This window comes from Chryseobacterium indologenes (genome assembly GCA_016025055.1).
Lineage (GTDB): Bacteria > Bacteroidota > Bacteroidia > Flavobacteriales > Weeksellaceae > Chryseobacterium > Chryseobacterium indologenes.
Genome location: CP065590.1, coordinates 403,700 through 461,370 on the forward strand (window position 1 = coordinate 403,700; position 57,671 = coordinate 461,370).

The window sequence follows — 57,671 nt, forward strand, 5'->3', positions numbered from 1 at the left end:
GGGAAAGTTTTAACTCCTTCAATGTAAGAAAGACTTGACTTTACGGAACCTCCAAGCCCTACATTCGCCAATACATCATTAAAGCTCTTCTGATTACCATCGAAAACTTTATTCACTTTAATAGCTACCGACGTAGAGTCATTGCTTTGTGCTTCAATATCAAAAACTTCAATCACAGATTCTGAAAAGTTATCTTTTACAGATCTTGTAATCGCATCATTCTTAGGAGAAGATACCTTTACGTCTGACGTTTTCACCCAGACTTTTTTGGCAACGTTATCACGGTGAAAAGAGATGATTTTATTTTCATAATTCATTCCCTTGTTCAGACCGGCCTCATTCACCTGCATGGGCACCTGAGACAGCTTGTTAACGACCAAAAATTGTCGTCCCATCAAACTGTCAGGAATTTCGAAATAAACATCCGTTTTAACCTGGATCGTATTAAAAAGGCCCTTTTTATAAGTTCCTTTTTGATCAGGTCTTCAATTTTTTTGGTTTTCTTTGAGGTTGACGATTCTGTTTTATCAATTTTGTCTTTGTTGACTTTCACTGTATCTTTTTTCTGTGCTATTGCCATCGGTGAGGCCATTGCCAGTCCTAAGTACAGTGCCAGTCTGTAATTCTTCATTAAAGTAGTCCGATTCATTCCAAATAGTAAATATCTTAGTTTCAGCCGGCAAAGCTATAGGTACAATAAATAATATGGGTATTATTAGGGAGTGAGAGGTTAGTTTTCGGGAGTGAGTGGATTTTTTTAATTTCACTCCATTAATGGCAAAAAGCATATAAAATATTCACCATCTACAGAAATATTAAGAGAATTAATTTTAAAATATTCATAAATTTGATTCAAATAGTTAATCCCGAATTTTTCTCCCTGTACAGTCTCTGTTTTTGGCTGCCAGGTATTCTTTACTATAATCCCGCCCTCTTCTACCGTTATGATAATCTCCAGCGGTTGATCTACGGTCGCAATATTGTGTTTTACAGCATTTTCTATAACAATCTGAAGCGATAAATAAGGGATCTGTTTTTTGAGACTTTTCTCATCCTGAATGGTCATACTGAAGATCAGCTCTTCATCAAACCTGCTTTTCAGGAGTTCCATATACTGTTGAATAAACTGAACTTCCTGAGAAACCGAAACAATATTTTCTTTAGGAGGCACGATGAGATATCTGTAAATCCGGGAAAGATTCATGGTAAACTTCCGGGCATTCTCTTTATTGATCCCAATAAGCATATACAATGAATTGAGTGAATTGAAAAGAAAATGGGGATTGATATTATTTTTAAGCTGCTGAAGCTGGTTGATCACTTCTGCTTTATGCATTTTTTTCATTCTCAACCAACAACAGGTTTTTTTCAGATTGTATCTTTTCTTTTTCCCTGTATGCTATATTGGTTGATCTTTGAAACAGAATGAAGACCGTGACAATAAGAAACAAAGCTGCTACGAAAATATAAACCGTATAAGCTTTTACCTTATTGGTATTTTCATCAATGATAAAGTTGACATGGTTCACCACTGCATAACCGTCAAAATTTTCTGTCTTCAAGGGTTTTATAAAGCGGGTAACTTCTACTCCAAGATATTCTGAAACGGCTGTTTCTTCTGTATAACCGGATTTAGCTTTTGCGCAAAGCGTGTCTTTTGGTTTAATATCTGTAAAATCAAAAACACGTTCTCCAATGTATTTTTTTTCAGGATGGGTAATGCAGATGCCTTCTTTAGTAAAAACATAAGCATAGGTATTTGAACTTTTGTCAACATTGGTAAAGTATTGATGCAGATCATCTAAACTTACTGTTGATCCGTAATACAAAACATTTTTTTCAGGTAGCACAAGAGAATCATAACTTACCCAGAACATACTGTCTTTACGACTGATCAAAAGATCTTTAAAGTGTCCGGAACCATTATTCTTTATTGTAACGGATCTTTGTGCCTTTTTCCGCTCTTTGAAAAGATCAGATAAAGGATTGTTGCTTTCATACTGCCCGGTTTTGTTGTTATCATAGTAATACCAGCTGTAGGTAAGCAGATTTCTTTTTTTATTTAAATCATTTAAAACCAAAGAATAATCTCTGTAGTTTTTAAGTCCGTCTTTCTGAATCAATTCACGAAGCAGATACTGATAGTCCTCAATATTCCTGAATTCATTTTCTACCGATTCATATTTTCTAAAGAAGGTTTTTCTCGCAAAATCTTCTGTATTTTTACGATTATCCTCAGCAATCAAATGGCTTAACACAGCAAAAGCCACGACTGCAATTAAACAGGTGGATAAAGCGGCAACGTAAATATATTTTGGGGATAAGGTGTGTTTAAAGGTAATACTCAATTTCTTCTGCATTCATATTACCATAAAAGAAAATCTGGCGATACGTATAATAAAGCCTATATTTTTACAATCTCTTTTGTGGATAATTTATTAGTTTGCAAAGATATAACAAAGATTCCGGGACCCAAAAGTGAATTATTTTTTTTCACCAATTAAACACTTTTCTTTTTTTTAAAAATAAAAATACGGCTAAAAACAGACCTTTGTAATGTATCAATTTATGATTTTTATCTATAGTTTTTTTAATAATTCTTCCGTATTCAGGATTGTTGCAAATTCGTCGTTCAGATTGGCTAACATCATCAGATGAACTAATCCTGCATCATATTTTTCTCCATTGATTCCCACTTTATCAAAAGCAGCTGTAGCATCAGAAACTACATAGGTTTCATACCCGAAATTTCCTGCCATTCTTGTGGTAGTAGACACACAATGATTGGTCGTAATTCCTAAAATCACCACCGTATTTATCTTCTGAAGGTCTAATTTTTCTTTCAGATCAGTACCTATAAAGGCACTGTTTACTTTTTTGGTAATCATACATTCACCATTTTGAGGTAAGACATAATCATTAAATTCAAATCCTGGATGCGTTTTATGCAATTTTGAAGAAAGATTTGTAGAACTATGCCGGATGTGAAATATCGGCAAACTCAAGCTTCGCCATTTTTCAAGTATCTTTCCGCTGATTTTTTCCGCATCTTTATTATTCCTGTTTCCTCCCCAATAATCTTCATCAAGAAATCCTTTTTGAACATCAATAAGAAGCAATGCCGGGTTTTTATCTCTTAATTTCATATTTTTAAAACTTATTTGAAAAGTCTGTTCAGAAGAAACTCTTTATATTCATCATTCATGGAAGAATCAAAGAGGTCAAATACATGCAGCGCTCCGGGAATCACCCATAGTTCAGTTTTTACACCTGCTTTATATAAAAGCTGAGCATAATCGATATCTTCATCCCTTAAAGGATCAAGTTCACAGGCAACAATGGTAGTCTGCGGTAACCGGGAAAAGTTATCATAATAGGTCAGATCCGAATATCTGATACTTTTATCTTTATTCTCTTTCCCCAATACATGCAGCCACGCAGTCTGGGCATACTTTTTATTCCATAGCGGGATATCGGTAAATTCTTCCATTGAAGAGGTATTCAGCTTGTTATGAATCACCGGATATAATAAGAACTGATGTTTTATATTCTGAATGCCACGGTCTGCAGCCATTTGAGCCACTGCTGCGGCCAAATGCCCTCCGGCACTTGCCCCGAATACAGTAATACCATCAGGATTCACTCCCAGTTGATCTTCACCATGACCAATCACCCATTGCAAAGCATCAAACCCATCCAAAACCGGCATTGGAAACCCATACTGAGGTGAGAGTCTGTAATCTACGGAGATGATGGTCGCATCTAGTTTATCTGCTATTTCAAACATTTGATGGTCCACTTGTTCTGGAAGTCCAAAAACATATCCTCCTCCATGAAAATAAAGAAGAACCCTTTCCCGGTTGAAATTTTCAGACTGATAAACATGAAGCCTGATATCATATCCATCTTCTGAGCTTGGTATAAAAATATCTTTCACAAGGATATGATCCGGTTTTTTAAAAGGATGAGCTTTCGTAAATTCTTTTCTTTCCTGCTGAATAATTTCCGGAGCATTCAAAAATAAATTTCCATCAATTTCCAATGAATAAGGAACATTTTCAATACTGTATTTCAATTCTTTGTCTATTCTATTAAAATCCATCCTATTATGAATATTTTATTGTACATCTATAATAAAGTCTCTTTTGGGCTCTATATTTCCTGTTTTTATTTGTAAATTTAGTCTATCAATAGAGTGCTTTCCAAGTATACAAAAGATTGTATGGAACGAACAAAAATGTAAGTATGAGTATTAAAGAATCATCTACCAATAATGAAAATAAAAAAACACTGGAGTACAGCTGCTCAGAAATATATGCTGTCAATCTGATCAGTGGTCGCTGGATTCTCTCGATCTGTTATCATCTAAAGCAGGAGAAACTCAGATTTTTTGAGTTGAAAGATAAGATCCCCAACATTTCCGAAAGAATGCTTACCCTACAGCTGAAAAAAATGGAACAGGAAAAACTTATTATCAAGACCATATATCCAGAAGTTCCGGTAAAAGTAGAATATGAACTTACTGAAATTGGAAAAAAACTGCTTCCGGTTCTGAATCAGCTTGAAATATGGGGTAAGGAACATAAAGAGATCAAAAAAATAACGGATCATCCTAATTAAAAGACGACCCGCCTGTTTTACAGTTTATAATTATAACCTATCTGCACTAAAAAAGGCAATCTAGGTTTAGTTTTAAAATCCTGTGACACAATATTTCCCAGTTTCACATAGATTTCCTGTCGGGAGAAAGAGTACCCTCCTTGTATTCCATAATAAAAATTGCCTCCCGCGGCCGGCTCATACCATCCGTTTTTTACTTCGGGATAGATTTCTTTATAATGTTCCGAATGTCTGAAATGAGTCACAATAGCTTTATCAAACCCTACTTCACCTCCAGCAAACCAGGTAGGTCTGTAATAACCGATCACTCCCGCCATATCTACTCCAAAATTGGAAATAGCAACATTCTTATTTTCAAACTTCCGGAATATACCCTGGATTCTTGTTGAAAACTGAACATCATGAATTTTGGCCCAGCGTACATGAGCACCTGCCTTCACCTTAAAATCATCCAACAATGTGTTCCCTGACGGAATAGACGCTTCAGCTCCTATTATCAATGGGAAAAACCTGTTGTCGAAATGGTAACCATATCCCAATCCGAAAATAACCCCATATTCTGTTCCAATATTGGCATTGAGTATATGTTTTTCTTTGGCATTCAGTGCATACCAATTTACTGTTTGTGACCTGATGGGATAAGTAACCATCATCATGATCCAAACTAATAATATATTTTTTTTCATGATATTCATTTTAAAGACTGCCAATGAGAGTAATGATTTGGGGTTTTGTATAATTATCCCAGGCATTAAGATTGCTAATAATGCCGTCATGCCCCACTCCAGGGATTTTTACTTTGGTCACATTCTTATAACTGGATGTTATTTTTTGAGCCCATGAATCCGGGTACGCTTTATTTTTTTCGCTATAGAAAAAAAGAACCGGACCATTATAGTTCTGCAGTCCTTTAGAAAAGTCTATGTTATATTTATCTCCACTTTCAAAAAGAGCATCCATAATAACAGCTCCGCTCCTCCAGCTTATACTTGGATCAAAATCGCCTTCGCCTGTAATACTGTTCTTTGAGGCCAGCATAAGCATCTTATAATCTAAAATCTCATGTTGATCTTCTTTTCCAGAAATAAACTGATCCAGATAGGTTGCATCATTAAGGATTTCGTTCCATATTTTAAATGATCTGGATTCTTTTACATAATGAGTAACGTCATTCCAAACCAGACCTCCAGGCTCACAAAGAATAAGCCCCTGGATATCATTAGGATATTTTCCTGCATAGCCCGAAGCCAACATTGCACCCCAAGAATGCCCCAGAAGCACCACTTTTTGTTCAGGTTTTTTACGATAATAAGCAATAACAGCATGCAGTTCGTCATACATCAGCTCCATAACTTCTGCCCCTAAAGACAGATAAGACTGTCTAGAAAATCGTTGAGAAAGTCCAGATCCTCTTTGATCATAAAACACAACCCTGTATCCATTATTTATAAGGTTTTTACAATTAAAGAGATAACGGTAGTCTCCACCTGGTCCTCCATGAAGTGGAATGACAATTGTTCCGTCTTCAGGACCAAAAGCTTCGGAATGAAGTTTAGCTCCGTTGATGGAGATGAAAGGAAGAGAAGTATCCTGATCTACGGTTTTTGGAACCAGATTTCCCGGTTCATCAATAGCCCTCCCATCTGTACATGAAATTAACATGATAAGTGACGTTAAAACTGCCAATGCGGAATTCTTTTTTATAAAAGCAATCATACTTTTGGGTTTAAAAGTTATGATGCAAAGATTCAGCATTTTCCAAAGCTGGTCGCCCCATCAGGAAAGTTGGAACATCACAACATAAAAACACAAACGATTGATTAAATGAACGTTATGAAAAATGAAACGTTTACCCTGAGCGATGAAACTCAGGATTCAGACTTTCTGGTACTCACTCGGAGTGACGCCGGTATATTTTTTAAAATTTCGGTTGAAAGATGTTTTGGAATTAAAACCACAGTCTAATGCAATAGAAAGTAAAGTATATTGTTTGCTTTCAGGCTGTGAAATTCTCTGTAAAAATTCTTCAATTCTTTTTTGATTAATCAGTTCATAAAAATTTTTATTTTCGACGGAATTGATAACCTGAGATAAAGAATTCGGATGAACTTCCAACAATGTGGCAAGTTCATTCAGCGTAAGATTAGGATTGATAAACGGTTTCTCTTCATCCAATACCTTTTGAAGCCTTACATGGATGTCTTCAATACTTTTTTCTGTAAGTCCTGATTTCTGGTACTTCTTTTCAATAGGTAAAAAATCTTTTCCTTCAACTTCAGAAACCGTATTTATTTCATTTTCAGTAAGTAAAAAGACCAATGCCGGCTGGTTGAAGACCTGCACCTGTTTGATTCCAAAGTATCCCAGCCATAGGATAAATACAGCAACAGCTCCGTAAATAATATCTGTATTTGAAAAAAGGACCAGTCCCCAGATCAGCGTGATCCATAGAATAAGATACAGCAACCAGTTAAAGTTGATCTTTTCCGTATTGGAAAACTGCTGAACCATTTTGTTCCGAAATAGGTATAAAGTCCGGAATGAAAGAATCACATAGGCTACTCCTGAAATATAAATAAAATAAAGTCTCAGCAGCATTTCGGTTTCAAATCCGCTTCCTTTATGTTTAAAAATTTCCACCCTTTCCTCAAAAGGAGCTGCATAAAAGGAAAGAAACATACAATTACAGATCAGAAAAGGAATAAAATGCAGCAGATATTTCCACGAAAAAGGCTCAGGAGATGTTTGTTTTTTAACATATATATATAAAAAGGGACCGTATAAAACCGGTAATATAAATCCAAGAAAAATAAATGACGGGTATTTGATATACTGGCCGGTAAGAAGCATATAGTGACCTGCCAGATTCAGACCAATCGCTGCCAGCCATGTAGCAAGAATAAGATCAGCAGTATTTCTATTTCTTTTTGTCATTAAAAGAAAAGCCAGAAATAAAGCGAGAAAAACGCCGGACAAGTAAAGCATAACGCTCTAATATTTTGTTAGTTGCATCAATAAAAGCACTGACTGTTACAAAAATAAACATAATTTTAAAGCAAAAATCAATCGCAAATTAATTTCTGTAATAATACAACGAAATAATGATAAGAGGTAAAATTATACCCCTACAAGAAGATGAAATGACTTCTCTTCAGAGCGTCACTAAGTCTTAAAAATAGTTAATATACGCATCCGAACGGTAGATTCAGCATTTTATATTTCTAAAATTAATTATCTTCGCTCACAAATCAAATTTGAAATGAAGAAGATCATCTCCGGGATATCTATTTTTTGTGCTGTGATTATTTCTGCCCAGGAAGCTATCCAATTTCAGGAACTGCCATTTAAGGATATTCTTGCAAAGGCTAAAAAGGAAAAAAAATTGGTTTTTGTAGATGCCTATGCTTCATGGTGTGGCCCATGTAAAATGATGGAGCACAACGTATTTACCAAAAAATCTGTCGGAGACTATTACAACGCCAATTTCATCAATGCAAGATTTGATATGGAAAAAGGAGAAGGAAGGGAAATTGCAGCTAAATTTGGAGTTCGCTCTTATCCCACCTATCTTTTCCTCAATGGTGAAGGGGAGCTTGTTTCGCGAAATACCGGATACATGGAGGAGAGTCTTTTTGTGGCGATGGCTCAGGATATCAACTCACCAGGTAATAAAAAAGGATCTCTTAAAGATAAATTTGCCAGTGGTGAAAAAGATCCTGATTTCCTGATCAATATTATGAAGCTTAATTCCAGCTCTGATTATGAATTTGCCAAAAAGGCCTCTGAGAGATATTTTGATAATAAAAAGAAAACTGAGGAACTTTCCAAAGAAGAAATTGGTTTTTTGTTGTATTTCTTAAAGTCTACAGAAGATTCCAATTATGCAACTTTCGTATCCAGAAAGGCTGATATCACCAAGTACCTCCCGGAAGAAACCTATAAAGAATTTGATGCTCAATTAAAATTATCTAAAATAGTAGAACAGGCTATTGATGATAAGAATAAAAGGATCAACGATGATTACTTCATGAAGATCGCCGAGCCTTTAGTAGGGAAAGAGGCGGCACATACAAAACTCAATCAGACCAAACTTAGCTATTATGAAGTAAATGCTAATTTTCCTGAGTATGAAAAAGCAGCGCTGGATTATTATAAAAACCCGGACACTTTTGAACCCAATGAACTTCTGAGAGCCGCATGGGTATTTGCTGATCATGTGAAGACTCCGGCCTCCCTAAAAAAAGCAACAGAATGGGCTGAAAAATCTGTCATGAGGGGAGAAACTTCCGAAAACACTTATATTCTTGCTAAACTTTACTTCCTGACAGGAAATAAGGAAGTGGCAAAAAATTATGCAGAAATGTCTAAAAACATAGCCGTTCAGGCCAACAAAGATTCGAAACTGGCAGAAGAATTACTTACGCAAATAAAATAACACTCAGAATGAAATATAAATTATTGACAGCTGCGCTGGCTGTCTTATCGATAGGAACGATTAATGCTCAGGAAAAACAAGAACAGGATAAAAGTTTGTACATTAAAGGAAATGCTCTATTCATTCCGATAGGTATTTTAAATGCAGGCATCGAAAAGCAGGTAAGTCCTAAATATACAATTCAGGGAGATGTATTTATTTCACCATGGAAATCGTTTGCAGGGCACAAATTGCAATTTTATTCTGCCTCAATTGAGGGAAGATATTATTTTAAAGAAGCATTTAAACATTGGTATATAGGAGCAAATCTTGGTGTTGCAGCCTATAATGCACAAAAATGGAATTATTGGAAGGATGATATATACACAAATGATAATGGAGAACAATTCATAACTTCCAATCTATATCAAAAGGGGTTTTCAATAATGCTGGGAGTAACTGGCGGCTACCAATTCCAACTATCAGACCGATGGAATCTGGATGTATATGCAACAATAGGAACATCACAAGGATTTTATAAAGGCTATGATCGTACTACAGGATTACGTTATGAATCTGCAGAAAAGTTCAATAAAAGTGGAGAAATTATTCCTTACAGAGGAGGTGTAATGATTTCATACAAACTAAAATAACATTATGAAACCTTTCGGAAAAAATCATATTATTATCTCCGTGATCACTTTTGTGATCCTTTTTTTAATGAATTATCTGGGAAATGATCTTCCGGATAAATTACAAAGAGCTTTACTGACTGCGTTTGCAGGTGTTGTAGGCTTGACGATAGGGTTGTTTATCTTAAACAAGGGCAAGAATGATAAAAATCCGCCCCATAATTTTGATTAATTAATCTTCATAAGTCACATATTTGACCCTGATCTTTTCAAAACTTTCCAGGTCAGCTTTCCATGATGCTTTAATTTCCGGAATTGATCTGCCAGCAATAATTTGTTTTCTGAGCTCATCAGTTCCGGAAAGTGTATCGAACCACAGATTTTTTAAAAGAAATCCTGTTGGGAATTTTTGTAATTCCTATATGCTTTAAGCACCCACTCAAGATTAAGCTCTCTCAAATCTTTTGGATAATTTGAAAGATTTTCGCCATAGCATAATTTCCCGTTGAGGAAAGGATCTTTTGCCCCATAACTTGGCTTGGGTGTAAACTGGTAAGGTAAATTGACTGTCCACGGAGAACCATAAATCTGAAAAGGAAGCTCCGTACCTCTTCCGACAGAAACCTGAGTTCCTTCAAAAAAGCATAAACTCGGATATAAATTGATAGCTTTATCATTCGGTAAATTGGGAGAAGGCTTATCTAAAATAGGATAACGCTGCTTTTTATGATAATTCTTCATCGGGATAAGGGTATATTTTGCCTGAACTCCATTTTTTAACCACTTTTCACCATTAACCATTTTTCCATATTCTCCAATAGTCAATCCATACACTACAGGCACTTCATGCATCCCTACGAAACTGGTCCATTTCTTTTTCAAAACCGGCCCGTCCGTATAGCCGTCATGCGGATTGGGACGATCCAGAACCATAATCTCTACTTTATTTTCAGCGCCAGCTTCCATCAAATAACTTAAAGTTGAAATATAAGTATAGAATCTTACCCCTACATCCTGAATATCAAAAACGACAATATCAATACCTTTCAACTGCTCTGCTGTCGGCTTTTTATTATTTCCATATAAAGAAACGATAGGAATTCCCGTTTTGATATCTACTCCGTTTTTCACTTTTGCGCCTGCGTCTGCATCTCCTCTGAAACCATGTTCCGGAGCAAAAATAGATTTAATCTTAATATTATTCTGTACTAAAAAATCTACCAGGTGTGTTCTGTCACTCATCAATCCAGTTTGATTCGTTACAATTCCCACCGTTTTATTTTTCAGCAGAGGCAAATACACTTCAGGTTGGTCTGCACCGGTTTTAAAATCCCGTTGAACTTGAGTCTGAGAATAATATTGACTGAATACTCCTAAAAAAATTAGGCAAATAAGAAGTAAATTTTTAATTTTGAAATCTAAATTCATAAGCTTGAAGTTTCCTTTATATTTCTCTAGAAAAATAGCATTTTCCAAAGATAACAAAAATAACCTTTCAAGGGTTATCATCTTCATTGGCAGGCTCTCCGTGGCACTCGGGATCATTGTCTCCCTTATCACAGTAGCTACCGGTTTTGGCTCCAAAAAAGCAATTAAAGAGAGACTTGCAGATTTCAGTGGACATATCACGGTACGATCAACCCGTTCCAACTCCTCATACAATACTTCAGTATTGGATAATCAAGGCCTTAATCTTGCAAAAATAAAAGAACTTAAGGATGTAGAAAGTGTACAGAAATATGTGACCGTTACAGGTATTATGCGTAACGAGCACAACTTTTCCGGAATTATTTTTAAAGGAATAGGAAAAGATTTTGACAGTTTACGATTCAAAAAATTTCTGATTGCCGGTACTACACCTAAGGTAACAGAAGAAGGCTTTAACAATAATGTAACAATCTCTCAGAAAATAGCAAACGATCTTCACCTTAAGTTGAATGACAGTATTGTAACTGTATTCTTAAAAGCTGACCAGAAACCCCTTTACCGTAAATTCAGAATTATTGGAATTTATAAAACGGATATTAAACTGATCGACGAACAGTTTGTAATAGGGGGAATCAACCACGCAAGAAAAATTCAGGACATGAAGAATGATGAAATTGGTGGAATTGATATTTTCCTGAAAAATGTAAACGATATCGACAAAGATTTCCCGGAAATTGAAAAATTGATCGGGTATAAAAACTATGCTGAAAAAGCAACTGAAAAATTCCCCCAGATTACAGACTGGATTAGTATTTTCGATACCAATATTGCTTTGATCATCATTATCATGCTTATTGTAGTGGTTATCAATATCATCATGGTACTTCTGATCCTTATCATCGAAAGAACCAATTCCATTGGCCTTCTTAAAACATTGGGGGCCAGCAATTCCCAAATCAGGGCAACCTTTATCAATTATACTCTTATCATTATGATTCCGGGTCTTTTATATGGAAACGGTATTGGTCTCGGCCTTATTTTGATTCAAAAATTCTTTGGTATTATAAAACTTAATCCGGAAAATTACTACGTCAGTACTGTTCCTGTAGATCTTAATCCTGTCGCGATTATTTCTATTTCAGTAGGAATTCTGATCATTTCAGGACTCGCTTTGATCATTCCGAGCTACCTGATCAGTAAAATTTCTCCGGTTAAAGCAATTAAGTATAACTAATACAATAATTAATAATTAATAATTGATAATTGATAATTGATAATTGATAATTGATAATGAAAGCTAAGCATTATATCAATTGTCTCCGACTTTATCTGGTGCAGCGGTAATTTTAAAAGCCTTATCTTTGCATCGCTTATAAAACATTTATGAAATACGCAAAAAATATTCTTGAAACGATAGGTAATACTCCACTTGTACAACTTAACAAAGTATTGGGTGAAGACTTTCCAGCCTTAGTTTTAGCAAAAGTAGAAACATTCAATCCCGGGAATTCCGTAAAGGACAGAATGGCTCTTAAAATGATAGAAGATGCCGAAAAAGACGGCAGATTAAAACCTGGAGGAACCATTATAGAAGGAACTTCCGGTAATACAGGAATGGGGCTGGCCCTTGCTGCCATTATCAAAGGTTATAAATGTATCTTTGTAACCAATTCTAAACAGTCAAAAGAAAAGTGCGATATCCTTCGCGCTGTGGGAGCAGAGGTGATTGTTTGCCCTACCGATGTAAAGCCAACCGATCCTCGTTCTTATTATTCAGTATCCAAAAGGCTGGCAAAAGAAACGGAAAACGGATGGTACGTAAACCAATATGATAACTTGTCTAACAGAGCAGCTCATTACGAATCTACTGCTCCTGAAATCTGGGAACAAACGGAAGGAAAACTGACTCATTTTGTGGTAGGAGCCGGTACGGGAGGTACTATTACAGGATGCGGAACTTTTTTCAAGGAAAAAAATAAAGATATTAAGGTAATCGGAGTTGACACCTATGGTTCTATCCTTAAGGAGTTTCATGAAACAGGTGAATTACACTACGACCATGCTTATACTTACATCACAGAAGGAATTGGTGAAGACATTATTCCAGAAAACTATGATATGTCTGTTATTGACCATTTTGAAAAAGTAACGGACAAAGACGGAGCTATCTATGCCAGAAAGCTGGCTAAAGAAGAAGGAATCTTCTGTGGATATTCTGCGGGAAGTGCTATTGCTTCTTTGGTTCAGATGAAAGACCAATTTACAAAAGATGATGTCATCGTGGTCTTACTGCATGACCACGGATCAAGATATGTAGGTAAAATCTACAATGACGAATGGATGAAGGAAATGGGCTGGTTAGAATAATAAAAGTTCATTGATACATACAAAAACGGAGCAAAATTTTGCTCCGTTTTCTATTTCCTGATACGATCTTTCAGTATTTTTTTCAGAAGATCATAGTCTTTTCCGCTCATTGATTTTTTGGGAAACATATAACTATATTTTCCCTCAAGAGAAATGAATTCGTCATTAGCATCACAATATTCAAAGTCAGTCCACTCACTGGTTTCTTTTTCACCGTCGATATTGACTGTGAAGAAGTTCCGATCAAACCTTATTTCATAGATTTTACAATTCTCAAGCATACTCAGGTACTGATTTACCTGTTTTTTCCATCTCGAAACTTTATTAACACCTACTGACAAAAAAATAGCACAAAGCAGGAATATAAAACTTAAAAAGTATAAAATTCCTACACTGTCATCACTTAGATATCCTTTTAAAAGGGAAGCAATAAACAAAACAGCTGCAGCAATAAGGGTTGTTATCGTCTTAGATTTTGTAGCAGGTGAGAAAAGTAAACTCCCCTGATTTCCGCTAAAATAAATCTCTTCAAAATTCTTCCTGTCAGGTTTTAATGTAATAACCTTTTCCTCATTCATAAAAAAGTAATTTGCTTTAAAAACCTACAAAGCTAAACTAAATATCTTCATATTGATCCTTTATTGCAGAAAGTTTATTCATCAGCTCTCTGTTTCTTTTATTCAATGCGTCCAGTTTTTTCAGCATATTATGAATAACTTCCAATCCCGGAAGATTTATTTCAAGGTCATAATGCCAGTTGGCAAACTTTTCAAGGTCAGGTAAGTCTTCATACATCAAGTAATGAACTTCGTTTTCTACCTGCACATGTAGCAGCCCATACTCTACAAGGTCATCAAAAAAAGTGATTTCTATATTGTATATTTTTACGAGTTCTTCGCGTGATATTCTTTCACTCATAGCCTAGGAGTTTTTTAGTTGTTCAAAAAGTTCTTTCTGCTTATCTGTAAGATTCGTTGGCAATTTTACTTCATAGGTTACAAAAAGATCACCATACTCTCCCTCTTTTTTGTATACAGGAAAACCTTTTCCTTTCAATCTTACCGTAACTCCGTTTTGGGTTTCCGGTTTTACTTTGAGATTTACAGTGCTATCTAAAGTATTCACTTTTACATCACCACCTAAAACAGCAGTATATAAATCAATAGGTACTTTAGTTTTTAAATCATCACCAATTCTTTCAAAGTCCGGATCCACGGGAATATTAAAGGTAATATACAAATCTCCGCTAGGGCCTCCGTTTACTCCCGGATTTCCATGACCTTTCAATTTGATCTGTTGCCCATCATATACTCCTGCCGGAATAGTAATTCTTACTTTCCTTCCGTTGATTTCGAAAGTCTGCGGATGTGTTTTTGCGGCATCTCTTAAATTAAGGTTCAACTCAGCCTGTATATCCTGCCCTTTGAACTTCCCGGAAGCCCTTCCTCTTGAGTTTCTTCCAAAACCTCCTGTGCTGCCGCCAAACATATCCTGGAAGAAATCAGAGAAATCTTCGCCTTCGCCAAAATCAGCACCGGAGAATCCTCCGCCATAATTCTGATGCTGGCGTTGATACTGTCTTTGCTGCTGCTGGGCTTTTTCATACTCTTCACCATGTTTCCAGTTTTCTCCATATTTATCGTATTTGGCACGATTTTCAGGATTACTGAGGACTTCATTAGCTTCGTTCAGCTCTTTAAATTTTTTTTCTGATTCTTTATCATCAGGATTGAGATCAGGATGCAGTTTTCTAGCCAGCTTACGGTAGGCTTTTTTAATGTCATCCTGTGTTGCGCTTTTATCTACGCCTAAAATTTTATAGTAATCTATATAAGCCATAGAAACGATATTTACTCAAATTTATGAATTTTATCTTTGAAACCCACACTCGAAAAAGCTTAAAAACAAAAAAAGTAAAGACTGGCAGGACATGTTGTGAACAATTATCTATGGATAATATTAAGTAATACCTCGTATTTATCATGAGGTAGCCTGTCATGAGATGGTCCCCTTATGTGTATGTATTCATTTTACTGTACATCCCCTGTTTTGCCATCTATATTTATAGATACAAACAAGGAATTTATAGAAAAATAATCCATTTTTAATTATTAAAACAATAAGAACTACTTTAGTATTTCACAATTATGATAAAACATATTTGAAATTACTAAATTCGATTTCTTCATACCCATATAAAAAAACTTATCTTTGATAAAAACCACCGCATGAGAGAGGTACTAAAAAATTACTCAGGAATCATATTTTTATTATTAGGAATTACTATTGGAAGTGTTATCGGAATTGTAACCCCTGATTTTGTGGAATATATAAAGCCTGTCGGAGATATATTTCTTAATCTCCTATTTGTAAGTGTGGTCCCACTCGTATTTTTTGCAGTATCCAATTCTATCGCATCTCTTGAGCAACAATCTGAATTTGGAAGAATTATTCTTGTAATGGCCCTTACCTTTTTGTTTTTCATTTTGACAGCGGCCGTTTTTACGATCGGTGCGGTTTACCTTTTTCCTGTTTCAGGAATTTCGGGAAGTTCGCAGGTAGTCACAGAGACAGCCAGTGACGAAAGCTGGGGAAACAGAATTGTCAGTTTTTTCACGGTAGGAGAATTTACGGCTCTTTTTTCAAGGCAAAATATGCTGGCGCTACTTATTTTTGCTTTCATGACAGGTTTTGCAGCCAGGAAAACGGGAGAAGCAGGACAGCCTTTCAGAGTTTTTATTGCTTCGGGGTATGAGGTAATGAAGGAATTGCTCTTACTGGTTATGAAGCTTGCCCCTATCGGTTTGGGTGCTTATTTTGCATTTCAGGTTGCTACTCTGGGGCCACAGCTTTTTGGATTCTATGCTAAACCTTTGGGGCTGTATTATATTGCAGGTATCATCTATTTTCTTGTTTTCTTTTCACTTTATGCGTTTATGGCGCAAGGCCAGAATGGAGTTAAAAACTTTTGGAAGAATGCGATCTATCCTACCCTGACAGCAATCAGTACATGCAGCAGTTTTGCTACCATGCCTGCCAATTTACAGGCGGCTTCCAAAATTGGAATTCCCAATCCTATTGCCAATCTTGTGATCCCGATCGGTACCACGTTGCATAAAAACGGGTCTTCTATGTCGTCAATTATTAAAATCTACGTTGCTTTTCTTATTATCGGAAAGGATTTTTTTGATCCTGCCAACTTACTTTTAGCTTTAGGAATCACTGTATTTGTTAGTATTGTAGCAGGCGGAATCCCGAACGGCGGATATATTGGAGAAATGTTGATGATCTCTGTATATAAATTACCACAGGAAGCTATCCCGGCGGTAATGATTATCGGGACCCTGGTTGATCCTCTGGCGACTGTTCTGAATTCTGTGGGCGATATTGTCGCTGCAATGTTTGTGAACCGGTTTGTGAAGGTGTAAAAAATTTTATTCATTGCGTTGTACAGGTTCAAGGTTTTCATATTCTTCCGGGGTGAAAAGCCTGTAGAGCACTTTAAAGGTTTTACCGAGTGGGGTTTCCAATGAAAAGCCGCCGGGACCAAATCCATCGGTGACGTCAAGTGTAAAATGGGAATATTTCCAGTATTCAAAAAGATCACGGTCTATCCAGAATTCGTGGTTATTGATGGTTCCGATCATCGCATCATTCATTCGCGGAAAAAAACCACCTTTTTCAAAACATTGTGGCTGTGTTCCTTCACAGCAACCTCCTGCCTGATAAAACATTAGGGGCCCATACTTGTCTTCAAGGGTATGTATTACTTCAAGGGCCTTTTCAGTAACGGAAAGTCTTGATATTTTTGTTTCCATTTTCTTTATTTTTAAAGTAATGTACAGAATGCTTGGGGGTTTCTACTCAAAAGGTTCGGCAAAATAAATTTTGCCGAACCTGAACATTTGATTCTGTTTAATGTGAGTATCTGATTACATTATGGTAAGCCATATACTTTAGTATTTTTAGTCTTCCAACAGTTTGAAGGAATACCGCTTTCTGCGTGAGGGATAGTAAGGGCGGCGAGGAACGAGCCGGTACGCAATGTAATGAAGTACCGGAACGAAGTGCAGCCCTGCATAGCCCGACCGTTTGCCCGGGACAAGGCCAGGGCAATCGGGCACGCCCTACATTAATATTAAAAGAAACCTAACTTATTTTTGTTGTAGGAGATCAACATATTCTTGGTCTGACGATAATGATCCAGCATCATTTTATGATTCTCTCTACCGATTCCGGATTGCTTATAGCCTCCGAAAGGGGCACCTGCCGGATATGAATGGTATTGGTTTACCCAAACTCTTCCTGCCTGGATCTGACGCGGAATATTGTACAACTGATGGGCATCCCGGGTCCATACTCCAGCTCCTAATCCGTAAATGGTATCGTTGGCAATTTTTATTGCTTCCTCTTCGTCTTTAAAGGTGGTAAATGCCAGCACAGGACCGAAGATTTCTTCCTGAAAGATTCTCATTCTGTTGTTTCCTTTGAAAATAGTCGGCTGAATATAAAACCCATCCTCCAGATCTTCTCCGAGATTGTTGACATCTCCTCCTACAAGAACTTCTGCTCCTTCGTCTTTTCCTAACTGGATGTAGGAAAGTATTTTATCTTTTTGAATCTGTGAAGCCTGAGCGCCCATCATAACTGTTTTATCAAGCGGATTCCCAACTTTGATCGCCTTGACTCTTTCAATTACTCTATCGATGAAGGCATCTGCAATACCTTCCTGAACCAACAGTCTTGAAGGACATGTACAAATCTCACCCTGATTCAACGCAAATAAGACAGCTCCTTCAATAGCTTTATCGAGAAATTCATCATCTGCATCCATCACTGAGTTGAAGAAAACATTGGGCGATTTGCCACCAAGCTCCAGGGTTACGGGAATAATATTTTCTGTGGCATATTGCATGACCAGACGTCCTGTTGCTGTAGAGCCTGTGAATGCGGCTTTTGCCACTTTCGGGTTGGTTACCAGGGCTCTTCCCAGTTCTGCTCCGAAACCATTGACAATATTTATCACACCTGCCGGCAACAGATCACCAATCAACTCCATCAGCACCATGATGGAAACGGGAGTACTTTCTGCCGGTTTCAAGACAACACAGTTTCCTGCAGCCAAAGCCGGGGCCAATTTCCAGACAGCCATCAGTATGGGAAAATTCCATGGAATGATTTGTGCAATTACTCCAAGCGGTTCGTGTACGATAAGAGACACGGTATCCTTGTCCAGTTCGTTATGAGATCCTTCTTCTGCACGGATCACAGAGGCAAAATACCTGAAATGATCAATCGCTAAAGGCATATCTGCAGCTAATGTTTCTCTTACTGCTTTTCCGTTATCAATCGTTTCTACGGTAGCGAGATATTCTAAGTTTTGCTCAATACGATCTGCAATTTTATTGAGGATAATACTTCTTTCTGTAGAGGAAGTATTTTTCCAGGTCTGAAATGCTTTTTCTGCAGCGTCCACCGCCAGTTCCAGATCTTCTTTAGATGAGTGTGCTACCTGAGTAAAAGTTTTACCGTCAACGGGAGAAACTACATCAAAATACTGCCCTTTAACGGGTGGTGTAAATTTTCCGTAAATATAATTATCATATCTGCTTTTAAATTCAGGACGCTGTAAGAGCGTCGAGGATCTAGGTTCTGTAAGGGTGCTCATATTAAGATTTTTTGTTTGTTCTATCGTACCAAATTACGCTTCCGCACAAAAAACGTATAGCACAATCGTATAAAAAAAGTGTAAAATAGTACAGGGTTTGAATTTTAGTATTTTGTTAACAGCAACGTTGGGTCAAATTTTCTATATTTGAGTAAGTACCTTCTAAAAAATATTTAGAAATGAATAACAATAGTAAGATTTTATTAAATACTCCAGAATTACGTAAGGAGAACCAACTATTGAGTCTTGTTGAAAACCAGACAAAATTCAATCTAAACAATTGTGAATTCAGTATATATGAGACTCACCAAACTGCCTTTGGTGTGAAACTTCATTTTGAAAATATTGCTTTTACGGCTATGCTTCGCGGCAAGAAACATATGAAACTGGATAATAAAACTAATTATTTTGATTATTTTCCGGGAGAAAGCATTCTGGTCGCTCCGGGTGAAACGATGGTTATTGATTTCCCAGAATCTGATGAAACCCCTACACAATGTATTTCTCTAAGCCTGAATCCAGAGTTTATAGAGGATTCTCTTAATCATTTGAATTATCATCTTCCTAAAGTGGATGATGACTCCCAATGGAATATACAGCTGGATGAATATTTCCTTTTTAATAATAAGGCATTGGCATCCGCTACGAACAATATCATGAGAATTGCCATGGATGATAATTCCCAGAAGGATATCATGGCTGATTTTGCCCTAAAAGAGCTTTTAATTCGGCTTATGCAAACCCAGGCAAGAAGCATGGTAGAAAAGAATATTGTAAAAAATAAGTCAAGGATCGGTTTTGCCGTAGATTATATCAGAAGAAATCTGCACCAGAAACTCTCTATTGAAAGTATCGCCAAGCTGGCATATGTCAGCAAATCCAATTTCTTTAAAATGTTCAAGGATGAACTAGGAACTTCCCCGAATGATTTTATTCTTCAGGAAAGGATCAGTAGGGCAAAAGAACTATTGGCAGGTCAGAATTCCATTAAAGAAACGGCCTATCAGACAGGTTTTTCTGACACCAACTATTTTACGAGGGTATTTAAACAATGGGAGGGTGTTACTCCGAAAAGCTACCAGAACATGAAACTTATTCGTAAGTAACATAATTACCTAAAAATAACCCAAAATACATTATAAAAAAAAGAGCCCCACAAAAAATGGGGCTCTTATTATGTAAACAATGATTGATTATTAATAATCGTCGTTTTGTTTAATATTTGGATTTGCCTGAATTGCAGTTATAGGAATTGGCCATTGCCATTTAGAGCTTCCTGCAGCAAGAGTCTGCTTAACAGCTGGTGTACCAGTACCATCAAAAAGATCTCCTTTACCTGATCTCTGAACAGATAAACCCAATCTCTTTAAAGTATACCATCTATCATTTTCAAATGCAAGCTCAAGTCTTCTTTCTTTCAGGATAGCATCCAAAATAGCTTGTCCTGATTCTGTACCAGGAGTAAATGAAGAATATCTTTCCTTTCTTAATTTATCCAATAAAGTAAGAGCCTGAGCAGGATTACCTGTTTTATAATGTGCTTCAGCAACGTTTAATAATACCTCAGCTGACCTTAAATATTTAATAGGTACAACATTAGCAGGCCCTCCATTACCAGCATATTTTGTTATGTGATTGTATTTTTCTTTACTATATACACTAGTAGTGAAATAGGCTGTTTTTCTGATATCATTTGCTGCATAAGCTGTATATAAATCATAATCAACAACAAACTCTGATCTAAGACTAGGTACTGATTGGTTGTATGCTGCTCCTACAGTATTATTTGGCTCAGCCGCAGCATTTGATAACTGAAATAAAACACCATCAGTAATTCTGGATAATCCTTCGTTTTCCTTCCATATTCTGGTAAAGTTATCTATCGCTGTAATACTAGGTGACAATCCTAATGCTAATTCTCCGTATTTAATCGTATTAGCATAATCTCCTTTATAAAGATTCACCCTTGATAATAATCCATAGATTGCACTTTTACTCAACCTTCCTTTATCCGCGTCGTTTTGTGTAATATTATCCGCTGCAAATAAAAGATCTGCAATAATTTTATCATACACTTGCTCAACAGTTAAGTTTCTGGATGCTGTATTGTTTAAAGGAGAATATTTCTCTGAATAATAAATTCCAATCTTATTCTTAGCTTCTGCAGATTGTGTTGGGATTTGGGAATATGCTCTTACAATATCAAAATGAGCAATAGCTCTAAGTCCTCTTGCTTCAGCTTCTATATTTGTTTTCTGTGTACCTGACAATACTCCGTTATTAATATAGGACAATACAAAGTTTGTTCTACTGATAGCTAAATAAGCAGCACTGTACAATCCCGTTGTTTGTGAGTTGTCTGAAGAAAATTCGAAGTTTGATGCTGCAAAATTAGTATTTCTTCCTGAAGCTGTACGAACTAAATTATCGGTAGTAAGGTCTCCCATAATAAGCTGGCTACCTGTATCTCCGTTATAATAACCACTCCCTTTAAATGCTGTATAAGCACCGTCCAAAGCCTGTCTGAATGATTCAGCTCTAGTCATTGACTGATCCTGATCTTCGTTAATTGATGAGATTTGATCTAAATTTCTGTCACAAGAAGTCAACGAAACAAATGTCGTTAGTGCAACTAAACTTATTTTTATTATGTTCTTTTTCATAAAGCTATTCAGTATTAAAATTCTAATTGTAATCCCATCAGGATTGTTCTTACAGCAGGATAGGTATAAAGATTATATGATCCCGGAACGAATAGTGCCGTAGAGTCAGCAGATCCTACTGAAACCTCAGGTTCTCCGTGGAACTTAGTTACAGTGAATAAATTCTGTCCTTGTACATATACTCTAAGTTTATTGATAGGTGAGTCCTCTCCAAGAAACGCTTTGTCAAAAGAGTATCCTAGTGTAAGTGATCTCAATCTTAAATAATCAGATTTTTCAATCCATTGATCAGAATCACGCATCCCATTGCTATCTACTTTCTGGAATACTCCTGTATCACCAGGTTTCTGCCAAACATTAGCTGCCTGCTGTGCCATGTTTCTCCCCGCAACAGCCAAAGTTGGATTAACAGCAGCATAGTACATATTATTATAGGTATAACTGCCCAACTTGAATGCAAAGTCTGCACTAAAATCAAGCCCTTTGTACTGAACTGTCGTTCCAAAACCACCGAAACTTTTTGGGAAAGGAGATTTGTCAGTAAGAGGAACTGCGTTGGATGCACTGTAAACATTTGTAATATTTCCCGCTTTATCATAATATAAAGCATCACCATTATTTGGATCTACTCCGGCAAATCTTACATTATAGAATGAATAAGGTGCTTCACCAACTTTAAGATAGGTATCTCCTAAGTTTCTTTCAGTCTGTCCGTCAGCAAGCTTATCAAGAATCGATTTTTGGAAAGAAATGTTAGCATGTAGATTCCATTGGAAATCTTTCTTTTTAAGAACATCTACACTCAATTCAACCTCAAGACCTTTCTGAGACATATCTCCAGCATTGATATACTGATAATATCCTCCTTCTTGTTTATCTAAAGGTACAAGCTGTACAAAATCTTTTCTTTTATTCTGATACACCTCTACCGATCCACGAACTCTTCTGTTCCACATTGTGAAATCAACTCCTAAGTTGGTGATCGCATTAGACTCCCATTTAAGATTTGTATTACCAATAATATAATTACTCTGTGCATATGTTCCAGGATATAAAGTTCCGTTAGAACCATATAAACCATAGCTAGAATTGTTTACGTTGTAATAATCAGGCAGTGTTCCATCGTTACCCGTTGTACCATATGATCCTCTAAGCTTTAAATCGTTAATAAAGCCTCCTTTCATAAAGTCTTCTTTAGCAATATTCCAAGCAGCACTTGCAGACCAGAATACCCCGCTTTGATTATTTATACCAAATCTTGATGAAGCATCTCTTCTTAATGACCCTGTTACCAAGTATTTACCTGCATAGTCATAATTTAATAAACCTGCTAAGCTGAATAAGGTATTTCTCGTCTTAATCCCGGTAAATGTATTTCTGTCTGAAGGTGTAGTAATAGAAGGAACACTGATTACAGGAGACTTCAATCCGTAAGCTCCTCCATTCATTGTTTCGTTGAAGTTATCGTTATATTCGATAAACCCTAAGAAATCAAAGTTGTGTCTTCCGAATGATTTTTTATAATTAACCGAGTTATTCCAAGTATAGTTAAAACCATAGAATGAATTTTTGTTTAATGCACCTGTAGGAACTGTATTAACTGTTAAGTCAAGGTTTGAGCCTTTCTTCAACCACTGAGTACCCATAAACCAGTCATAAAGCCCATTGAAATTGGTTTTAAACTTCAGTCCATCAATAATTTTATATTCAGCAAATAAAGTTACAGGAATTCTCAATCTCTGATCATCCAACCTGTAAGTGCTAATCTGCTCTACTACGTTAGAGCCAGCTCTCATAGTCTGATTATAGCTACCATCCGGGTTATAGATTGGCTCATAAGGAGCGTATTTATACATTGCCCCAAACGGGTTCTGGGTATTGTTTCTATCTCTGAAGTTCTGAGTTACTTGATATTGAACTCCAAGGTTGATTCCTACGTTAAGTTTTTCACTTAATCTGTTTGTAAATCCGAAGTTACCTGTATATCTCTTAAGTCCGTCGATATCTCTGATAATTCCGTTATCAGAATCGTAACCTAATGAGTAATAGAAAGTGCTTTCTCTGGATCCTCCTTGTGCACTAAACAAGTAAGACTGAATGCTTGAAGGTTTCAGTAGGTCTTTTTGCCAGTTGTGATCGAAAGCAGCTAATCTATCCATTTCCTGTTGAGATCTTGGCTTAAATCCAAGGTATCCCAATTGATTCTGAAAGCCCATTAACTCTCTTGAGTTCATCATGGTATAATTATTGTCCTTCAATCTTTCACTGAAACCAAATTTAGTTTCAAATGAATACCGTGTTTTTCCGGATTTTCCGGCTTTAGTAGTTACTACAACTACCCCATTTGCTCCTCTTGCACCATACTGTGCAGTAGCAGCAGCATCTTTAAGAATTGAAATAGACTCTACGTCTGCAGGGTTAATTGCACTAAACTGTCTTGCCGTCATGTACATCCCATTTACCACATAGGTAGGTTCCGAAGAACCACCAACGCCAGCAACCCCTCTTACCTGAATGGTAGCGGCAGCTCCCGGTTGCCCTGTAGTACTTTGTACAAACACCCCAGAAGCTCTACCCTGTAAAGAGTTACCAATAGAAGTTGTAGGAGAGTTTCTTCTGATCTCGTCTCCACCTACAACAGCCTGCGCCTGAGTAATTTCATCTGCCTTCTTCTTCTGATAGCCCGTAACGACTACCTCATCGATTTTATTCTCTTTCAGAATAGAATCATTCTTAGTTTTTTGCGCATAGGCAGCTTGTCCTAAAAAAAACAAAGCTCCAGCACTTAACACATGCAACTTCACATTCATATTAACAAATTTTAATATATTCAAGGTGACAAATATGTTAATAAAAATTAACAACATCAATTTGTAAAGTGTCTAAAACTGCCTGTCATAGGGGGAACATCCTCACTTAATTCACAAAATCAATACAAAATCAATTTAATTATATTTAAAATATTAACAAAAAATAAATCAATTTCAACATTAACGGAATTTTAAGAAAAAATGAAATTAAAATTAAAATCCTTTAATTAATTAATTGCAATTAAAAAAATAAACTATAAATAATACTTTATACGAAAAATATTAAATTAAAATTTTTATAATTGGAAGGAAAATTGACAGGAAAAGATGGTACATCTTATAAATAAGGATATAAAAAGTCGTGATAAATAGTAAAAAGAACACCTTAAAAACGATCTTATTGGTATGTGGATTAAAAATTTGTTAATTATCATATTCAGAATCTTAATCAATTAAACGACCAGCCACATTGCTTCTGACTGTGGAATTGGAATGTCTATTACTTGTTCCCATTTCAGTAAATCTCAATATCTAAAGCCATCTCCCACCAATTCCATTATCCCTTCCGTCTGACTAACCCGAAGAAAACTGATACTGCAGGACTTCTGCCACTTTGTTCTAATATTATATCGGATATTTAAGTGCTGCTATAGAGACTGTCAAAAACAACAAAAAAATAAAGCATTCCATACGCTGGAATGCTTTATTTTATTTTATTCTTAGTTGTACTATAACATTATTTTATTTCTGATAGCTGTAATATCTTGCTCCGGTTAAAACAGGATTTTCCGTTTCTACAGAGACAAGCCCGAATCCCTTGTAATTTTTGTTAACAGACTCGTTCAACAACTTTCGGTGAAGTTTTTCATAGGTATCAAAATCAACAGCTGTTCTTTGTTTCAAACTTTCGAATAAGTTCCATTTTTCCGCTATCTTTCTCCAATTCTCTGAAACCCTTCCTGCAAAAATCTTTGATTTTGAACCACTTCCATATCCCACAAAGCCAATTTCTTTTCCGGAAAGATCTTCGTTTTCGTTAAATGAGGTCTGTAAGGCTGATAAAAAGGCCATAAAAACAGAAGCTGTATACATATTTCCTATTTCCGAGGATGCTCTCTGCGTTTTCTCAATTTTATCATTGATTAACTGTAAATAGCCTTCAGACTTCGCGACTGCTTTTTGTTCTTCCGGAGTTCCGTAGGGAAGTTCGTTTTCAAGACTGTAAATTTCAGTAAAGACCCTTTTCCCATGGAAGGCATAGGGAAGGTGAAAAATAATATATTTCCAATTTTCATAGGGTTTCTCCTGACCTGTAATTTCTTTATAGTGATGGTAAGCCTCACGTATCCTATCCTGATAGCATTGATTAGAATATTGTCCGTCAAAAACAGGTTCATCGGTAAAAATTTCGATTTTTTCAGGGTAGGTTTCCGGAGCTCCCTTCAGATCCTCCTTTTTATACATTCTTCTTGGTTTGAAAAAGTCAAAGACACTTTCTGAAGCAACACCCCAGTTGTTTTCAATTTCAAGAAGATCCGGTTTTGATGAAACCAAAAGAGCTACCGCGCCGCCGCCTTGCGTATATTCACCGGAAGAAGCCAGTTCATATTTTGCGTAATCACTGGCAATGACAACTGCTTTTTTATCCGGATTTACTCTTACAAAGTCCAAAGCATTATGCAATGCATCTACTCCTCCTACACAGGCAAAAGTCATATCTAGTACGTCACAGTTTCTGAAGCATCTGGTTCCAAATTTTTCCTCCAATACTTTTTCTACCATCTGTACAGCGTACGAAGCTGTAGGTTTTGCAGCATCCAAAGCACTTTCTGTTCCCAGATACACTCTTGCTATTTCTTTCGGATTGATATCATAATCTTGTATAAGCTTCAGTAATGCTTCTGCTGCAAAGGTTGCAGCATCCTCATGGACATCAGAAAGACCCATTTTATGAAGACCTAAGCCTTTTTCCAATTTTGCTGGTTCTATTCCTCTTTTTTCTGCTAAATCCTTAATCTCCAAATATAAACCAGGCACATAATAACCCGCTGCCTCAATTCCAAAACTCATAATTGTCTAAATTTTGAACGAATTTATGAAAGATAACGCAAAAAACAGCAGGAAAAAGTACTAACTTTTATAACATCGTTAAAAATCAATATATTTTAAACGATAATCTGACAGTTTAGTATTCAGCAATAAAAAGAAAAGAGGCTGTCTCACTTTTGAGACAGCCTCTTCTTTCTTTATTTATAGTTTTCTATAGCTTTATTGAGAACATCTATTTGCTTGTTGATGCTTGCTGCGTTCTGTGGATTCTGTTTCAGCAGCTCCATTTTTTTACTTAAACCATCCTTCAGCATCTGAACGATCATCATTTTTGCCTGTGGGTTATCTTTCATCTGGTTTTTCGCATATCCCACCATTTTGGTAATGTTTTGAACAGCTTTCAGGTTATCGGAACTCATGATCCAGTTATATCCTTCTTCTGCTGTTTTACCCAATTCAGGGTTCTGGAATTTTACAAAAGGATAAAATGCAGCCAGTGGAGCAATATATTCCATCTGAGAAGCTACTTTATTTTTCACAATAATAGGAAGGAAAAGCGCCAGCAGCTCATCTGAAGCTCCTTCCAGATTAATTTTGTCGGCCAAAGAATTAGCCCTTGAAGGATCAATTGTGAGAACTGCACTTAGGGAATTTCCCTTCACCGCCTCGGAAACAGCATTTATTCCTTTTTCAAAGATGGGAAGATATTTTTTATCTTTTGTTTTTGATAAAGCAGCAATAGCAGCTGCCTGAGCTAATGTTTTAGGATCATTTGAAGCTATTTTTTCAACTTCAGCTCCTAATGTCTTCATTTGTTCAGGATTAGTAAGATCAAGTAATTGCAATGCTTTGATTCTTATCCTAAAAAAGGGATCTTTCAAAGCGGCGGCAAGTAATTTTGTAACGGCCGGGCTTTTCCCTGTCTGGTCTTTTATACCTTCTAAAGCGGTGTATCTGCTCTTGAATTCCTTAGAATTGGTAAACTGCAACAGGTTTTGTTCCGGTGTTTTGGAATCGGTAATATCTGCCAGCAAGACTCCGTCTGCATTGATATTAACCAAATCAGGAGTTTTAGAAACATCTAAATTGAATGTATTTTTTGCTTCAGCATTTACCCAAACATTATATCTTTTGGGTTTTCCGTTATCATACACATCAATAGCCAACGGAAATTCAAACAGCTGATCCTGGGTCTGGTTGATCGTTACAGCTACCTGTTTTTTTACCGGTTCAAAGGTAAATGAGTAATTGATTTTTGGATTACCGCTACCAAAATACCATTGATTAAAGAACCAGTTCAGGTCTTTTCCTGAAACTTTTTCAAAAGAAAGTCTTAGCTGATGGGCTTCTGCGTTCTGATATTCGTTGGTTTTCAGATAATCATTCATTCCGGCAAAGAAGGCATCATCGCCCAGGTAGTTTCTCAACATATTGAGGATTCCGCCTCCTTTCTGATAGGTTACCAGATCAAATACGTCTTCACGGGAATCATAATTGAATCTTACCAGATTTTTCTTAAAATCACTTGGATTATGGATGTACATATTCACATCGCTCATTAAATGGTAATCTGCCTGGTCTTTTCCGTATTTATATTCGTTCCACAGATATTCGGAATAGTTGGCAAATGATTCATTAACGGTAAGGTTGCTCCAGCTCTCTGCGGTAACCAGATCGCCAAACCAGTGATGGAATAATTCATGGGCTATGGTATCTTCCCATTTATTTTCGTCGATCAGCTGTCCCGGTTTTTGAAGGATATCACTTCCATGAAGGGTTGCCGTAGTATTTTCCATCGCTCCGCTTACGTACTCTCTTCCGGAAATCTGAGCATATTTTGCCCACGGAAAGTCGTAATTCATTTTTTTAGAGAAAAAATCAATCATTTCAGGGGTATTACCATAGATCTGCTTTGCGTAAGGTTCGTATTCTTTTTCAATATAATAATCTACCGGAATATTTTTCCATTTATCCTTTACGATCGCATATTCTCCTACTCCCATAAAGAAAAGATAGGTAGAGTGTCTTTTATCCATTACCCAATGATCGGTTCTGAGGCCATTCGATTCTTTTTGGGAATCTTTTAAAATTCCGTTGGAAAGTGTTACATATTTATCGGGAACGGTCATATATATTTCCTGGGTAGTCTTCTGATTGGGTTTGTCAATCGTAGGAAACCAGGCAGAAGAAGATTCTGTTTCTCCCTGTGTCCAGATCTGTGTAGGCATTTCAGGATCTGTTCCCTGTGCATTGATAAAATAAAGGCCTTTGGCATCGTTGATTGCCATACTTCCTTTTTGTTTGACCTCGTTGGGACGGGAAGTATATTTGATGTAGACAGTATAATCCTGATTTTTCTGATAGGTTTTATCCAGATTAATTTTCAGGATGTCATCTTTATATTCGTATTTTAGAGGAGATTTTTTTCCATTGTTATCAAGGGCCACTTCGTGGATCAACATTGCCTTAGCATCAAGAATCAATTCATTTGCAGGATAGAAATAGGGTGAAGCAGTAAGCCATTCTTCTCCGTTCAGCTGTTCTTTCTGATAATCGAAATTTACTTTGAGTTTTGTATGTTTAAGCTCCGTTACTTTGGTGTGCGTAGCTCTGTATACTTTTTCTCTTCCTGAGGTATCGGTTTGTGCGGCTACATTTGCGGAAAATAAGATTCCAAGTATGGCAATGGATAAAATGGCCTTTCTCATCTCTCTTTATTATTTTTTAGAATTATTTTTTGTCAGTATGTCAAAAATATCATTGACTAAGGTTTCATAGTCTCCTGTTTTCAGCTGTTCTTTTGTTTTGGCAAAAGCTTTCTTCAGCTCACTTTCCGGATTTTCCTCGTCGATAACTTCCACTGAAGCCACTCCTTTTAATTGAAGGATTACATTTTTTAACAGTTCGGTATCTGTGTTTTCTTCAGTATTTATTTTTAAGTACTTCATGATCTGTTGAAATTAAAATCAAGTTCTTTCAAATTTAAAACTTATTTTAAAAACAGTAGCCCTGTTTACCGCTTTTTTACAGGATATCTTCGTTTAAAATGAAGAAGACAAGGTGACCTATTCAAATTGATGATAAAAGGAAGATTATCAACTGTAATGACCTGATTTTAAAAACGCTAAATCAACTTAAAGATTTTGTGAAATTTTCCAGAAAGGTGGCTGCAGAAACTTTTCTTACCCTATTTTATTCTGACAACTTTTCCGTTTTTATAAAGAAACACCATTTCGCAATCTATTTTTCTTTCCCGATTATAAACATGAATTCTTCTGGAATCGATCCCCGCCCTTTCGCTTAACATAGGCCCCTCCCAATCATTATAAAAAACAGGTTCTCTCAGGGTAAAATGAGAATTATTTTTAAGTTCATTAAACATATTATAATCTAAACAGACGTTTCCGCTTTCAATATGATTTTCGTCCAATGATGTTTTTAATTTACTGAACAGTTCATCATTAAACCGACTTGCGTATATCCATGAGTTTTTCACGCTGATATTGGTCGCGATCAGGAGAAAAGCTATCACTGCAAAAGCAGCAGCAATGATCTTATTACCCAATTTTATTCTGACCGATGCATAGATGATTATTGAAATGACAAACAATGTATAAAAAAGCCTTATCGCTCCGAGATTTCGGTTATCAAATCCAAAAATCGTCGGGATATATGATGAAAAAAGGAAAATACTGAACCCACAGAGCAGAGCCAGGAAAGAGATTACAGCAATGTTTCTAAGCCGTGCTGACTGGCTTTTAAAATCATAAACAGAGAAAACTTTGTACACGGTTGCAGGAATACTGAGAGCCAATATCCATTCTAAAATACCAAGATTTTTCAAATTCAAAATACCTCTGTACAAACCTGCAAAAATATCTTTGAAGAATAGCTTCCCTGAGAAGACCGCAATCTGCACCACTCTTTTCATCTCAAAAATCTTACTGACCTCATCCCTTTGATAAGAGTTTACAAACAGAAGGGGCTGAATCACTTTTCTAAAAAGAACCACACTTCCCAAGGTGATTATTACAAACAAAATTCTTTTTTTATTTTCTTTAATCAAAAACAGATGCAGCAGTATAAGGGGAAAGAAGATTTCATAACTTAAGATGGAAGCAATAAAAAGCAGAGCGCTTACCAGGATTTTATCCCGCACATATAAGAAGTAGATACTCAATGAAAAAAATACAGTCGCAAGATTAGAATTGAGCATAATCGGAGAAAACTGAATACTCGTCCCGATGACAGAGCATGAATACAACAATGTAATAAGACCGGCAAGCTCCTCAGATAGGATTTTTTTGGCCACCATATACAGAACAGCTAAAGAAAGGGGAAAAAAGATTAATCCAAGTAAATAAACAGATTCATCGTATTTTGAAAGATAAATTAAAGTTCCTGTTACAAATCCCGATACCGGCCTTGCTGCCATGGTTGTAGAATCCAGAAACGAATAAATATAGGTGAAATAAGATCCTGAGATCAACTTAGATTCATAGACCTTACTTAAATCATCCGTTACAATAACTTTCTGTTTAAAAACAGAAAGACTGATGTAGAGGGTATACACAATTATCAGAATATTCAGGAATATACCATAATTGTTGCTTTGATTTTTCTTCATATTGTTTTTGACGCTGGACGAAAATTTATTTCACCAATGCCAAAAATAACAGAATTATAGCAATTAAAAAAAGAATACCGGAAATATTAAACCGCTACAGGAGCTTTGATCCCCGGATGCGGATCATAGTTTTCCAACGTAAAGTCTTCAAATTTGAAATTGAAAATATCCTTGATATCAGGATTCAGCTTCATTGTCGGAAGCGGTCTTGTTTCTCTGGAAAGCTGTCTGTTTACCTGTTCGAAATGATTATTATAAATATGAACATCCCCGAAACTGTGGACATAATCTCCTACTTCAAGATCACAAACCTGGGCCACCATCATTAATAATAAAGCATAACTTGCAATATTGAACGGTACACCAAGGAAAACATCGGCACTTCTCTGATAAAGCTGTAATGATAATTTTCCGTCTGCCACATAAAACTGAAATAGAGCGTGACAAGGTGCCAGCGCCATATTCGGAATTTCGGCAACATTCCATGCTGATACGATCAGCCTTCTCGAATCGGGATTTTTTTTGATCTGGTCAATCACTTCTGTAATCTGGTCTACCACTTTTCCGTCTGCTCCATGCCAGCTTCTCCATTGGGCGCCATATACGGGACCTAAATCTCCGTTTTCATCTGCCCATTCATCCCAGATACTTACTCCATGATCGTTAAGGTATTTGATATTGGTATCTCCATTCAAAAACCAAAGCAGCTCATAGATAATTGATTTCAAATGCACTTTTTTAGTAGTTACCAAAGGAAAACCTTCTGACAAATCATATCTCAGCTGATATCCGAACACACTCCTTGTACCGGTGCCTGTTCTATCGGTTTTATCTGTTCCGTTGTCTAAAATATGTTGTAAAAGATCCAGGTAATTTTGCATTTTGAAAGGAATTTTATGGCTCAAATTTAGTAAAAAAGCATTAAAAAAAGCACCCATATGATGAATGCTTTTTATGAGACGAATATCTCTTATCTATTAGACATTGTGTATCTGCATACTAGAGATCAACTTTATCGGATAATTTTTATAATATAAAAACACTGATATCATCATTATTGCCGTTGATGGATTTTACCTGTCCATATTTTGATTTCTCAATGAATTTATCATTCCAGTAATCAAGGCGTACCGGACCAAATTTAATCAGTTTCTGATATTGGCTGTCGTCGATAATATCCTTCAACCCATAATCAACGGAAATATTCCCTATAGATTTAATTTTTCCGTATCTGCTGTTATCCATAATATCCTTAGGCCAGTAATCGATAGTATAACTTCCTATTTTCTTTACTTTCCCGAATTTTTCTTCATTGAAAACAGGGTTGTCCCAATATTCGAACCTGATATTACCGATACTTTTTATTTTACCGTATTTCTCACTTTGCTGATCCATGTCGTCCCAGTAATCTATTCTTATATTGCCGATACTTTTAATTTTTCCGGCTCTGTACTGATCAAAACTGCTGTTGTCATAATAATCAATTCTTCCGTTCTGCTTCGGGGAATGGAAATCTGTAATGGCTCCCTGGGAATCTATTGTAATAATAAAATCATCTACGGTAATGCTGACAGAGGTAAGGTCATAACTTTTTGCCGAAACACCAGCACGAATTTGTGCATGGATCCAAAAACTGCCTAATAAAAAGGCAAAGAGAAGTACATTTTTATATTTCATAATGATAAAATTAACTACCAGATATTTTCAATGGTCTGATTGATAGTATTGATGGTAAATGTCTCTCCCATTTTCTTGCCAAACATCGCTTTTACCAGAGGTGATTCTGCAGATACCGTCATGACCTTCTGATTTTCAGATCTGATTTCTCCCATGGAAGCAGAAATGTAAAACAAACCTTTATCCGTTTTGACTATGGCACCATTCTGAACTTTCTCTGAAGGATCAGCAGTTATTTTCTGTAGGATCGCCTGTTGATTCAGTACTTCATTCAGCTGGCGTTGAAGATTGTTGATTTCCTGCTGAAGCATTTCACGACCGGTTTCATATTTATCTCCCATTGAGCTTTTTGTATCGTTATTGGAGGCCCTTGTTTCAGCAATAAGATTTTCAAAATACCGTATTTTGTCTGATATTTTTGTTTTTACGATGTTGATTATTTCTTGTTTGTTCATGGGTTGTTATCGGGCTTTTGGTTATGATACTTCGATCGTCCCTTCAAGGTCGCGGATCTTGCCACTCTTGGAGTACCGCTTTAATGATAGTAATTAAGATGTCATTGTTGAATACGAAACAGTAAAGGTTCCACTATTCACTTTTCAAAAACGACGTAGTCTGAAACTTTGAAACTGAAGGCTTTACCTTCGTCAAAATTTCTTCTCGTTTTATCGAAAACATTATTGAAAGCTCCGGATAAGTTCTGATCTTCTATTGTGAAATCTACAGGTTCTTTCGACATATTCAAGACAACCAACACTTCATTCTCTCCGTTTTTCCGTACATACGCAAGAATCTTATCATTGGCTGTTGTATTCAGGAAATAGGTAGTAACATGAGGATCTCCGCCTCTTAATGCAGGATTGGATGCTTTTAAGTTCAACAATGTTTTATAGAAATCAGCCATCAGATAGGTATTGGTCCATTTAATGGCATCTTTCTCAAAGAATTCCAGTCTTTTCATATTGGGAAGCTCCTGTCCTGAATACAATAGCGGAATACCATTCCATGTTGCTGAAAAAACCGCCATAGGCTTGGCAATTACTGCATATTTTTCATATTCTGAGCCGTTCCACGAGTTTTCATCATGATTAGAGGTAAACCATGCTCTCATCGAAGCATCTCCGATATTGGAATATTGAATGAGTAAATCTTTTAATTCCTGAAGAGGTTCATTGTTTTTGTAGTAATCTGCCGACTTGTGCATCCATTTCCATGAGTAGCTGGCATCAAAGACTTTTCCGTACTCTGGGCTTTCCAACTCATCAAATTCTCCCAGCCAGAAAAGGGGTTTTATTTTTTCTACTTCGGGACGCGCCTGCTCCCAGAAATCTACTTCTACCCACGAAGCCAGGTCGCATCTGAAACCGTCAATACTAGTTTCTCTCACCCAGAATTTCATAGCTTCAATCATAGCTTGCCTCATCTCCTGATTTTTGTAATCCAGTTCGATGATGTCATCCATGCCGGAAGCAATATGGAATTTTCCGTCCGGATCTTTTATATAAAATTCAGGATGTATTTTTGTCCATACATGATCCCAACCGGTATGATTGGCTACCCAGTCAATAATAACCTTAAATCCCAATCGATGTGCTTCATTCACCATATCTTTAAAATCATCCAGAGTCCCAAATTCAGGATTAACAGAGGTGTAATCAGCGGCAGCATACGGACTTCCCAGACTTCCTTTTTTATTGTGTTGAGCAATCGGTGTAATGGGCATCAACCAAAGTGTCTGCACGCCCATTGACTTCAATCGGGGCATTTCTTTTGCAAATGCTTTAAAAGTTCCTTCCTGGGTATATTGTCTGATATTTACTTCGTAGATATTTGTGGTATGTTTCCAATCTTTTGGCAATACTGTCATTTTTTTGGTTCTTTTTTGAGTGGTACAGGAAACAATTCCCAGACCAATGATAGCTAATAAAATTAATTTTTTCATTAATCTATTTTTAACAAAAGTAGGGATTGTTTTTCAGGTGAAAGGCTAAAAAAAGCCCCGGATTAAAATCCGGGGCCTATATTGTATTTCACTCTTACCTTTCGTCGTCGTTATCATCCTCATCATCGAAGACATCATCATTGTAGTCTTCTTCTTCCTCGTCATCGAAGCTGTCGTCCTCATCAGAGAAATTTCCGGTGGCACCGAAATCATCATCGAAGCCAAACTCATCATCCGTCAAAGGCATTGCTGATTTCTTTTTAGAACCACCTGCACTCCCGTTTTTGCTAGGCGCTTTTAGAGGAACATTTCCAAATCTGTATACTGTAATCGGGTAATTTACTGCTTTTGTTTCTTCAATGACTTCTATAAGTTCACAGAAGAACTCCCAAAGATCAAGAAGCCCGTACTGGAATTGTGCTTTGTCGCCTACATTTTCAAAAGCTTCATCAATGTATACGTCTGACATGATCTCGCCATCACCATCATCACTCATATCTTCCAATGGAACACTTTTTACTATCGTTCCGTCATTTTCTAACAGATTAAACGTAGAAAGCTCATCGCCCTGCAGACTGAATGCACTTTTAATTCCTAAATGTAAGTTCCATAACGTTTGTTTTCCCTTAACTTCAATGTCGCGGAAAATATCCTCTTTCGCATCTAATATTACGCGGATCTTGTAAACCATATCAGTTTCTTAAATTACTTTTTGCCTTTATAATTATGATAAATCTCTGGTGCAAATATATAATAAATGACATGTGACAAAAAAATATTTCTGGATTTTTTAAAATATTTTTTTTCTTACATTTTGCCGGAATTATTTACTTTTTTCAAGCATAAAACTAAACTTAGTTCCTTCTAGATAAACGCTTTCTACGGTAATGTTTTCGTTATGAGCCTCAAGAATATGCTTTACGATAGCTAATCCCAACCCGGAACCGCCTTCTCTCCTGCTTCTGCTGGTTTCGACACGATAAAATCTTTCGAAAATCCTTGGAAGAATTTCAGATTTGATCCCCATTCCGTTGTCGATGACTTCAATCAGGACTTTATTTTTTAAAACACTGGTTTTTACAATCACCTTTGCTTCCTGCCTGTTGGCATAGTGAATGGCATTGGAAATAAGATTAATAAATACCTGTGAAATTTTCTGTTTGTCTGCTTCAACAAAAATCTGTGGATGCAGGGTTTGAATTTGCATCGTCGTGTTGTGTTTCTCTGCTTCCAGGTCAAGAAGGTCAAAGATTTCACTGATAAGAAGGTTTACATCAAATCTGGAAACGGTAAGGTTGATCTCTCCGGCCTCCAACCTGTTGATCATATCAAGATCCGTGACAATGGCGATAAGTCTTTCAACGGAAATATCGATTCTTTCAAGATATTTGTCTCTGATGGTAAGATTATCCACACCGCCTTCCCTCAGGGTTTCAACGTAACCCTGGATAGAAAACAGAGGTGTCTTAAGCTCGTGAGATACATTTCCGATGTATTCTTTACGGTAACTTTCCATTTCCTTCATCATATCGATTTCTGTCACCTTTTGTTGGTTAAAATCGGAAAATCTTTCTCCCAGTTCTTTAATGGTGATATTTTCGTCGTTATCATGCACAATTTCCTGAGGGAGAATCTGGGAAAGTCCTTTTACCTGTTTTCTACCGTAATAATTGAAAAGTAGCTCCAGTACTACACAATTAATAATAAAGATCAGGACAATACATATTACAAGGCCCGTTGTAAAGTACGGAGTGCTGTAATAGATATCCTTTAGTGAGTCAAAAATAACTACTAAGAAAAGCATTACCAATGTCAGCAGACATGAGGCAACAAGAGTAAGCCTGTAAAATTTCAATTTTACAACGTTTTAAGATTGAACGTAAAGTTAGGATTTTTAAATGATTAAACGATCAGTTTATATCCGATTCCTTTTAAAGTCTGAATGGTATTGATCCCTAATTTTTCTCTAAGTCTTCTGATATGGACATCAATGGTTCTCTCTCCTACAATCACATCATTGCCCCAGACTTTTTCCAGAATTTCTTCTCTCTTGAAAACTTTTTCTGTGTTGGAAGCCAAAAGGTAAAGCAGATCAAACTCCTTTTTAGGAAGAAGAAACTGCTGACCGGCTTTGGAAACTCTGAAGTTATCTTTATCAATAACAAGGTCACCGATTTCAATAAGTTTTGCATTATCGGAAACCTGAGAGGTCAACTGTAATAATGCGTTTACTTTGGAGATAAGGATTTTCGGTTTGATCAGTTTTACGATATAATCATTGGCACCAGCCTGGAAGCCTGCCAACTGGGAAAACTCTTCGCTTCTTGCGGAAAGGAAAACAATAAGTGTTTTTTGAAGTTCTTTCACTTTACGAAGTTCCTGACAGGTTTCAATACCATCTTTCTCAGGCATCATTACATCTAGTAGGATCAGATCCGGAATAATTTCCTTTGCTTTTTCTATACCTTCGTTACCATTGGTGGCGGTATAGATATCATAACCTTCTTTTTCCAAATTGTAAGACAGAATCTCTAAAATGTCCAGTTCGTCGTCTATTAAAAGAATTTTTTTGCTCATCTTCTAGTTTAAGAATTCCCACAAAAGTAGTTATTTTCGTCGGGCTTCTTCATTTATGTTATGTTAACTAATTATTAAAAAACCTTCCACCTGCTTTTAATTTGAAAATTAATAATAAAAGCAGGTAAAAAATACACATAAACCAAATATACGAAACAAAGTTTGAAATAAACAAAAAAAATAACATCATAAGAAACATATTTCCACAACAAAAAATTAGAGTTATCTATTAACTTAAACTTCACAATTAATTAAAATTCTCCTAAAGTTTTCTTAAAAACTTAGCCTTTATTTTGCCCTTGAAAAAGAAGTAAAGAGAAGTAAAATGAAAAAACAACTCCACAAGAGCATTATGCTACTTGCCTTGTTTTCTGCTGGCTATGCTTTTGCACAAAGTCAGATTCTGGAAGGTAGGGTATTGGATGAGAAAGACAACACTCCTATACAGGGAGTAAAGGTAAAAGTAAATGATCAGGAAGTAACAACTGACATTTCCGGCTACTACTCTATCAATCTCTCGCCCGGAACCAATTATATTATAACGGTATCCTCCAATGGATATAACAAGAAGGAAATCAGTGAGGTTATTGTAAAAAATGAAGGTAACACTCATCTTGATATTGTGATGGACAAACCGTCTTTGAAAGAAAAGGAAATCGATGGAGTTGTCATCAGATCCAATGCTAGAAAAGAAACCATTGCCTCTACCATCGGCTTACAAAAGAATGCAGGTGTGGTTTCACAGGTAATCGGAGTGGAAGCGATTAAGAGAAGTCCGGACAGAAACACAGGAGAGGTTCTGAAAAGAGTTTCAGGGGTGAGTTTGTTTGACGGAAAATACATCGTTGTGAGAGGTTTATCCGATCGTTATAACCAGGCCATGTTAAATGGTATTCAGTTATCGAGTACTGAACCGGACAGAAAGACTTTTTCATTTGACCTTTTCCCGGCCAACGTTATTGAAACCCTGGTAATCAACAAAACATTTATTCCTGAATATACAGGTGAATGGGGAGGCGGTTTGATCCAGGTAAATACTAAAGACATTCCTAATAAAGATTTCTTCAATGTACAGGTAGGTGTAGGAGGAAACACGATCACCATGGGACAGGAATTTTTGATGCAGAAAGGTGGGAAATGGGACTTTTTAGGTATTGACGACGGTTTCAGAAAACTTCCTACGAATATGCCGGCAAAGAACGGATTCAGTATTTTGAACGAAGCTCAAAAAACTGAGATCGGTAAAGGATTTACGAAAAACTTCGGATTCAACAGTGTAGGTTATCCGGAAAATGTAAGTTTACAATTAGACGGAGGTTTCAATACCAAAGTTTTCGGGAAGGATCTTGGAGTGATTGCCGTTTTAAACTATAGCAATAACAAAAGAAGAACCGAATCCACTAACCGCTTCTTTACGATCAATGATCAACTGGCTGATACCAACTTTGATTATTATACTGAAAAATACAGCAACGATGTTATCCTTGGGGGAATGTTGAACCTTTCTTTGAAACTCAATAACAACAACAAAATCTCCTTAAAAAACATTATTACCAATAATACCGTGAACCATATGTCCTTCAGAACAGGAAAGGACTTTGAATTTGACCCGGTAAACGGAACCAATATTATCGCCAGAGAAATTGGATTTAAACAGACTACTTTTTACAACTCTACCATCAATGGTACTCATAAGATAGATGCTCTTGGCGGACTTACTTTTAACTGGTACGGAAGCTTTGGAATACTGGATCAGTATATCCCGTTACTGCAGCGTTTACAATACAACCAACACCCTGAAATGGCTGGTAGTCCTTACCTGGCTTTGATCTCTAACGGTCTTTCTCAAAAATCAGGTAGTGTTTTCTATTCTACGTTGAGTGACTACCTGTATAATGCGGGTGGAGACGTATCCAAGACTTTTACGTTATTCGGAGAAAAACAAACCATTAAAGGTGGATATTTGTTCCAGGTAAAAGACAGGATATATAATTCAAGACCATTCTCTGTGAGACTTGAAAGATATAACCAGGGATTACTTTCTCAATCATTCGAAAATATTTTCAATCCTGAAAATTTTGGTACAGACGGAAGGTTTACATTTGATGAAATCGCCGGAAACCAGTACAGATATATTGCCAATACGATTCTTAACGCAGGATATTTACAGTTCGACAATAACTTTACCCCTTGGTTGAGAGCGGTTTGGGGATTGAGAGTTGAAAATTTTGACCAGTTAGTGGGAAGTGCAAGAAAGAGTGATGACCGTTTTGTAAATACGCGTGTCACAGACTTCTTACCTGCCCTTAACCTTACCTTTAAGGTAAATCCAAAGATGAACATCCGTCTCGCAGGTTCTCAAACTGTGGTAAGACCGGAATTCAGAGAGGTTTCTCCTTTAGCATATTATGATTTTGATTTAGGTGCTACGGTAATTGGTAACAAATTTATTGAAAGAACAAAAATCACCAATGCAGATCTTCGTTGGGAATATTACCCGAGAACAAGAGAGATTTTCTCAGTGGCAGCATTTTATAAGAACTTCAAAAAACCAATCGAACTTTATTTCAACCAGTCTGGTGTAGGAACAAGTAATACCTTCAACTACCTTAACGTAGATAAGGCCGATGCCTATGGAATTGAAGCTGAATTCAGAAAAAAACTTGATTTCACAAGTGCTTTGAGAAATTTCACATTGGGTGGAAACTTCGCTTACATCAAAAACAAAGTAACGGATGAAGCTACTAAAATTGACAGACCAATGCAAGGACAGTCTCCTTACACCATCAACCTGAGCCTTCAGTATGACGCTGAAAAATCAGGATGGTCTTCTACAGTGCTTTTCAATATGATCGGAAGAAGAATCCTTTATGTAGGAAATGACCAGGTTCCACCAATCTGGGAAGCTCCAAGACCTCTTCTGGATTTCCAGGTAGCTAAAAAGATCTGGAACAAAAAAGGTGAAATCAAACTTAATGTTTCCGATATCCTGAACCGTCGTGCCAAATTCTATCATGACCTTAACGACAATGGTAAGTACGACAGCAAAGATGCTCTTGCTATAGAAAGAGTAACAGGAACCAATATCAGTTTAACACTGGGATACAATTTTTAATACAGTCAATATAATCTAATAAAAATAATTTAATTCTTTATAACATGAAAAAGTTCGTTTTATATTCTTTAATGCTTGGTGCTTTGGTATCCACTACCGCATGTAGAAACATAGAAGAAGATGGACCAACCATCATTCAGGGTGGAGGTAACGGAAACGGAGATTCTGAAAACCTTATTCTTTCAGGAAAAATCACATCCAATCTTACGCTTAAAGCTAATAAAATCTATAAGCTGAGAGGACTAGTATATGTAACAAACGGAGCTACTTTAACAATCGAGCCGGGTACTAAAATTGTAGGTGAAGCTGATAAAAATGGTGCTCTAATTATTACAAGAGGAAGTAAAATCATGGCAGAAGGTACTGCTGCCAACCCAATTATTTTCACATCAGACAAACCAAGTCCAAAAAGAGGTGACTGGGCAGGATTGGTGATCTTAGGAAATGCTCCTACCAATGCTTCTTTCAACAACCAGGCAGGCGTTGGAGAGATTGAAGGAGGAATCAACAACACTGAAGGTCTGGGTCTTTACGGAGGTAACAATGCCGCTGATAACAGTGGAGTTTTAAAATATGTGAGAGTAGAATATGCAGGCTATGCATTCTTACCAGATAAAGAGATTAACGGAATTACTTTCGGAGGTGTTGGTAACGGTACTGTTGTAGACTATGTAGAAGTTGCTTATGCTAATGATGATAGTTTTGAATGGTTCGGAGGAACGGTAAACTGTTCTCACCTAATTTCTTACAAAGGTCTTGATGATGATTTCGATACAGATAACGGTTTCTCCGGAAATATCCAGTTTGGTATTGCGGTAAGAGACCCTCAGGTAGCAGACGTTTCCGGTTCAAACGGATTTGAGTCTGACAATGATGCTAACGGATCTGCTTTAACGCCTCAGACATCGGCTACGTTCTCGAATATGACGATTATCGGGCCAATCAATTCTTCAAGTACCAGTACAAACGCAGGATCTATCAACTCTTTATTCCAACATGGGTTACAGATCAGAAGAAACTCTTCAATTTCTGTATTCAATTCTGTATTTACAGGATTCCCGATCGGTTTATTTGTTGATGCCACTAAAGGAACACCTACAGATAAGAACCTTACCAGTGGAAGCCTTGCTTTTGAAAACAATATTTTAGCAGGAAACACAACTCCTTTAAAATACGGAGCTTCTACTTCTTCTTCTTCTACAGGATACACTTTGGATAACCTTACGACGTTATTTAATTCTAAAGGAAATACCATCCTTGCGTATACAGCTGACGTAAAACTGGCGGGTGCATGGGCTCCTGCAGGAACAACTCCAAACTTCTCTCCTGCATCCGGTTCACCACTATTGACAGGAGGAACATTTACTCATGCTAAGTTGACTTCTTGGTTCAAACCGGTAACATACAGAGGGGCTGTAGCTGATGCTAGTGATACCTGGTATGCAGGTTGGACAAACTACAACCTATAAAATATAGTAGTTAGATTAATTTTATAAAGAGCTTTCGGAAGTATTTTTCGAAGGCTTTTTTTGTATAATTACGTTAAATAACAGATTTCAGGAATATTTTACATTAAGAGATGTTAATATTAGAAGACATCAATATCCAATGTTAACGATATAAGTTCTCGTTAATTTCTATTGCTTTATTAAATTTCGGCTAAAGCCAATGAAATCTGGATTATTATATTTGAGTGAGCTAAAGCCCACTCCTCCTGATGTCAATAATGATAAAAAGGCCACCGGAAAATTCCGGTGACCCATTACAAAAAACAAGTGTATAAAAAAATATACTATATCATTATTTTCTCCAAAACAGATTCCCGTCATTCATCAGGGCTTCTATCGGTGAGATTCTGGAAACAGCTTCTGCAGAACATGACGCATCAGCCAAAACAATAGCCGCCTCATCTCCGGGCTTCGGCCATTGCTGGTTTCCTTTATCATCCAAAGGAAGAATACTTTGAGTGGCAAACTGTAAAGCCCTTGACAATGCAAATTCTGTGGCATAACCATATAATTCTGCAATAAGATTTGCTTTCTGAAGCATGTTGCCAGATCCGAAAGTACTCCAATAGTCCTGTACATTATCATTTCCTACTAAAACATTTACCCCATATTTCTTCAATGTCGGAACAGGCATAATGGTTCCTCTGAAAGGTATCGATGATGCGATTCCCACTTTACCTTCTGCCAGTCTTTCAGCAATCTGCTCTGTTTCTTTTGGTGAAAGATGTCCCAGCGCAAAAGCATGGCTTACAAAAGTCTTACCTTGTAATTCAGGATTCTCGATTGCTTTATCGATAAGATAATTGATGGTCTTTATTCCGGACTCTCCTGCTTCATGAAGATGGATATCAATTCCTTTATGATGATCTAACGCTAATTGTACAGTGAAATCCATTACCTTTTCAATACTTCCGTCGATACTGAACGGATCCAATCCCCCTATAAAATCAACACTTTTCATTTGTGCGGCTTCTTTCAGTAAAGGAACAGTATCCGTATAATAGATTCCATGTTGAGGAAAGGCGACCAATTCTGTTTTAAAAGAATCTTTCTTACTGTTCAGGGCCTGTTCCAGATGCTCCAGAGATTTCAATCCTGAAGTGGGGTCAATATTGAAATGGGTTCTGACAAAATGGGTTCCGTAATGCTGTAATAAACTGATCAGCTGCTCTGCTCTTTCCACTGAAGTCTTCAACAGTTCAGGGATGATTTCCTGTTCGTAGGCAATCATATCCTTCACCGTTTTTCTTTTTGGGGAAAGCGTTTGCCATGGAAGTCCGTACCATGTTTTATCCAAATGGATATGCATATCTCTGAAAGCCGGAAGCATCAGATATCCTTTCGCATCAATTGCGTTAGAAGAATGTTCGTTAGATTTTACTGCTTGTATTTTCCCGTCTTCAATTTCGATACTGAAAAGATCTGTTTTTGTTCCGGTTACCTCTTCATTTTCGTATTCAAAACCTGTTTCCAGGCGGACATTTTTCAGGGAATATTTTCCTTTTGCAGTTAATTGATAGGGAAATTGCATGATGTAATATTTTAACAATACAAAATTACACCAGCTTGTATTCAAAACCGGTGTATCAATTATGTCTTGTTTTGTACAGATTATTCTTTAAACTGAGAAGGCGTCATCCCTGTTTGTGCTTTGAAGAATTTTGAAAAGCTGGCATGGTCGTAAAAGCCAAGATCATATACAATGTCTTTCACAGACATTTCCGAGACTTTCAAAAGCCGTTTTGCTTCCAGTAAAATACGGTCCTGAATCAATGACGAAGCGGAGGAATTCAGGTTCTTCTTGCAGACAATATTCAGATAATTGGCAGAAATGTTCAGCTTATCAGCATAGAAAGATACGGACCTTTCCGTTTTAAAATGCTCATCAATCAGCTGCAAAAATCTGGAGATGATAGGATTGGAATGATACATTTCAAAATCTTTAAAGGCACCTTCCATACACTGGCTTACCAATAGCCCAATAAGCTCACTCCTTTTCTGGATAAGCTCCCAAAAGACTTTTTCGCCTGTCAGTTCTTTTTGAATAGCTTTAAATTCATACCGGAAAGTTTCAAAAACGTCCTTTGAAAGGTTAATAACCGGATGATTCTGGTAATAAGAAGCGGAAAACCTCAATGAAGGCAGAAAGCTTTCAAACCAATCCCTGCTGATCATCAGCTGGTATCCTATCGTTTCCTTTTCAATAACCCATTGATGAACCTGATCCGGAAAAACAAGATGAATCTGATGGTTTTTTATCTGATATTCCGTAAAATCTATCGTGTGGGAACCTACTCCGTGCTCAAAAAGGTTGATGATAAAAAAATCGTGTTTATGGGGATCATCGATGGAACGTGCCCCGTAAAGTTCATTAAACAACAAATTACAGCCCATAAGCTGATTTTCGCTGAACTCCTGAATTCCTAAAATAGGAAAATGATCTGTATGATAACTCACACTACCTTAATTTCTCTTAAAATTAATAAAATTCCCCGGAGAAAAATTAAAATAACCACAAAAGAAACAAATCCCGAGTCTTTTGTGGTTAAATATCAACTAAATTATATGTCTGAAATTTCTACTGTTTGATCAAAATCCGGCGTTAAGATCTTAAGATTGCGGCAATCTCTTTAAAACCCAATGATTCTGCATGCTGCAAAGGCATTTTTCCAGAATGGTCAGGAATATTGAGATCCGCACCGTTATCTTTTAAGATCTGTACAATTTCCTGATATTTTTGCGAGCCGTTTCCAAGAATTACGGCTTCCATTAAGGCGGTCCAGCCTAAACGGTTAACATGATTGACCGGGAAGCCTTTTGTTTTCACCAATACTTTCACCGTTTCCACATGTCCACGCTCACAGGCAGGAATCAAAGCGGTACCGTTATACCTGTTGAAAACATCAAAACGCGCTCCGTTTTCCAGAAATAATCTGACCAATTCTGTTTGTCCACTTGCTCCGGCATACAAAAACGGACTGTCCAGCTGCTTATCCTGAAGGTTAACATCTGCTTTATGGGAAATCAGAAGCTTTGCCATTTCCGGTTTATTTTCCAGGGTAGCTATCAAAAGTAAAGAACGTCCTTTTTTGTCCTGGGTATTCACATCAGTACCGTTCTCCAAAGCCGACTTTACGCCAGTAAGATCATTTTTCTTTACCAGATCTGTAATACGGGTCTGTTGCATAATATTTTCTTTTGAATGACTATCAGATTTCACTTCACAGGCATTCAGGCTTCCAAACGCCAAAAGAAATACCAGGATTTTCATAGCTTTTCATTTTTGAGGTTAATGATTAAAAAACAACATTTCCCTGATGTACCAGTGATTCCACATTTGAAATTCTTGATACAGCTTCTGCTGAGCAGCTTGCATTCAGCAATACAAAGTTGGCCGGGTCTCCGGCTTTAGGCCATTGCTGAGTTCCTTTATCATCCAATGGAAGTACGTTCCCTGTAGCGAGTTTTAAACTTCTAGATAAGGCAAACTCTGTAGAATATCCATATACCTGGGCCATTAAATTAGCCTTTTCCAGAACACTTCCGGTTCCGAATGTATTCCAATGGTCTACAATACTGTCATTCCCCGTCAGTACCGTTACATTATGTTTGTATAAAGTCGGAATCGGCATTACCAGTCTTCCGAAAGGAATGGTAGAAACAATTCCGATCTGAGCCTCAGCTAATTTTTCAGCAACTTCTTCCTGCCTGGATGCTTCCAGTTTTGCCAGAATAAAACAGTGGCTTAGGTATGTTTTGCCTTTTAAAGCAGGGTTTTCATTCACCTTTTTGATCAGGTATTCTACAGTTTTCAGTCCGGATTCTCCTGTTTCATGCAGGTGAATATCAATTCCTTTGTTGTTGTCTAAAGCCAGCTGAACAGTAAAGTCTACTACTTTTTCGATATTTCCGTCAACATTGAAAGGGTCTACTCCACCGATAAAATCAACATCCATCTTAGCAGCCTCTTTCAGATAAGGTGCTGAATCCGTATAAAACACTCCATGTTGCGGAAATGCGACCAATTCCGCTCCAAATCCTTGCTTTTTATTATCCAGGGCTTTCTGGAGGTTCTTTAATGACTGCAGTTTTGAAGTTGGCTCAATATTCACATGACTTCTTGCATATGAAGTTCCTTTTGACTGCAATAATTCTATCATTTTCTCTGCCTTAAAGGTTGAGTTTTTAAGCATTTCAGGAAGCATTTTCTGCTCCAGTTCTATCATCCCTTTGATTCCTCCTGTTCTTTTGCGGACTGCCTGCCACTTATCGCCATAAAAAGTTTTATCTAAATGGATATGCATATCTTTAAATGCCGGAAGCATTAAAAATCCCTTGGCGTCTACCCCTTTGGCGCTCGGTTGGTTCGGTGCAACCTTGGTGATCTTACCGTTTTCAACTTCTACACAAAATAAATCCGTTTTTGTTGAAACGACTTCTCCATCCTCATAGGTAAAACCTGTTTCCAGGCGAACATTTTTAAGGCTGATTTTTCCTTTTGCCGAAATATTCTTATCCTTAAAAAAAGGTGATGCTGTCATAATACCAGGTAATAAAGTGAATCCCGCTACGGCCCATGCGGAGCCTTTTAAAAAATCCTTACGAGATATATTATGGTCTGAGCTCTTCATATCCAATCTATTTATTACAAAATTAAAAAGAACGGATAGGAACACAGTGTACGGTTTATCACAAAATCTGTATCATTTATGCTTTCTCGACGGCTTTAAGAATAAACAGCACAAAAATTCATTGTTTATCATTTTTTTATTACAAGGATTTGATAAAACATTTTTTATATTTCAGATAGGTAGCTTTAATATTTTTTATACAAACAAAATACAACTATATTTTTTTATTAAAATTTATCTTTGCAAGAAAAAATATATGAAAAAAATTATTGGTTTTATTTTGATGGGTGCAGCTTCTGTATTATTTGCACAAACCGGCATTAATACTGAAAATCCTAAAGCAACTCTTGATGTCAGTGCTAAAAAGAAGTTTTAACGATTGCTGGTTTATTACCTCCGAGATTAACCCGGGCAGAACTTACGGAGAAAGGCAATACATTATATGGAAAAGAGCAGGATGGAGCTATCATATACATTACTGACGCTTCCGGAGGAGATGCCTTGAGCCAAAGAGAACATATCCAAAGTAAAGGCCTTTATATATTTGATGCTGATGAAGCCAATAAGGAAGGACGCTGGATGTGTCTTCTGTGCTATGGTTTCGCGTAATTTAAGGCATTACCCTAAAAACAAGAGACCGGCTTTTCAACCGGTCTCTTGTTTTTATTTATTTGAATATTCAAATTTCCTCACTGCTTCCAGTGTCATATCAATTTCCTTCTCTTTGATCGCATCACTGATGAAATATGTTTCATAACCACTTGGCGGAAGATATATTCCGTTCGTCAGCATCTGGTGGAAGAAATTATTGAATAATGAATGATTGGCTTCCTGTGCTTCATCAAAGTTAGATACTCTGTTGGTATGGAAGAATACAGACATCATAGAGCCTTTTCTGTTGATCTTATGGGCAATCCCTTTTTCATTTAAAATCTTCCCGATTTCAAAATCCAGCGTTTCTGTTGTCTTGGCTAATCTGTTGAAAAATTCAGGATCATTTTTGATCAACTGAAGGGTTTTCAATCCTGCTCTCATCGCTAAAGGATTTCCACTTAATGTTCCTGCCTGATATACTCCTCCTTTGGGAGCCAGATGGTCCATGATTTCATTTCTTCCCGCAAAAGCTCCTACCGGCAGTCCTCCACCGATAACTTTTCCGTACGTTACAAGATCAGCTTTTACGTTGAAAAGTTCCTGTGCACCTCCGAAAGCGAGTCTAAAGCCTGTCATTACCTCATCGAAAATCAATAAAGCACCATTTTCATCACAGATTCTTCTCAGGTTCTGAAGGAAATTATTTTCCGGTAAAACACATCCCATATTTCCTGCCACCGGCTCAATAATAACTGCGGCAATCTCTCCTGCATTATGACGGAACAAATCTTCTACCTGTTCAAAATCGTTGTAACGAGCCAGTAAAGTATCCTTAGCCGTACCTGCTGTCACTCCCGGAGAATTGGGATTACCAAAAGTTGCAGCTCCACTTCCCGCTTTAATCAGGAATGAATCTGAATGTCCGTGATAGCACCCTTCAAATTTCACAATTTTATCTCTTCCTGTATATCCTCTTGCCAGTCTGATCGCGCTCATACAGGCTTCTGTTCCTGAAGAAACCATTCTGATCTGATCGATATTCGGAACGTTTTCGATGATGAATTTTGCAATCTCGGTTTCAAGTTCTGTAGGAGCACCGAAAGAAAATCCTTTTTCGGCCTGTAGCTTCAAATCTTCCAACACTTCAGGATGGGTATGACCTAAAATCGCAGGTCCCCATGAATTGATATAATCGATATAGGTGTTGTCATCTGCATCAGTAAGGTAAGCACCTTTTGCTGATTTCATGAAAACGGGAACTCCTCCCACAGATTTGAATGCTCTCACCGGTGAGTTAACGCCTCCCGGAATGTATTTGTAGGCTTCATCAAATAAAGCCGAACTTCTTTGATATTTCATATATACTTAGTTGCTGGTTGACAGTTCTTGATTGGCATATAACTGTCAACAATAAACTCTCAACAAAAAATTAATTTCTTGGTTTTTTATCAATCAGATAAATCAGCTGCCCTGCAGATGGCTGTTGTCCTTCATCCATTCTGTTTTTAGCATATAATTTATGTAATTTGATTCCGAATTTCTGAGCGATATCATGCATATCCTCGCCTGATTCGGCTTTGTAGGTAGCGGTATTTCCTGATGAATTTTTAGACTCCAGGAAAACAATATCATTTTTCTTGAGCGCGTCATTTTCCAGTTCATTCCATTTTTTCAGTCTGCCTTCGCTGACTTTAAATTTGTTGGCAATAAACTGTACATTGGTATCTTCAGGAATTACGATATATTTTAGCCCGTCGTTCGGGTGACTTTTGATAAGAATTGAGTTGAGAATCTCCGCCTTGGTTTTGATTCTCTCTACTCTCTTTTGTTGCTGTGCGTAAGAAGTCTGTTTATAAGGTACTTCTACGGTAACCGGTTCTTTAGCTTTTTTAGCATATTTTGAAGGTTCAAGCTGTGCCATAAAAGATCTGTCGTCTTTCAGGTCCGGATACATTTTAAGAACAGCATACAATACTTCTGTAGAATTGGTATTGTCGTATTCGTATAATTTATACTTTTCAATCTTGGTGATAAGGATAGATGCATAACGGGGATTGGTTGCATAGCCTGCTTTTTTCAATCCATATGCCCAGGCTCTGTAATCCTTCATATCCAGCTTGAAAAGGTTTGCATAATACTTTCTTGTGGATAGAAATACAGAATGATCTTCGTACGACTGTCTTGGATCTTCATACACACGGAAGCATTCGTTCGGTGCATCATCTGTATGTTTCATTGTTTTACCGGTCCAGTCTTCTTTACATTTTATACCGAAGTGGTTTTTACCTTCCAACGCCAGACGGCTTTGTCCGCCGCCGGTTTCCAAAAGTCCCTGTGCTAATGTGATAGAAGCCGGAATTTTATATTTTTCCATTTCTTCTACGGCATATTTAGCAAACTTCTGAATGTACTGATCTTCGGTTGCCCAGTTTTGGGCAGAAAATTTTGATAAAACTAAAAGGCTTATGGATAGGAAAAGTCTTTTCATGTTTTTCAATTTTACTTATATAATTAAATTTCTATTCTGTTTTTCTAAAAGCAGATTAGCTCCCTCAATCCCCTGCAAGCCACCAGTATGAAAGCATAAAATCCTGCTGTTTTCAGGAAAATAACTGTCTTCAATCATCTCAAAAATCTTCTGCATCATTTTTCCTGTATACATCGGTTCTAAAGGAATATCATATTTCTCTTTGAAATCATTGATAAAACGGACATTTTCATCATTTATTTTACCATAACCTCCAAAACCTGAATCTATTAGATTAAAGTTCCGTTTCAAAGTTAATTCAAATATTTTATTTTCCAGTGAAGCATCATCAACGACCTTACAGCCTATAACTTTCTGATTGTCTTCACAAAATTTTGAAATTCCGGCAATAGTTCCTCCAGTTCCTACTGCGGTGCAAAGATAGTCAAAATCTTTTGTTTGCTCATTGAGCATCATCTTCACCCCTTGTACAGCTTCTTCATTGGTACCACCTTCAGGAACGATCAGTGCGTCAGGAAACTCCTGTTGAAGGAATTCTGTGAGTTTTTCTTTGTGGCGGTATTCTTCGCGGGTGACAAATTTCATATTCATCCCATTTCTTTTCGCAAAAAGCAAAGTAGGATTGTCACGCCATTTATGTTGCAGCTCTTCTCCCCTTATGATTCCTAATGTTGGAATCCCTGCTGAATTTCCAACCGCAGAAACCGCTGAAATATGATTGGAAAATGCTCCACCAAAAGTAATAATATAAGGATTCTGAGGTTTTTTTTCCAGATAATGATTCACATTATAAAACAATTTCCAGTACTTATTTCCTGAAATCTGTGGATGAATCAGGTCTTCCCTTTTGATAAAGAGTTTTATATTTTTTTCAACAGGTATTTCCTGGATCGGAATTGTTTCTGTAGGGAGTTTTAATAGCATTTTTTGCTGCTCATGTTAATTATTGCAAAATTAGCAAAAGATTTATTGGTTGGAAATATTGTGATAAGAGTATTTTCTTCTCATAAATGATGCCGATTTCCACAGACGATGATGCTGATAGAATAGTGCTATAGAATTGTGAAATTTGTGAAAAATATTGTGTTATAGGTGTATTCAGTTTAGACTTTGGCTGAAGCCAGATGGAATGTTTTTTTAATTTTAACTGGGATAAAGCCCATTTCTATTGGGGTAGCCAAGCCTATTTTCTGTTGACTTCAGATATTCATCCGCATTATTTCAGATATATTTACGGAAGCTCCAGAATTTTCTGCTTTTCAGATAATGCAAGTCGTGTTCTTTTGCATAGGCTTCTCTTTCAAAGGATATTCTTTTGTAGGCCAGATATCCGTCTTTGAGCTTAAAAAGCCAGTAATAATATTCAATGACATAGAAAATGTAGAAGAAAATAATGAGCATTTCCAATTGTTGCCGTAAATGGATTTTCTCGTGATTGATCAATACATTATTTTCCTTATCTTCGGGTTTCCTAATAAAGATAAAGGGAAAGAGAGCAATGCCGTTAATTTTTAATCTTTTTAATGGCTTTTGGCATACAATTATCATAGTAACAAATATAAAAAGTTTTTGACTAGGTTTAACTTATGGCTCATTATGACATCAAAGAAGGTGAAGACTTTTACTATAATGAACAGGGATACAAGGTTTTTACAGAAAAATTCCATCTGAAAAGAGGATACTGCTGTAAAAGCGGTTGCAGGCACTGTCCTTACGGGTACGACAAAAAGACGGATACATTCATTAAAAATGATAAAAAAAATAAATAAAATGAAAAAATATATTTTTATTTTGTTGGCAGCAGCTACATTAGGATTAACTTCATGCAGCCCTTTTCAGGTACGTTCAGATTATGCTGAAACTGCCAATTTCAATTCTTATAAAACATATAAAATAAGAATCGATGATTTAAAATTGAATGATATTGATAAAGACAGAGTTTTGAATGAGCTATCAAGACAATTGCAAAGCAAAGGACTTCAGTCCGGAGAAAACCCTGATCTTATTGTCAACGTAAAAGCGAATCATAAGAAAATTACAGATATCAATACCACTTCTCCTTACGGAATGTGGGGATGGGGTGGCCCATTCGGATGGGGAGTCGGGATGAACAGAACATGGACCAGCAATTATAATGAAGGGGCTTTAATCGTTGATCTCATCGACTCAAAAACCAATAAACTGGTTTGGCAGGGTATCGGAAGCGGAATTTCTGTAGATTCACCAAAATCAAAACAGAGACAGATTCCTGAAATCATGGCTGAGATTATGAAAAATTATCCGCCACAAAGAAAATAGGATTTTAATCTATTATTATAAGAATGCCGGTGCAATATTGCACCGGCATTTTTTATATCATGGCTGATAGGTAAAGGAATCATTTTCATTAATATTTTTACCTGTTGTTTATGTTATGTATTTTAAAATTAATGATAATGTCATTTTTTATTCATAAAAATGTAGTATTCTTGTTTTGAAATTATATTAATATGAAAAAAATTATCTTATTCTCTGTCTTTGCGGGACTTGCGCATGCTCAGGCGCCTGCAGGATACTACAATGCAGCTAACGGATTGAATGGTGCAGCATTAAAAACGGCTTTAAGTTCTATTATTTCGAATGGACATCAGGACAAAGGATATAACGGATTATGGACTGCATATAAAACTACGGATATTGACAAGGACTATGAAAATGACGGAAGTATTCTGGATATCTATTCCGAAAAACCGACAGGTGCAGATCCGTACAACTACACGCCAGGATCAAATCAGTGCGGAACTTATTCTACGGAAGGCAATTGCTATAACCGGGAACACGTGATTCCTCAAAGTTTATTTAATCAGGCATCTCCTATGGTTGCAGATATTCACTTTATCAGAGCAACTGACGGAAAAGTAAACGGAATGAGAAGCAATTATCCGTACGGAAAGGTAGGAAGTGCCTCATTTACTTCTAAAAACGGATCTAAGCTTGGAAGCTCTTCCTCTTCGGGATATTCGGGGACTGTATTTGAGCCGATTGATGAGTTTAAAGGAGATGTAGCCCGTATGATTTTTTATTTTGTAACCCGTTACGAGAGCAAACTATCTTCTTTTGCTTCGGGAAATATGTTGGGAAGCTCAGCATATCCGGGATTACAAACATGGGAGCTGAATACCCTTCTGGCATGGCATAATCAGGATCCTGTTTCTCAGGCGGAAATTAAAAGAAATAATGCTTCTTATACCTATCAGGGAAATAGAAATCCGTTTATTGACAATCCTTCTTATGTCAATCAGATTTGGGGTTCTCAGCAGCCAACAGGTGATACCCAAGCGCCGACGGCAGCTACCGGCTTAATTGTAAACGGAAAAACATCCAACAGTATTTCCCTTACCTGGAATGCTTCGACAGATAATATAGGGGTCACTTCATATGCCATTTATATGGACGGAAATTTGAAAACTACTTCAAATACCACCTCTGCCACAGTTTCAGGACTGAATCCTTCCACTACTTATAATTTTTATGTGGTTGCTAAAGATGCGGCCGGAAATTCTTCTGCAAACAGTTCAACTGTTTCCGGAACAACCAATGCAGGAGCAACTAATCCTTCTACAAGTTGTGCCAGTGAGAGCTTTGAATCAATACCGACAGGCAGCACTTCTTCCTACTCCACCAGAACATGGACAAATAACGGAATTTCGTGGACAGCTACTGATGCAAGAACAGATCAGACGATCAATGCCAAAGCAATTACTGTAAGAAACGGATCTTTAACTTCCGGAAGCTCAGCAAATGGTATTGGTTCTCTAACAGTAACCACACAGCTCAAGTTTTCAGGAACCAATGGAAGTTTTGACGTGAAAGTAAACGGAACTACAGTAGGAACCATTCCTTACGGTACTTCAGCAACGACTACAACCATCAACAATATCAATGTCTCCGGAAATGTAACGGTAAGTCTGGTTAATACTTCAACAAGCAACAGGGTGGCAATTGATGATCTTACATGGACCTGTTATTCAGGAGGAACTGCCAGGCTAGCTCAAGCTACTGTCCCGGAAACACAGGCTTCGGACTTTAAAATCTCTCCCAATCCTGTTACAAACCAGGAAATAACGGTAAAAGGAGATATTCAGAAGGTGAAAAAAGCGGAAATCTATAATTTGCAGGGAAAAGTAATGCAAACGATTGATCAGCCTTTTAAGAACGGAAATTCAATAAGAACCCAAAATCTTGGTCAGGGCGTTTATATCTTAAAACTGGATGGAGCTACCTTGCAGTTCTTAGTTAAATAATTCAAGACCATTCATCAGATAAAAAAAGCTGGTCCCTGCTTCGGGGGCCAGCTTTTTTATGTAAAGATTCAGCATTTTCAACTTTACACTTTCAACATTTCATTTTCAATTTTCAATTTATTTCTTCTCTTTTTCTTTAATAATTTTAGACCAATCAGAAAACATTTTGGTAATGGTATTGGCATTGATCAAACTGAAAAAGAACATTCCGGTAAAAATAGTCAGCCAGCAATACATCAGCTTGATGATATTCTTATCAGTAACCAGGAAGAGAACAAATATGGTAACAACTCCCAGGATAAAGGTGAAAAGCAGGGTATACAATAGTACATGAACGATATACATATTGAATTTAAGTTTACGGAATACCCATCCTGCCACGGTAACCGGAATAAGCAAGACTAAAGGCAGAAAAAATGCTCCAAAGATGATCATCTCCGGAGAGTCCTGAAATTCGCCCGCAAGCCTGGTGAAGATATTAAAACCGGACACCGTCATAGTGTTTTTCTTCGGTTGCTATTTCCAGTAAAGTCCTGTCATTATACCCCATCATCCCAGCTAACAATACATTGGGAAACTCATGGATGCCTATATTATAAAGATTGACGCTGTCGTTGAAGAATTCTCTTCTGTCGGCAATTTTATTTTCAAGCTCAGAAACCCTTGTCTGGAGTTCCAGGAAATTATTATTGGATTTCAGCTCCGGATAGTTTTCTGAAACGGCAAAGAATGAAGTTAAAGCCTTTGAGGTTTCATTGGCTATTTCTGTTTTTTTATCAGCATCTGTAGTCGTGCTATAGGATGTTCTAAGCTCTGTAAGACGGGTAAGAAGATTTTCTTCATAATTCATGAAATGTTTGGCAACATTCACCAGATTTGGGATTTCATCTGCTCTTTGTTTTACAATGACATCAATGTTGCCGTAGGCTTTCTCAACATTGAATTTCAGCATTACCAATTTATTGTACAGGCTGATCAAAAAGCTGATAATGGCGACTCCCAGCAGGATAAGTATGATGATTGCAACGGTTTGATTCATGATTGTATGAGTATATAGGTTATGATTAAAAGGATAACGGAACATGTGAACAGAAACGATCTGAGCAGGGGCTGGTATTTGTTCCAGACATCAATGCCTGATGCTGAGGTTATTCCCAATATTTTATGATGGTCATCTCTTCTGATAAACGGCACTCCGTTTCTGCTATCCGCGTAGCCTACCAAAAGCATTTTCTGCCCGTCCTTTAAAAGGGTTTCCGTATATCTTTTGCTATTATTGCTGCTGATGTTGGTTTCGCTCAGAAGGACCAGCTCAATTCCTTCGGGTTCTACATCGATCATTCCTGTGCTGTCCTTTATCCTGAAAGGGTTGCATTTCGTTTCCCGGTGAATGGTCGTATACCTTTCGTCACCGTGTGAATCCCTGTCAATATCTTCAATCGTGTAATAATATCCGATACAGGTTTCATTGTTTACGGGTGAAGACAAAGGAGTATTCATCACCAGACTGCCCTCCACCTCTACCAATCCTTTGGCTAATGATTGAATTTTTGAAGTAGGAAGAGAGGACTGCAATTTCAAAAACCGTTTGGCAGATGTAGGTTTCAGGATAAGCAATGCAACGATGACAAAAAAGAATAAGGGAAGAAAAATAAATATCCGCTCTGCATAGCTGTCATAATGGGTATAAAAGTCTGAAAGATAATTATGAAACGGCATCTTTTCTTTAAAGATCAACCACAGGATAAAATAGAGAAAGCAGAATACTGCGATTCCGATAACAAGTAATGATATTTTTTTGTTGTTTCTCATGTGTTTATCCGGTAAGTCACCTTGTCTTTGTTTGCAACGCAACAGACTCTGCGCTTAAAAATACGTTTTATTTTAAAATTTATATAATTTCAAATTCTTGTTTTCCTTCCGGAATATAAAATGAAATATCCAGCATCAGCTCTTCTTTGGTTTTCGGATCTACCAGATATAGGGCTGAGTCTCCGTTTAATCTTTTTAAAACGGCTGCTTTATTTTCCGCGTAGAATATCATGACAGCATCCTGTGGTAAAGGTTGTACCTCCATTCCGGCATTGAATTCCTGCAGCAGTTCTTTAAATCTTCCTTCTGATTCACCGGCTGAAAGATACATGGACTTTGCCATATTTTCTTCTCTGGCAGAAATCATCTTCTTATACTCATCATATCTTCCGGTCTGAATCTGTCTGATCAATTTATTGTAGGCCGCTTCCAGCTTTTCTCTGACATCTTTAAGGTCTTTAAGGTTCCTGCCATGCTGCCATGCCTTTAACTGGTAAGGAACTTCCGCTTTAAAAGTGCTATTGTGTCTGAGAACCGGTAATTTCTGATCTTCAACCGGTTTTGACTGATAATCACCAAACTGACTGTCAAAGACAAAGTTGTTGGCTACATCAAACAGTTTTATATTCAATTTCAATTCGGCTTCTTTATCAAGCTCTGTTTTTCCTGCTATGGGAAGAATAGAGGCCGTCAGTGTCTGTTCTCCACTCTCAAGAATGGCATAATTGACAGGAATTATGGTGGAAACCTGGTGGGTGATATTCATATGAATCACAGGATAGTCATTCACTCGGATCTCCAGCATACATGCGGATGCACTAAAATCAATGACATAATAAGGCTGCTGCATAGCGGTTTTATAAGGTGTATCTTAAGTTAAGAGATTGTTTGGGGTTAGCTTAAAGAAATTTTATCCAGGTCCGGATATCCGGATCCATTAAGAAGATCTTTCCATTCTTTATTTTTGAAAACAAACAGGTTGCATCGGTATTCTTCAGGCTTGTTGTCAATCCGGGTTTCACAGTAGTAGTAAATAACGTCTTTATTTTTCCAGATGGCTACTTCCTGTCTGAACTTATTAGGTGTCGGGATGACTTCATTGTCTTTCACTTCTGAGTCAAAACTTTCATGTACAGTATTAAATTCTGGTTTCTGTAATGTCTGGTTTAAGTTTTCAAAAAGAGCCTTTTTTTCATTTTCTGTATAAATATCCAGTTGATACATACCCAGCTCATCATCTTTTTCATTGGCAAGCGGTCCTATTTCGTGGTCAACTTTTCCAAAATGCAAAAGAACTTTATTGGTATTTTTATTATTTTTCCCGTCTAAACTTATTCCGTTAAAGTGTAGAATTTTTTCTGTTGAAAACGCCAGTCTTTCATTCCCTATTAAGGTAACCTCATCCGTATAAACGGTATCTTTTGTCGTTATTCCTCCGGATTTCAGAATATCGTTGATATTTTGTCCTATGGAAATAGATGCCAGATTAAAAGGCCCGGTCTGGGTATTATTTTTAACCTCGGTCTGAGGTGCTCCGTTTTTTCCCTGCTGACCACATGATGAGAGTCCTAAGCACATGGCTGATATGAGCACATATTTCAAATTTTTCATAGTATTATTTTTCATGAGTGGTTATAAAACTTTGTAAAACAGTTTCTCTGTCTTCCATATTCCCGTAATGTATTCCCGATTTCACAAAATACAGGCTGGTCTCGAAACCTATTGCTTCTTTCTGATCCGTGGTAACTTTACTTTTCACCTGTTCC

The 57,671-nt window shown here is 36.9% G+C and carries 50 protein-coding genes and 3 pseudogenes (2 of these 53 running past the window's edge); 13 read left to right on the plus strand and 40 right to left on the minus strand.

From position 1 onward, the window contains the following. The 4 genes and pseudogenes from H3Z85_01825 to H3Z85_01840 form a co-directional block, all read right to left on the minus strand. Positions 1-649, minus strand: a pseudogene (locus tag H3Z85_01825) (zinc-dependent metalloprotease); it reaches 1,936 nt to the left of the window's first position. A 114-nt stretch (positions 650-763) separates the two neighbouring features. Beyond that, positions 764-2,348: pseudogene (locus H3Z85_01830) on the minus strand (histidine kinase). A gap of 231 nt (positions 2,349-2,579) precedes the next feature. Further along, positions 2,580-3,146, minus strand: a complete 567-nt coding sequence (locus H3Z85_01835; GenBank protein ID QPQ52267.1) for a cysteine hydrolase — start codon at positions 3,144-3,146, stop codon at positions 2,580-2,582. A gap of 11 nt (positions 3,147-3,157) precedes the next feature. Then, positions 3,158-4,102: an alpha/beta hydrolase gene (locus H3Z85_01840; GenBank protein QPQ52268.1), complete on the minus strand. Its 945-nt coding sequence runs from the start codon at positions 4,100-4,102 to the stop codon at positions 3,158-3,160. A 143-nt stretch (positions 4,103-4,245) separates the two neighbouring features. Between H3Z85_01840 and H3Z85_01845 the strand changes: the two genes are divergently transcribed. Then, positions 4,246-4,620 carry a helix-turn-helix transcriptional regulator gene (locus H3Z85_01845; protein ID QPQ52269.1) on the plus strand — a complete coding sequence of 125 codons (375 nt, stop codon included), beginning with the start codon at positions 4,246-4,248 and terminating at the stop codon, positions 4,618-4,620. A gap of 17 nt (positions 4,621-4,637) precedes the next feature. On the opposite strand, the gene H3Z85_01850 is transcribed toward H3Z85_01845, so the two are convergent. The 3 genes from H3Z85_01850 to H3Z85_01860 all read right to left on the minus strand — a co-directional run bounded on the left by H3Z85_01850 (position 4,638) and on the right by H3Z85_01860 (position 7,605). Then, a complete protein-coding gene (locus H3Z85_01850; GenBank protein QPQ52270.1) occupies positions 4,638-5,306 on the minus strand; it encodes a hypothetical protein in 669 nt (222 codons plus the stop codon). Positions 5,307-5,316: 10 nt separating this feature from the next. Further along, complete coding sequence (locus tag H3Z85_01855) at positions 5,317-6,336, minus strand: alpha/beta hydrolase (protein QPQ52271.1); 1,020 nt, start codon at positions 6,334-6,336, stop codon at positions 5,317-5,319. Between the two features lie 159 nt (positions 6,337-6,495). Then, on the minus strand, positions 6,496-7,605 hold the full coding sequence (locus tag H3Z85_01860; protein ID QPQ52272.1) for a helix-turn-helix transcriptional regulator: 1,110 nt from the start codon (positions 7,603-7,605) through the stop codon (positions 6,496-6,498). Positions 7,606-7,879: 274 nt separating this feature from the next. On the opposite strand from H3Z85_01860, the gene H3Z85_01865 reads away from it, so the two are divergent. Genes H3Z85_01865 through H3Z85_01875 form a run of 3 tightly spaced genes read left to right on the plus strand, consistent with a single transcriptional unit; the run spans position 7,880 to position 9,898 of the window. Then, on the plus strand, positions 7,880-9,055 hold the full coding sequence (locus H3Z85_01865; GenBank protein ID QPQ52273.1) for a thioredoxin family protein: 1,176 nt from the start codon (positions 7,880-7,882) through the stop codon (positions 9,053-9,055). Between the two features lie 8 nt (positions 9,056-9,063). After that, positions 9,064-9,687, plus strand: a complete 624-nt coding sequence (locus H3Z85_01870) for a DUF3575 domain-containing protein (protein ID QPQ52274.1) — start codon at positions 9,064-9,066, stop codon at positions 9,685-9,687. 4 nt (positions 9,688-9,691) lie between these two features. Beyond that, a complete protein-coding gene (locus H3Z85_01875; GenBank protein QPQ52275.1) occupies positions 9,692-9,898 on the plus strand; it encodes a hypothetical protein in 207 nt (68 codons plus the stop codon). Here H3Z85_01875 and H3Z85_01880 read toward each other — a convergent pair. Beyond that, positions 9,899-11,094: pseudogene (locus H3Z85_01880) on the minus strand (DUF1343 domain-containing protein). Positions 11,095-11,098: 4 nt separating this feature from the next. Between H3Z85_01880 and H3Z85_01885 the strand changes: the two are divergent. Continuing rightward, on the plus strand, positions 11,099-12,328 hold the full coding sequence (locus H3Z85_01885) for an ABC transporter permease (GenBank protein QPQ52276.1): 1,230 nt from the start codon (positions 11,099-11,101) through the stop codon (positions 12,326-12,328). Positions 12,329-12,477: 149 nt separating this feature from the next. Next, positions 12,478-13,461 (plus strand): pyridoxal-phosphate dependent enzyme, encoded by a 984-nt coding sequence (locus H3Z85_01890; protein QPQ52277.1) that lies wholly within the window; start codon positions 12,478-12,480, stop codon positions 13,459-13,461. Between the two features lie 50 nt (positions 13,462-13,511). On the opposite strand, the gene H3Z85_01895 is transcribed toward H3Z85_01890, so the two are convergent. Genes H3Z85_01895 through H3Z85_01905 form a run of 3 tightly spaced genes read right to left on the minus strand, consistent with a single transcriptional unit; the run spans position 13,512 to position 15,300 of the window. Continuing rightward, positions 13,512-14,039: a YcxB family protein gene (locus tag H3Z85_01895; protein QPQ52278.1), complete on the minus strand. Its 528-nt coding sequence runs from the start codon at positions 14,037-14,039 to the stop codon at positions 13,512-13,514. Between the two features lie 37 nt (positions 14,040-14,076). Then, positions 14,077-14,379 carry a MerR family transcriptional regulator gene (locus tag H3Z85_01900; protein QPQ52279.1) on the minus strand — a complete coding sequence of 101 codons (303 nt, stop codon included), beginning with the start codon at positions 14,377-14,379 and terminating at the stop codon, positions 14,077-14,079. Between the two features lie 3 nt (positions 14,380-14,382). Continuing rightward, a complete protein-coding gene (locus H3Z85_01905) occupies positions 14,383-15,300 on the minus strand; it encodes a J domain-containing protein (protein ID QPQ52280.1) in 918 nt (305 codons plus the stop codon). A 389-nt stretch (positions 15,301-15,689) separates the two neighbouring features. Between H3Z85_01905 and H3Z85_01910 the strand changes: the two genes are divergently transcribed. Then, positions 15,690-16,889 carry a dicarboxylate/amino acid:cation symporter gene (locus H3Z85_01910; protein QPQ52281.1) on the plus strand — a complete coding sequence of 400 codons (1,200 nt, stop codon included), beginning with the start codon at positions 15,690-15,692 and terminating at the stop codon, positions 16,887-16,889. Between the two features lie 6 nt (positions 16,890-16,895). Here the strand turns inward: H3Z85_01910 and H3Z85_01915 are convergent, their stop codons facing one another. Together H3Z85_01915 and H3Z85_01920 are read right to left on the minus strand one after the other, a co-directional pair. Continuing rightward, positions 16,896-17,279, minus strand: a complete 384-nt coding sequence (locus H3Z85_01915) for a DUF779 domain-containing protein (protein QPQ52282.1) — start codon at positions 17,277-17,279, stop codon at positions 16,896-16,898. 320 nt (positions 17,280-17,599) lie between these two features. Continuing rightward, complete coding sequence (locus H3Z85_01920; GenBank protein QPQ52283.1) at positions 17,600-19,129, minus strand: aldehyde dehydrogenase; 1,530 nt, start codon at positions 19,127-19,129, stop codon at positions 17,600-17,602. A 179-nt stretch (positions 19,130-19,308) separates the two neighbouring features. Here H3Z85_01920 and H3Z85_01925 point away from each other — a divergent pair, with 179 nt between their 5' ends. Further along, positions 19,309-20,235: an AraC family transcriptional regulator gene (locus tag H3Z85_01925; protein ID QPQ52284.1), complete on the plus strand. Its 927-nt coding sequence runs from the start codon at positions 19,309-19,311 to the stop codon at positions 20,233-20,235. A gap of 90 nt (positions 20,236-20,325) precedes the next feature. Here the strand turns inward: H3Z85_01925 and H3Z85_01930 are convergent, their stop codons facing one another. The 13 genes from H3Z85_01930 to H3Z85_01990 all read right to left on the minus strand — a co-directional run bounded on the left by H3Z85_01930 (position 20,326) and on the right by H3Z85_01990 (position 37,474). Then, positions 20,326-21,792 (minus strand): RagB/SusD family nutrient uptake outer membrane protein, encoded by a 1,467-nt coding sequence (locus H3Z85_01930; GenBank protein QPQ52285.1) that lies wholly within the window; start codon positions 21,790-21,792, stop codon positions 20,326-20,328. A 14-nt stretch (positions 21,793-21,806) separates the two neighbouring features. After that, entirely contained in the window at positions 21,807-24,602 is a 2,796-nt protein-coding gene (locus tag H3Z85_01935; protein QPQ52286.1) for a SusC/RagA family TonB-linked outer membrane protein, read from the minus strand. A 741-nt stretch (positions 24,603-25,343) separates the two neighbouring features. After that, on the minus strand, positions 25,344-26,672 hold the full coding sequence (locus tag H3Z85_01940; GenBank protein ID QPQ52287.1) for a hydroxymethylglutaryl-CoA synthase family protein: 1,329 nt from the start codon (positions 26,670-26,672) through the stop codon (positions 25,344-25,346). A gap of 176 nt (positions 26,673-26,848) precedes the next feature. Next, complete coding sequence (locus H3Z85_01945; protein QPQ52288.1) at positions 26,849-29,359, minus strand: M1 family metallopeptidase; 2,511 nt, start codon at positions 29,357-29,359, stop codon at positions 26,849-26,851. 9 nt (positions 29,360-29,368) lie between these two features. Next, on the minus strand, positions 29,369-29,599 hold the full coding sequence (locus H3Z85_01950; GenBank protein QPQ52289.1) for a hypothetical protein: 231 nt from the start codon (positions 29,597-29,599) through the stop codon (positions 29,369-29,371). Between the two features lie 239 nt (positions 29,600-29,838). Continuing rightward, entirely contained in the window at positions 29,839-31,278 is a 1,440-nt protein-coding gene (locus H3Z85_01955) for a hypothetical protein (protein ID QPQ52290.1), read from the minus strand. Between the two features lie 86 nt (positions 31,279-31,364). Continuing rightward, the gene (locus H3Z85_01960; protein QPQ52291.1) at positions 31,365-32,159 is read right to left on the minus strand and encodes a thymidylate synthase; all 795 of its coding nucleotides are present in this window, start codon (positions 32,157-32,159) and stop codon (positions 31,365-31,367) included. A 145-nt stretch (positions 32,160-32,304) separates the two neighbouring features. Beyond that, positions 32,305-32,955 carry a hypothetical protein gene (locus H3Z85_01965; GenBank protein ID QPQ52292.1) on the minus strand — a complete coding sequence of 217 codons (651 nt, stop codon included), beginning with the start codon at positions 32,953-32,955 and terminating at the stop codon, positions 32,305-32,307. 14 nt (positions 32,956-32,969) lie between these two features. Then, entirely contained in the window at positions 32,970-33,410 is a 441-nt protein-coding gene (locus tag H3Z85_01970; protein ID QPQ52293.1) for a GreA/GreB family elongation factor, read from the minus strand. Positions 33,411-33,547: 137 nt separating this feature from the next. Then, complete coding sequence (locus H3Z85_01975; GenBank protein ID QPQ52294.1) at positions 33,548-34,897, minus strand: alpha-glucosidase C-terminal domain-containing protein; 1,350 nt, start codon at positions 34,895-34,897, stop codon at positions 33,548-33,550. A gap of 94 nt (positions 34,898-34,991) precedes the next feature. Next, on the minus strand, positions 34,992-35,588 hold the full coding sequence (locus H3Z85_01980; protein QPQ52295.1) for a hypothetical protein: 597 nt from the start codon (positions 35,586-35,588) through the stop codon (positions 34,992-34,994). 132 nt (positions 35,589-35,720) lie between these two features. After that, on the minus strand, positions 35,721-36,752 hold the full coding sequence (locus tag H3Z85_01985; GenBank protein ID QPQ52296.1) for a GHKL domain-containing protein: 1,032 nt from the start codon (positions 36,750-36,752) through the stop codon (positions 35,721-35,723). Between the two features lie 47 nt (positions 36,753-36,799). Beyond that, positions 36,800-37,474, minus strand: coding sequence for a response regulator transcription factor (locus H3Z85_01990; GenBank protein QPQ52297.1), 675 nt, complete (start codon positions 37,472-37,474; stop codon positions 36,800-36,802). A 325-nt stretch (positions 37,475-37,799) separates the two neighbouring features. On the opposite strand from H3Z85_01990, the gene H3Z85_01995 reads away from it, so the two are divergent. Together H3Z85_01995 and H3Z85_02000 are read left to right on the plus strand one after the other, a co-directional pair. Next, on the plus strand, positions 37,800-40,589 hold the full coding sequence (locus tag H3Z85_01995) for a TonB-dependent receptor (protein QPQ52298.1): 2,790 nt from the start codon (positions 37,800-37,802) through the stop codon (positions 40,587-40,589). A gap of 44 nt (positions 40,590-40,633) precedes the next feature. Beyond that, positions 40,634-42,058 carry a hypothetical protein gene (locus tag H3Z85_02000; GenBank protein QPQ52299.1) on the plus strand — a complete coding sequence of 475 codons (1,425 nt, stop codon included), beginning with the start codon at positions 40,634-40,636 and terminating at the stop codon, positions 42,056-42,058. A 331-nt stretch (positions 42,059-42,389) separates the two neighbouring features. On the opposite strand, the gene H3Z85_02005 is transcribed toward H3Z85_02000, so the two are convergent. From H3Z85_02005 to H3Z85_02040, 8 genes are all read right to left on the minus strand, one after another. Beyond that, positions 42,390-43,628, minus strand: a complete 1,239-nt coding sequence (locus H3Z85_02005) for an amidohydrolase family protein (protein ID QPQ52300.1) — start codon at positions 43,626-43,628, stop codon at positions 42,390-42,392. Between the two features lie 80 nt (positions 43,629-43,708). Beyond that, the gene (locus H3Z85_02010; protein QPQ52301.1) at positions 43,709-44,554 is read right to left on the minus strand and encodes a helix-turn-helix domain-containing protein; all 846 of its coding nucleotides are present in this window, start codon (positions 44,552-44,554) and stop codon (positions 43,709-43,711) included. Positions 44,555-44,699: 145 nt separating this feature from the next. Next, positions 44,700-45,368: an ankyrin repeat domain-containing protein gene (locus tag H3Z85_02015; GenBank protein ID QPQ52302.1), complete on the minus strand. Its 669-nt coding sequence runs from the start codon at positions 45,366-45,368 to the stop codon at positions 44,700-44,702. Between the two features lie 25 nt (positions 45,369-45,393). Further along, entirely contained in the window at positions 45,394-46,728 is a 1,335-nt protein-coding gene (locus tag H3Z85_02020; protein ID QPQ52303.1) for an amidohydrolase family protein, read from the minus strand. A 663-nt stretch (positions 46,729-47,391) separates the two neighbouring features. Continuing rightward, complete coding sequence (gene hemL / locus H3Z85_02025; protein QPQ52304.1) at positions 47,392-48,681, minus strand: glutamate-1-semialdehyde 2,1-aminomutase; 1,290 nt, start codon at positions 48,679-48,681, stop codon at positions 47,392-47,394. A 70-nt stretch (positions 48,682-48,751) separates the two neighbouring features. Further along, positions 48,752-49,810 (minus strand): glucosaminidase domain-containing protein, encoded by a 1,059-nt coding sequence (locus H3Z85_02030; GenBank protein ID QPQ52305.1) that lies wholly within the window; start codon positions 49,808-49,810, stop codon positions 48,752-48,754. A 15-nt stretch (positions 49,811-49,825) separates the two neighbouring features. After that, on the minus strand, positions 49,826-50,734 hold the full coding sequence (locus H3Z85_02035; GenBank protein QPQ52306.1) for a pyridoxal-phosphate dependent enzyme: 909 nt from the start codon (positions 50,732-50,734) through the stop codon (positions 49,826-49,828). 297 nt (positions 50,735-51,031) lie between these two features. Further along, positions 51,032-51,358, minus strand: a complete 327-nt coding sequence (locus H3Z85_02040; GenBank protein ID QPQ52307.1) for a hypothetical protein — start codon at positions 51,356-51,358, stop codon at positions 51,032-51,034. A gap of 38 nt (positions 51,359-51,396) precedes the next feature. On the opposite strand from H3Z85_02040, the gene H3Z85_02045 reads away from it, so the two are divergent. From H3Z85_02045 to H3Z85_02055, 3 genes are all read left to right on the plus strand, one after another. After that, positions 51,397-51,579, plus strand: a complete 183-nt coding sequence (locus H3Z85_02045; protein QPQ52308.1) for a hypothetical protein — start codon at positions 51,397-51,399, stop codon at positions 51,577-51,579. 1 nt (position 51,580) lies between these two features. Next, positions 51,581-52,108 carry a DUF4136 domain-containing protein gene (locus H3Z85_02050; protein ID QPQ52309.1) on the plus strand — a complete coding sequence of 176 codons (528 nt, stop codon included), beginning with the start codon at positions 51,581-51,583 and terminating at the stop codon, positions 52,106-52,108. 191 nt (positions 52,109-52,299) lie between these two features. Beyond that, positions 52,300-54,093: an endonuclease gene (locus tag H3Z85_02055; protein QPQ52310.1), complete on the plus strand. Its 1,794-nt coding sequence runs from the start codon at positions 52,300-52,302 to the stop codon at positions 54,091-54,093. A gap of 117 nt (positions 54,094-54,210) precedes the next feature. On the opposite strand, the gene H3Z85_02060 is transcribed toward H3Z85_02055, so the two are convergent. The 6 genes from H3Z85_02060 to H3Z85_02085 form a co-directional block, all read right to left on the minus strand. Further along, a complete protein-coding gene (locus tag H3Z85_02060) occupies positions 54,211-54,585 on the minus strand; it encodes a hypothetical protein (GenBank protein QPQ52311.1) in 375 nt (124 codons plus the stop codon). After that, positions 54,572-55,132, minus strand: coding sequence for a LemA family protein (locus tag H3Z85_02065; protein QPQ52312.1), 561 nt, complete (start codon positions 55,130-55,132; stop codon positions 54,572-54,574). The genes H3Z85_02060 and H3Z85_02065 overlap by 14 nt, the downstream gene beginning before the upstream one ends. Then, positions 55,129-55,905 carry a hypothetical protein gene (locus H3Z85_02070; protein QPQ52313.1) on the minus strand — a complete coding sequence of 259 codons (777 nt, stop codon included), beginning with the start codon at positions 55,903-55,905 and terminating at the stop codon, positions 55,129-55,131. The genes H3Z85_02065 and H3Z85_02070 overlap by 4 nt, the downstream gene beginning before the upstream one ends. A gap of 79 nt (positions 55,906-55,984) precedes the next feature. Next, positions 55,985-56,755: a hypothetical protein gene (locus H3Z85_02075; GenBank protein ID QPQ52314.1), complete on the minus strand. Its 771-nt coding sequence runs from the start codon at positions 56,753-56,755 to the stop codon at positions 55,985-55,987. Positions 56,756-56,799: 44 nt separating this feature from the next. Then, entirely contained in the window at positions 56,800-57,516 is a 717-nt protein-coding gene (locus tag H3Z85_02080; protein ID QPQ52315.1) for a hypothetical protein, read from the minus strand. 4 nt (positions 57,517-57,520) lie between these two features. After that, positions 57,521-57,671 carry the final stretch of a hypothetical protein gene (locus tag H3Z85_02085; protein ID QPQ52316.1) on the minus strand. Its footprint extends 455 nt past the window's final position, so only the last 151 of its 606 coding nucleotides appear in the window; its start codon lies off the right edge, out of view — the gene reads right to left on this strand; the stop codon is at positions 57,521-57,523.

Coding starts and splice junctions, on each gene's coding strand:
- H3Z85_01950 (QPQ52289.1), bottom strand. CDS start 29,599: ATGAAGTACTTAAAAATAAATACTGAAGAAAACACAGATACCGAACTG.
- H3Z85_01845 (QPQ52269.1), top strand. CDS start 4,246: ATGAGTATTAAAGAATCATCTACCAATAATGAAAATAAAAAAACACTG.
- H3Z85_02035 (QPQ52306.1), bottom strand. CDS start 50,734: ATGCTATTAAAACTCCCTACAGAAACAATTCCGATCCAGGAAATACCT.
- H3Z85_02075 (QPQ52314.1), bottom strand. CDS start 56,755: ATGCAGCAGCCTTATTATGTCATTGATTTTAGTGCATCCGCATGTATG.
- H3Z85_01970 (QPQ52293.1), bottom strand. CDS start 33,410: ATGAACAAACAAGAAATAATCAACATCGTAAAAACAAAAATATCAGAC.
- H3Z85_02070 (QPQ52313.1), bottom strand. CDS start 55,905: ATGAGAAACAACAAAAAAATATCATTACTTGTTATCGGAATCGCAGTA.
- H3Z85_02065 (QPQ52312.1), bottom strand. CDS start 55,132: ATGAATCAAACCGTTGCAATCATCATACTTATCCTGCTGGGAGTCGCC.
- H3Z85_02020 (QPQ52303.1), bottom strand. CDS start 46,728: ATGAAGAGCTCAGACCATAATATATCTCGTAAGGATTTTTTAAAAGGC.
- H3Z85_01870 (QPQ52274.1), top strand. CDS start 9,064: ATGAAATATAAATTATTGACAGCTGCGCTGGCTGTCTTATCGATAGGA.
- H3Z85_02055 (QPQ52310.1), top strand. CDS start 52,300: ATGAAAAAAATTATCTTATTCTCTGTCTTTGCGGGACTTGCGCATGCT.
- H3Z85_01855 (QPQ52271.1), bottom strand. CDS start 6,336: ATGATTGCTTTTATAAAAAAGAATTCCGCATTGGCAGTTTTAACGTCA.
- H3Z85_01900 (QPQ52279.1), bottom strand. CDS start 14,379: ATGAGTGAAAGAATATCACGCGAAGAACTCGTAAAAATATACAATATA.
- H3Z85_01850 (QPQ52270.1), bottom strand. CDS start 5,306: ATGAAAAAAAATATATTATTAGTTTGGATCATGATGATGGTTACTTAT.
- H3Z85_01930 (QPQ52285.1), bottom strand. CDS start 21,792: ATGAAAAAGAACATAATAAAAATAAGTTTAGTTGCACTAACGACATTT.
- H3Z85_01860 (QPQ52272.1), bottom strand. CDS start 7,605: ATGCTTTACTTGTCCGGCGTTTTTCTCGCTTTATTTCTGGCTTTTCTT.
- H3Z85_01925 (QPQ52284.1), top strand. CDS start 19,309: ATGAATAACAATAGTAAGATTTTATTAAATACTCCAGAATTACGTAAG.
- H3Z85_01920 (QPQ52283.1), bottom strand. CDS start 19,129: ATGAGCACCCTTACAGAACCTAGATCCTCGACGCTCTTACAGCGTCCT.
- H3Z85_01865 (QPQ52273.1), top strand. CDS start 7,880: ATGAAGAAGATCATCTCCGGGATATCTATTTTTTGTGCTGTGATTATT.
- H3Z85_01965 (QPQ52292.1), bottom strand. CDS start 32,955: ATGAAATATAAAAATGTACTTCTCTTTGCCTTTTTATTAGGCAGTTTT.
- H3Z85_01890 (QPQ52277.1), top strand. CDS start 12,478: ATGAAATACGCAAAAAATATTCTTGAAACGATAGGTAATACTCCACTT.
- H3Z85_01835 (QPQ52267.1), bottom strand. CDS start 3,146: ATGAAATTAAGAGATAAAAACCCGGCATTGCTTCTTATTGATGTTCAA.
- H3Z85_01910 (QPQ52281.1), top strand. CDS start 15,690: ATGAGAGAGGTACTAAAAAATTACTCAGGAATCATATTTTTATTATTA.
- H3Z85_01975 (QPQ52294.1), bottom strand. CDS start 34,897: ATGAAAAAATTAATTTTATTAGCTATCATTGGTCTGGGAATTGTTTCC.
- H3Z85_02015 (QPQ52302.1), bottom strand. CDS start 45,368: ATGAAAATCCTGGTATTTCTTTTGGCGTTTGGAAGCCTGAATGCCTGT.
- H3Z85_01915 (QPQ52282.1), bottom strand. CDS start 17,279: ATGGAAACAAAAATATCAAGACTTTCCGTTACTGAAAAGGCCCTTGAA.
- H3Z85_02050 (QPQ52309.1), top strand. CDS start 51,581: ATGAAAAAATATATTTTTATTTTGTTGGCAGCAGCTACATTAGGATTA.
- H3Z85_01960 (QPQ52291.1), bottom strand. CDS start 32,159: ATGCAAAATTACCTGGATCTTTTACAACATATTTTAGACAACGGAACA.
- H3Z85_02040 (QPQ52307.1), bottom strand. CDS start 51,358: ATGATAATTGTATGCCAAAAGCCATTAAAAAGATTAAAAATTAACGGC.
- H3Z85_01940 (QPQ52287.1), bottom strand. CDS start 26,672: ATGAGTTTTGGAATTGAGGCAGCGGGTTATTATGTGCCTGGTTTATAT.
- H3Z85_02005 (QPQ52300.1), bottom strand. CDS start 43,628: ATGCAATTTCCCTATCAATTAACTGCAAAAGGAAAATATTCCCTGAAA.
- H3Z85_02080 (QPQ52315.1), bottom strand. CDS start 57,516: ATGAAAAATTTGAAATATGTGCTCATATCAGCCATGTGCTTAGGACTC.
- H3Z85_02000 (QPQ52299.1), top strand. CDS start 40,634: ATGAAAAAGTTCGTTTTATATTCTTTAATGCTTGGTGCTTTGGTATCC.
- hemL (QPQ52304.1), bottom strand. CDS start 48,681: ATGAAATATCAAAGAAGTTCGGCTTTATTTGATGAAGCCTACAAATAC.
- H3Z85_01840 (QPQ52268.1), bottom strand. CDS start 4,102: ATGGATTTTAATAGAATAGACAAAGAATTGAAATACAGTATTGAAAAT.
- H3Z85_02030 (QPQ52305.1), bottom strand. CDS start 49,810: ATGAAAAGACTTTTCCTATCCATAAGCCTTTTAGTTTTATCAAAATTT.
- H3Z85_01980 (QPQ52295.1), bottom strand. CDS start 35,588: ATGGTTTACAAGATCCGCGTAATATTAGATGCGAAAGAGGATATTTTC.
- H3Z85_01905 (QPQ52280.1), bottom strand. CDS start 15,300: ATGGCTTATATAGATTACTATAAAATTTTAGGCGTAGATAAAAGCGCA.
- H3Z85_01995 (QPQ52298.1), top strand. CDS start 37,800: ATGAAAAAACAACTCCACAAGAGCATTATGCTACTTGCCTTGTTTTCT.
- H3Z85_01875 (QPQ52275.1), top strand. CDS start 9,692: ATGAAACCTTTCGGAAAAAATCATATTATTATCTCCGTGATCACTTTT.
- H3Z85_01935 (QPQ52286.1), bottom strand. CDS start 24,602: ATGAATGTGAAGTTGCATGTGTTAAGTGCTGGAGCTTTGTTTTTTTTA.
- H3Z85_02045 (QPQ52308.1), top strand. CDS start 51,397: ATGGCTCATTATGACATCAAAGAAGGTGAAGACTTTTACTATAATGAA.
- H3Z85_01955 (QPQ52290.1), bottom strand. CDS start 31,278: ATGAAGAAAAATCAAAGCAACAATTATGGTATATTCCTGAATATTCTG.
- H3Z85_01990 (QPQ52297.1), bottom strand. CDS start 37,474: ATGAGCAAAAAAATTCTTTTAATAGACGACGAACTGGACATTTTAGAG.
- H3Z85_01945 (QPQ52288.1), bottom strand. CDS start 29,359: ATGAGAAAGGCCATTTTATCCATTGCCATACTTGGAATCTTATTTTCC.
- H3Z85_01895 (QPQ52278.1), bottom strand. CDS start 14,039: ATGAATGAGGAAAAGGTTATTACATTAAAACCTGACAGGAAGAATTTT.